A 51,465-nucleotide genomic window follows, 5' to 3' on the forward strand; every position below is an offset into this window, starting at 1 on the left:
CCGTGTCGATGTACGCCTTGATGCCGATCGTCGGCTCGACGTCGTCGGTAGCGGGGTTGAGCAGGAAGTCGAGCGCGGGGGGCAGCTCGACATAATAGGCGAACGCCATGCCGATGATGAACATCACCGAAGCGCCTGCGACGAGCGGGTACAGCCAGCGCTTCTCGTGCTTCGTCATTGCCGGCGAAACGAAGGCCAACAGCTGGTACATGATCATCGGCATCGCAATGGCGAGGCCAAGCAAGAGTGAGACGCGGAAGTACGTGCTCCAGTAATCAAGCAACTGGAACTGGTGCAGCTTGAAGTCCTCGACTTCGTCCTTGCCGGGCTGCATGAGGAACTCGATCGCGTAGCCGGTCAGCGGCCAGACGGACACGCCGATGCCAAGCACGAGCGCACCCGCCGCCCACATGACGCGATTGCGCAATTCCTCCAGGTGCTCGATGACGCTGAGCACCTTCTCCGGGTTCTCGTTGCGGCCGCGGCCCTGGATCGGAGGAGCCTGGGTGGTCAAGGGCGATCCTCGGTGGCGGGCGCCGGCTCGGGAGCGGCGCGGTTCTGCGGAGCCTGCGCGCTGGCGCCGTTCGCCGACGACTCGGCGGGCTTCGGAGCGCCGGCGGCGTCAGCCTGCACGCCCTGCGCGACCTCGTCGGCGGCCCGGGTCGCATCGCCGAGGCCCTGGCCGATCTCCTTCCACTGCGTGCGCTCTGGCTCGGTGTCCTTCTCGAAGTCCTTGATCGCCTCGTTGAACTCGGCCGCAATGCCGCCTGTGTACCGGCGAATCTCCCGGATCATGCGGGCGAGGTCAGCCGCCAGCTTCGGCAGCCGCTGCGGACCGACAAAGATGAGCGCGACGACCAGGATGACGATCAGTTCCTGGGGTCCGATACCGACGAAATTCATCGCATTGAATTGTACGCGTCATGCGGAGGGGAACCCAATCGCGCCGCCGCGGGTACGAGAAAGCCGCCCTCGCAGCGAAGGCGGCCCTTGCTCTTCGAAGCGCCGGTTTACTCGTCCTCGAGCCCCAGGTCCTTCAAGTAGTCGACCGCATCCTGGACGGTGGCGATCTTCTCGGCGTCCTCGTCGGAGATTTCGAGCGTCTTGCCGTCCTTGCTGAACTCTTCCTCCATGGACATGATCAGCTCGACGAGGTCGAGGGAGTCCGCATTGAGGTCGTCCACGAAGGAGGCACTGGGCACCACTTGATCCTCATCGACGCCGAGCTGGTCGACGATGATCTTGCGCACACGTTCAAACACCGTTGCCACTGTTCATCTCCCTCTTCTCCGCAGCAGCGGGCGTGTCTTCGCGTTAGCTGGCGAGTGACAGGCTGACTGACCCCAGGACCCCGTTGACGAACTTCGCCGAGCTGTCGCTTCCGAAGCTCTTGGCAAGTTCGACGGCCTCATTGATGGCCGCCCGAATGGGCGCCCCATTATTCATGAGGATCTCTCGTATCGCAAGACGCAGGATGTTCCGGTCAACGGCACTCAACTGCTCGACGGGCCACTGCGGCGCCGCCTGCCGGATCACGTCATCGAGGCTTGCGCAGTGCTCGATCACGCCTTCGACCAACTCGCGCGCGAACGCCGCCTGCTGCTCGCTCAGGCTTTCCTCAACGGTCAGCCGTTCGAGTGTCAGAAGCGGGTCGTGGTGCGACACGTCGGATTCGTAGAGCGCCTGGAGCGCCGCGATGCGTGCCTTGCGACGAGGATTGTGCATGTCAGTACATCACCAGTCCGCCATCGACGGTCAGCACGTGGCCCGTGACGTATGCTGCTTCTTCTGAAGCGAGGAAGACTGCCGCCGGCGCGACATCGGCAGGCGTGCCGGTGCGCCCTACGGCCACCATCCGCGTGATCTCTTCGCGCTGCGCATCTGTCAGGTTCGCGGTCATCTCCGTATCGATGAATCCCGGCGCTATAACGTTCGCCGTAATGTTCCGGGAAGCGACCTCCTTGGCGATCGCTTTCGTCAGTCCAATCATACCTGCCTTGGCGGCGGAGTAGTTCGCCTGCCCAGCGTTTCCGACGATTCCCGCAACGCTGCTGATGGAGATGATGCGTCCCCACCGCTGACGCACCATGGGCCGCAACGCCGCCTTCGTGAGCGCGAAGGCACCCTTGAGATTCGTGTCGATTACGCGGTCCCACGCGTCCTCCGACATCCGGAGGATCAGGTCGTCAGCCGTCACGCCGGCGTTGTTGACCAGGATGTCGATGCGGCCGAACGCCGCGACGGTGCCTTCGATGAGCCGGGCCGCCGTCGCCGAGTCGGAGACGTCGCCGGCGAGCGTGATGGCGCGGCCCTCGCCGATCTCGCGGGCTGTCTCCTCGGCCGCCGCGGTGTTCAACGCGTAGTTGATCGCCACGTTCGCGCCGTGCGCTGCCAGCGCCAGCGAGACGGCCCGCCCGATGCCACGTGAGCCGCCCGTCACGAGCGCGGTCTTTCCGGTCAGGTCAAACAGTCTGTTCATGCGACCAGCGATGCTGCTCCGTTCACGTTGCGCGTCTCGACCCCGGGCGCGATGCGCTTGATGAGCCCCGTCAGCACGCGACCGGCTCCGATCTCGATGAATGCCGTCACGCCCTCCGCTGCCATGTACTCGACGCACTGGATCCAGCGCACCGGGTGCGTGAGCTGGAACACCAACTCATCGCCGATGGCCTCCGCGCTCGTCATGGCGTCGGCGGTCGCGTTCGCGACGAAGGGCACGCGCGCCTCGCGCAGACCGGCGCCAAGTACGGCTTGCCGCATCGGTTCGACGGCCGGTTGCATCAACGAGGTATGGAAGGCGCCGCCGACATCGAGCGGGATCGAGCGTTTGGCGCCCCGCGCGATCGCCAGGTCGCACGCCTTCGCAACGGCGTCCTTGAGCCCGCCGATGACGATCTGGCCGGGAGCGTTGATGTTGCAAAGCTCCGCGCCCGCCGTCGTGCAGACGTCGCGCGCGGCGTCTTCGTCGAGTCCGAGGATCGCCGCCATGCCGCCGGGCGTCGCATCGGCCGCGGCCTGCGTCACCTTGCCACGCGTCTCGACGAGTCGCAGTCCCGCGTCGAAGTCGAGCGCGCCCGCCGCGCAAAGCGCGCTGTACTCGCCCAGACTATGCCCCGAAACGAAGGCAGGGTCTTCGGTGAGGAGGCCCTCCGCGCGCGCGACCGCGAGGAGCGCCATGCTGGTCAGGTAGATGGCCGGCTGTGCGTTGAACGTCTTCCCCAGCTCGTCATCCGGACCTTCGAAGCAGAGCCGCGAGATCGGGCGCTCGAGGACGTCGTCGGCGTGGTCGTACAGTTGGCGCGCGACGGGAAACTGTTCGTATAGGTCGCGCCCCATACCCGCCTCCTGGGAGCCCTGGCCCGGAAAGACCCATGCCTCAGACATGGGCCGCTCGGATGACGGGCGCAGGATCGGGCGTGGTTGGCAAGCTTACTCGGATTCCTTGGCCGCGCCGATCTCGACGGCGTTCGCGCGCTTGTAAAAGCCGCACGTCGGGCAGGCGGTGTGGGGCAGCCGGGCGGACCGGCACTGGGGGCAGCGCGTGAGGCCGGCCGGCTTCAGCGCCAGGTGGCTGCGGCGCTTGCCCTGGCGGGCTTTCGGGTATTTACGCTTTGGCAGTGGTGGCAAGAGACAGTCCTCTTCCTTCGTTCGAATCAGCGCGCAGTCTAGCAGGTCTGGTCGTTAGACGGCGTCGCCATCGAAGGTGCAACGCCGGCGTCCCCCCTCAGCGCGAGCGGGGCGCCGCTCAGCCCAGCTTGAGGTCCTTCAGGGCCGCCCAACGGTCGTCGATTTGCTCGCGGGTACACCTGTGTTCGGACCCCGCGATCTCCTCGCCGCAGACCGGGCAGAGGCCGCGGCACGCATCCTCGCACAACGGCGCGATCGGCACAGACATCGCCCAGTACTGCGCGATCGGCTCGGCGAGATCGAGCATGTGGTGCGCATCGATGCGGTACGCATCCTCTACGCCCTCCGGCGCGTCGACGCGGCCGCCGCCATCGACGTCGATCGTCGGGATGTACTCCTCTTCGAATCCGATGTTGACGGGATACCGCACGTCTTTCAGACAGCGGCTGCACTGCGCTGTTTGTTCGCCGGAGATCTGCGCGCGTACGAAAATGCCATCCGGCGTGCGGTCGAAGCGCGCGCGGCCGCTGACACGGTGACGCTCGCCTTCGACCACGACGTCGTCATCGATGACGTATTCGCGCATCGCGCCGGTATGCTCTTTGAGCATGGAGGCGACATTAAATTGCATCTGCGGGCCTCCTCAGGGGGTAGCTACAGCGTACCGAGCGGCCGACAAAGGCCGCAATTCTGCGGGCTATTGCCCGCAAGGCGCGCCGGCGGGCTATAATCGCTGTCAACGTCCGCGGGATTCTGACAACAAAACTGCAACTTCCTCGACTGCCGCTGACGGCCGCGTTTCGCGCCGCTCTCACGTGTTCGGGAAGGCAAGGATGCACGCAACACTTTCGATGCCATCGTTAGCAGAACTCTGGGGCCTGCAAGAAATCGACAGCGCGCTCGATACGCGCCGCGCGTCGCTCGATGATGCACGCGCGCGTATCGGCGACACGGAAGAGATCGTTGCACTGCGAGCGCGCGTCGAAGATCTGAAGGCGGCGTCGCGCAACGCGCAGTCGGCACAGAAGGACATTGAACTGGAAGCCGACGATCTCAAGTCGAAGATCGAGCCGGCAGAACAAAAGCTGTATGGCGGCACGGTCCGCAATCCACGCGAACTGAGCGACTTGCAGGCGGACATCGCGCAGCTCAAGCAGCATCTCTCCGCCGTCGAGGACCGCGACCTGGAGGCCCTCACGGCATCGGAGAAGGCGGACAACGAGTTGCGCGAAGCCACCGCCGAACTGGAATCCCTCGAAGCCGCCTGGCGGGAGGAACAGGCGGAGCTGCGCGAGCGCATCGACCGGCTATCGGCTGAGATCGCAATCTACGAGCGGCAGCGCAAAGAGCACGCCGCGGACATCGAGCCGGACCTGGTGAAGACCTACGAGCACGTACGCAGGGCGCACCAGGGGAGGGGAGTTGCCAGACTCGACCGGAATCTGTGCCTGGGATGCCGGATCTCGCTTCCGGTGAGCACCGTCAACCGCGCCCGCGCGGGCGCTGTGGTCGTGCAATGCCCGAACTGCGAACGCATTTTGTACGCGTGACATGAAGGCGGTCGGATACTTCCGAGAGGCGCCGGAGTGCGGCCAGACGCTTGCTCAGCAGAACAAGCTCTTCCTGGAGTTCTGCGATCGCGAAGGCTACGAGGTCGCGGGCACGTTCGCCGATGGCGCTTCGTCCAACGGGCGGGCGCCGGGGTTCCGCCAACTCGTCGCGTTCCTGCGCGAGCGCGAAGGCGCCTTCCACGTCGTCGTGGTGCCGAGCATGGAGACGCTCGGCGGCGACGTGAGGGACGCGGCCGTGCGCTATTTCCAGATCGAAGGACTCGGCGCGCAACTCGCCTCGATGGACGGTACCGCCGATGCGTCGGCCGGACTGCTCTCGGCGTGGACCACGCACGACGACGGCAACAAGCTCAGCGACCGCGTGCGCGCGGCGATGCGACGCAAAGCCGTGAAGGGCGAAGTGCTCGGCCGGCCGCCGTACGGTTATAAGGTCGGCAACCGGCGGCGCCTGGAGCTGATCCCGGAAGAGGCAGTCGTCGTGCGTTACATTTACCGTCTCTACCTGCATGAGAGCATGGGCATCCGCCTGATCGCCCGGCGCCTGAACGAAGAAGGCCTGAAGACGCGGCGCGGCGGCAACTGGAGCATGGTGAGTATCCGCGACATCTTGCGGAACCGCGCCTATCTCGGCACGTACTCCCGGTTCGGCGTCCGCGTGCCCGGCAGCCATCCGTCGCTTGTCGCCAACGACGACTTCAAGCTCGTGCAGGACCGGCTCAACGCGCGTCGCACGAGTTATTCGCCGCGCGTGACGTCGCAGTTCCTGCTGTCCGGCATGGCGCACTGCGGCTACTGCGGCAACAAGCTGATCGGCGTCAGCCGCAAGCAGACCTGGAAGCGCAAGAGCGGCGAACGCGTCGAGAACTCGTACCGCTATTACCAGTGCGAGTCGCGCACGAACCAGAGCGTCTGCAGCTACCACACGCGCCGCGCCGAAGATCTCGAGGCGGAGGTACGCGCGTCGATCGAGACGTCCGTCCGCGAGGGGCACGGCCTGCCGCCGGCCGCGAACGAGGCATCGCTTGTGGCGGATAAGGAGCACGAACGTGAGCGCCTGGCCTCCCGCGTCCGCGCCGTCGACAAGCGGCTGGAAGGCTACGTGGAGGCAGCCGTCAAAGGACGTCTGACGAAGGAGAAGATGCACGAGTTGAGCGTTGCCGCCGCCTCGGACAGGCTCCGCCTCGAAGACGCGCTGGAACTCGTAGAGCGTCGCATAACCGATCGCGAGCACGCGTCCGATCGCAAGCAGACGCGCGAGCGCGATGTAGCGCGCCTCGTGCGCGAGTGGAGCGACCTGCGCTTTGCGGAGCGCCAGAACGCCCTGCGCGAAGCGGTCTCCCGCGTGACGGTTTCCGACGATCGCATCGACGTCACGCTGCGCCCCTAACGGTGGCCGCCAAGAGCATCACCGTCGCCGCAACCGCGCCCGATGTGCTCACCCGGCTCGCCGCCGCTGCCGACAGCATGGAGCAGGCGCCCCTGCAGAACGGCACACGCGTCCGGCTGTCCATGAAGGGGGCCAGCGTCGGGCTCAACGTGTACCCATCGAAGGACGGCGGCGCCAAGGTCGTCTTCGACCGCGCCGACGCGCCGGAAGCTGATGCGATCGCGGCGCTGCTCGAAGGCGCGCCGTCGGCGGCGAAGACGCGCAAGCCGGCGGGGACGACGATCGAACCCGTGCTACCCGAGGCGCGGGCATGGATCGGCAGCGACGAGAGCGGCAAGGGCGACTACTTCGGGCCGCTGGTCGTCGCGGCCGTGGCGCTGACGTTCGATAACTGGCGCGTGCTGCAGGCGCTCGGCGTGCAGGACAGTAAGAGCCTGTCCGACTCGCGGTCGGCTTCGCTCGCCGCGCAGATGCGCACGGCGTTCCCGAACAAGGTGGTCGTCGTCGGCAACCGGCGCTACAACGAGTTGTGGGAAGAGATGGGCAGCGTCAACCGCCTGCTCGCCTGGGCGCACGCGCGCGCCATCGAAGACGTCATTGAGCTTGCACCGGCGTCGACGGTGGCCGTCGCCGACCAGTTCGGCGATGAGTCGCTGATCCGCAACGCGCTGATGCGGAAGGGGCGCGAACTGCAACTCGTGCAGATGCACCGGGCCGAGCGTGATCCTGCGGTGGCGGCGGCTTCGATCCTGGCGCGGGCGGAGTTCCTGCGCCGGCTCGACGCGCTATCGCGCGAGGCAGGCGTGCGACTCGCGAAAGGCGCATCTGCCGCGGTCGAGGCTACGGCGCGGGCGTTCGTGCAGCAGCGCGGCCGCGAAGCGCTGCGCGACGTGGCGAAGGTACACTTCCGCACGACGTCAAAGCTGTGAGCGCAGGGCTTCAGGCGTGATTCGCACACGATATAATGAGGGGCCAGCGGGCCGGGTGGCCGCTCCCGCAAGGGAGAGGAAAGTCCGAACTCCAAAGGGCAGGGTGCCCGCTAACGGCGGGGCGTCGCGAGGCGACGGAAAGTGCCACAGAAACATACCGGCCGTTTCGGCGGTCAAGGGTGAAATGGTGCGGTAAGAGCGCACCGGCGTCGCGGAGACGCGGCGGCCGGGCAAACCCCACCCGGAGCAAGGCTACATAGGGGACCGTGTCCTGACCGAAGGTCAGGCCTAAGGACGGCCCGTCCGAGCGTCCCGGGTCAGCCGCTTGAGCCGCGTGGCAACGCGCGGCCCAGATAGATGGTCACCGTCCGCTTTTGGCGGACACAGAATTCGGCTTACAGGCCCGCTGGCATCTCCTCCCCCGCCCTTCGTCTGAGCCCGAACACCGTCGCACACCCGGCTTCGCTCCGTGCGCAGCAGAGAGTTATATTTCGCGGCATGTCGCTCGATGAAGCTGACGCCCCGGCACGTTCGGCACCCGATCAAGGGCACGTCGCCGCGTCCGCCGACGACGCGAGCGTCGTCGCCGCGTTGCGGGCGCGGGACGAAGCCACCTTTGCGATGCTCCTCGAACGCTACAACAATTCGCTGCTGCGTCTCGCGATGACCTATCTGCATGACCAGGCGTCGGCGGAAGAGGTCGTGCAGGATGCGTGGATCGGGCTGCTCGAGAGTCTCGATCGGTTCGAGGGGCGGTCTTCGCTGAAGACGTGGCTCTTTCGCATTCTGGTCAACTGCGCGCGTGCCCGGGCGCGCAAGGACGCCCGCACGATCCCCTTCTCCGCCGCCTTTCGTCCCGAGGAGTTGGACGCGGGAGAGCGCACAGGCCGTTTCGTTCCCGACTGGGTGCCCGTCCTGGGCGGGCACTGGGTACGGCCGGTGGCGCAATGGCAGGACGATCCGGAGCACCGGGCGCTTGCCCACGAGACGCGCGCGCACATCCAGCGCAGCATCGACGAACTGCCCCCGGTGCAGCGCGAAGTGATCATGCTGCGCGACGTGGCCGGCTTCGACGCGCACGAGGTCTGTAATGTCCTGGGACTCACGAACACTAACCAGCGGGTCATCCTGCATCGCGCCCGGACGAGCGTGAGGCGAGCGCTGGAGCGCCATTTCGCGGAGGCAAGGGCTTGAGGGATGCCGCGCCGATCAAGTGCCGCGAACTCGTCGAACTGGTCACGGACTACGTCGAGGGGGCGCTATCGCCAGGCGCGCGCGCGCACTTCGAGGCGCATCTGCGGGGCTGCCCGTGGTGCACGCGATACCTGGAGCAGATGCGCAGGACGATCGAAATGACCGGCCGCCTGCGCGAGGAGGATCTCTCGCCCGCCATGCGCACGACGCTGCTCGCCGCGTTTCGCGCCTGGGGCGCCGGCGCATTGTAAAGCGTGTTCGCGAACGCGGAAGATGATCGCCCACGACTGTAACGCGCTGGCTCCGCGCAACACTATAGAATCACGTTTCGGTGCGGAACGTCAGCGTAACGCAGGAGGTGCAGGATGACCGTACAGACCGTGGACCAGGCCAAGGCCGAACAATTCGCCGGCACCGTGGTCGGCGCGTTGAACAGCGCGTTCACCACGCTGATGATCAGCGTCGGACAGCGCACGGGGCTCTTCGACACGATGGCGACCTTGCCGCCATCCACGAGTGAAGAGATCGCGAAAGCGGCCGGCCTCGACGAACGCTACGTGCGCGAGTGGCTCGGCAGCATGACGGTCAGCCGTTTCGTGCAGCACGATCCGGCGAAGGGCACGTACTTCTTCCCGCCGGAGCACGCCGCATCGCTCACGCACGCCGCCGGCCCCGGGAACCTCGCCAGCTTCGCGGAGTTCCTCGCGCAGATGGGCAAGGTCGAAGACGAGGTCGTTGAAGCGTTTCAGAAGGGCGGCGGCGTCCCGTACTCGAAATTCGACAGGTTCCAGGAGTTGATGCGGCAGGAAAGCGCACAGGTCTTCGACGCCACGCTTCTCGATGTCACGCTGCCGCTCGTCGAGGGGCTCCCCGACAAGCTCAAGTCAGGCATCGACGTCGCCGATGTCGGCTGCGGCGCCGGCCACGCGATCAACGTCATGGCGCGGGCCTTCCCGAACAGCCGCTTCACCGGCTACGACTTCTCGGAGGAAGGGGTCGCGTTCGGCCGCGCCGAGGCGAAGGAATGGGGCCTCGCCAACGCGAAGTTCGAAGTGAAGGACGTGGCGAACCTCGATGGATCGACGAAGTTCGATCTGATCACCGTCTTCGACGCGATCCACGATCAGGCGCAGCCTCGAAAAGTGCTCAAGGGCATCGCCGACTCGCTGAAGCCCGGCGGCACCTTCCTCTGCGCAGACATCGCGGGTGACAGCAACCATGCGGGCAACATGGAACACCCGATGGGGCCGGCGCTGTACGCCATCTCGACGTTCCACTGCATGACGGTGTCGCTGGCACTCAATGGCGAAGGACTGGGCACGATGTGGGGCCAGCAGAAGGCGCGCGAACTGTTCCGTGAAGCGGGCTTCACGTCTATCGAAGAGAAGATGGTCGAAGGCGACATCCTCAACGTCTACTACGTGTGCAGGAAATAAGCGCTCGCGGAGCGCCAGTCACTTCAATGGAGGCAACAACCATGTTTGGCAGCGTATTCAAGATGCAGGCGAAGTCGGGAAAGAAGCAGGATCTCATGAGCCTGATGATGGACGACAGCCGGACGCCACCGGGCGCTCGCGCGTTCTACCTCTATGACACCGGCGGCGACGAGGTGTGGGGCGTAGCGGTCTTTGACGACGAGAAGACGTACCGCGCCAACGCCGAATCGCCCGGCCAGGACGCCGAGTACCGGAAGATGCGTGACCTGCTCACCGCCGACCCGGAGTGGCACGACGGCACGATCCAGGCCTGGCCGGGTAACAAGTAGCTGACCGTCGCACGCCTCGGCAGCGCATGCGTTTGCGACGGCGCTCCTCCTCCCCCACAATGACGCGTTGGTTGGAGGAGGAGGGTCAGCTTTTCATGCTCAAATTCATCATCATCTCGGCCATCGTCATGGCTGCGCTCGCCCTCGGCGGTTGCGGCGACGACGACGGCAACGGCGACAACGGGAACGATCCGCAGGCCACCGGCGCCGACGCCGGAAACTCGTCCTCGCCGTCGGGGACGGGAGGCGAGAGCGTCGAAGGCATCAACGCGCACGCGCCTGCCGACGGCATACCGCCGCTCGATGACTCGCTCGAAGTGCAGACCACCGACGGCGGCCTGCGCTACATCGACGAGGTTGTGGGCGACGGTGCGGAGATCGAAGACGGACAAGTTGCCACCGTCCACTACACCGGCTGGCTCACGGACGGCACCATGTTCGACACTTCGCGGGATCCGGGAGGAGCGGCGTTCCAGTTCCCGGTCGGGGCCGGTCGGGTAATCGCCGGTTGGGACGAAGGCGTCGGATCGATGAACGTCGGCGGCAAACGGCGGCTCATCATACCCGCCGATCTCGGGTACGGAGATCGCGGTTCGACGAGCGGTTCCATTCCGCCTGGCGCCGTGCTCATCTTCGATGTCGAAGTCCTGGCGGCGCAGTAACGCGTGCCGTTCGGATTTGGGCGCAAGAAGACAAGGAGCAGCACCGGCATGGCAGATGCAGTGACGACGCCGAGCGGCCTCAAGTACGTCGACGAAGTCGTCGGTGGCGGCGATACCCCCGCGAAGGGCAAGAAGGTACGCGTGCATTACACCGGCCGCCTCACCGACGGCAAGAAGTTCGACAGTTCCGTCGACCGCGGCGAGCCCTTCGAATTCACGATCGGCGTCGGGCAGGTGATCAAGGGTTGGGATGAAGGCGTCATGAGCATGAAGGTCGGCGGCAAGCGCCAACTCATCATCCCGGCGGACCTGGGGTACGGCGCCCGTGGCGCTCCCGGCGCCATTCCGCCGGACGCCGAGCTGATCTTCGATGTCGAACTGCTGGGAGTCGCGTAGCGGCTAGAGCGTCGAATCCAGGAACGCCGATACCGCATCGTTGAAGGCTTGCGGCTGCTCGAAATATGCCGAGTGGCCGCTTTCTTCGATCACGTGATAGCGCGATCCGGCGACGGCGCGATGGCACCGCTCGATGATGTCCGGCGGTGTGATCGCGTCGTAGCGCCCGACGAGGAACAGCACCGGGAAGTCCGCATCCGCCAGCCGCTCAGCCGAGCTGCCGCGATAGCCCGCAATCGGCGCCAGGAAGTCCTTCGGGCGCGGCGGATTCAGCCGCCCGATCGAGCGGTACAGGAAGTCGAGGTGCGCCGCGCGTTCCTTGAGCTGCGGCGAGACCGCGCGCTGCATCAGCGTCAGCCGCCCGGCGTCTGACTCGCGGTGCGCGTCCTGAAGCTCGCGCACCCCGTCGTCCACGGCGCCGCCCGTCGTGCCGGCCAGGACCAGGGCCCTGCAGCGGCCCGGATTGCGCAGCGAGAAACCGACGGCCGTCCGCCCGCCCATCGACTGGGCGACGATGCGGACTTCATCGATGCCGAGCAGGTCGAGGAGTTCGCGCAGGTCTTCGTGGAACATGCGCCGTCCCAGTTTTGCCTCGCCCTCGCCGTCCCGGGAGAGGCCGAAGGCCCGATGATCGAAGGTGATGCAGCGGAAGCGCTTCGAGAACAAGGGTATCTGCTGCCACCAGCTCAGATGATTGCCGCCGGCGCCATGCGCGAAGACCAGCGCCGGTCCGGAGCCGTGCGACTCGTAATAGAAGTCGATGCCGTTGATGAGGGCAAAGGGCATGCAGGGATTCTAGGCAGGCCAGCGCGGAGGCAAAAGAAATCGCGAGCGGCGGGGCGCTCGCGATGCCTACGGTGTTGGTGGAGGGCCGAGACGCTTTGTGTGCTGAATGTCTGAGCGTCCCGGCCCCGGAAGTCCCTAACGTGCAGGAGGTAACCACACGTTTGAAGCCCTACGCCGTCATCATAGGCAGGCGGTATTAAACGGCTGTTAAAGAGGGCATAACATTACATTGCGGGTTCGTGTGATTTCTTGACAACGATCACGCCGCCGGCGCCAACTCGTTTCGCTCGATCAGCCCTGCCAGCGCCGCGACGACGTGAGCGCTGTAGCGCGTGCCGGCGCCGTCCCGCAATTCGGCCATCGCGGCTTCGAGCGACATGGCGGGCCGGTAACTCTGCGGCGTCGTCAGCGAATCGAGCACGTCGGCGACCCGGCAGATCATTGCGGCGAGCGGGATCTGGGGCTCGCGCAGGCCGCGCGGGTAGCCGCCGCCGTCCGGCTGCTCGTGGTGCGCCGCCGCGCAGTCGACGATCGGCTGCGGCAGCACCCGCTCGAGGATGGCCGCGCCCATGCCGGGATGCAGGTGGACATGCTCGGCCTCGTGCTCGTCCAGGCGCCCCGGCTTCTTGAGCACGCCCAGGTCCACGCCCATCTTGCCGATGTCGTGCAGCAGTGCCCCGATCCGCACCTGCTCCGCGGCCTCGCCTTCCATGCCGAGCGCCCGGGCGATCGCGGCTGCGTACTCCGCCGTGTTCACGCAGTGGCGGAAGCTCTCCTCGTCCCAGACGCGCATGGCGTGCGTGAGCGCCTCGACGGCATGGATCACCGGGATGCGCTGTGGCTGGTCACTCATCGGCACTCCCTGTTCTGCAGTTGGTATCGGCCGCATGCGGTGCAGGGGGCAGGCCCGGTTCGAACTTAGGGAAAACGCGTACGGCGCTTCGACCGTGCGATGAGTGCGCGGTAAGCTCTCCGCGCAGCCACGAGGGAGCAGCACGTGAAGATCACCGAAGTCAAAACGAGGCGCTTCGTCTTCAACCACGAAGACCATCCGTTCCACCCGACGTGGCGTCCCTTCGCGGAGCGTCACCAGGACGTGATGGTCGTCGAGGTCCACACCGACGAAGGCATCACGGGCATCGGCGCGGGTGGCGTGCTGACGCGGCTGAACACCGCCGCCGGCCTGTTCGTCGGTCGCGACCCGCTCGCGATCGAAGAGCACTGGCACCTGCTGCGTGGCATCGCGAACTTCATGGGCCGCCCGTGGCCGATCGAGATCGCGCTGTGGGACATCGCCGCGAAGAAGGCGGGCGTGCCGCTCTACAAGCTGCTGGGCGGCAAGAACGACAAGCTGCTGGCCTACTGCTCGACGGGCGAGATCCACGGCCTGGAGCAGCGCGTCGAGGATGTGCTGCGGATCCGCGAGATGGGCTTCAAGGCCGTGAAGCTGCGCTTCCACAACCCCGACTGGCGTATCGACCTGAAGACGCTCGACGCCGTGCGCAAGGCGGTCGGTGACAGCATGACGATCATGGTCGATGGCAATTGGGGCTGGTACCTGCCCGGCGACCGTCGCGTAGGCGCCTGGGACCGCAAGACCGCGCGCGCCGTCGTCAGGGCGCTGGAGGACTACGACGTCTTCTGGATCGAAGAGCCGTTGTACGCCTACGACTACGACGGCCTCGCCGAAGTGCGCGCGAACACGACGGTGCGCGTGGCCGGCGGCGAGTTGAACGCTGGACTGCACGAGTTCCAGGTGTACTTCGACAAGGGCTCGTTCGACGTGTACCAGCCGGACTGCACGTTCGCCGGCGGCATCACCGTAGCGAAGAAGGTCGCCGGCATGGCCGAGGCGGCGGGGCTCCTGTTCGCGCCGCACACGTGGACGAACGGCCTGGGCCTGGCGGCGAACCTGCAGGTCGCCGCGTCCGTGTCGAATTGCCCGTTCATCGAGTTTCCGTACGACCCGCCGAACTGGATACCCGAGTACCGCGACTTCATGCTCACCGAGCCGATGACCATCGATACGGACGGCTACCTGCACGTGCCGGACAAGCCGGGTCTTGGCGTCGAACTGGACGAAGAGCGGCTACGATCGATTGAGCGTGTCTAAACGCCGTTTTTCGAAACGCGTCATCTTCTTCATCGCCGGCGTTGCGGGGTTCCTGACGTTCGTGCTGTCGATCGCGGCATGGGCGGCGTTCAGCGGCGATGCCGGATCGCAGCGGGGCGTCGTGCTTCGCAACGTGACGGGCCTCACGACGGACGTCACGCTCGCTGACGGCCGGACGGCGCGCATCGAGCGCGACGATGAAGCGACGTTCGTCGTGCGGCGCGAGGAGTTTCCTTCCGTGATCCGCGTGACGTCGGCCGCGGGCGCTCCGGTGCTCGAACGCGAGATCGCGTGGGAGTTCCTCGCGGCGGCGGAGTTCCGCGTCTCGTTCGACGAGAACGGCTTCTTCCCGACCACCATCGTGCGCTCGACGCCCGTGCGCACCAGCGCGTCGCCCTGATCGGAGGCTCGTATGCCCGCCCTGCTGTTTAACGACGCGGTCCTGCTCGACGGCACCGGCGCCGAGCCGCGCGGCCGCTCCAGCGCGCTCGTCGAGGATGGACGCATCGCCCGTATCGACGCCTCGGGGGCGATCGATGCGCCTGTGGGTGCGCGAGTCATCGACTGTGGCGGCCGCACGCTCATGCCCGGACTCACCGACGCGCACGTGCATTTCGGCCTGACCGACGATGGCACGCGCACGCCGGAAAGCCACGTCTCGTACGTGTTGAAGGTGGTCGAGAACATTCGCATCGCGCTCGATGAGGGGTTCACGACCGTGCGCGACGCCGGCGGCCTCGATCCCGCATACGCGCTGGCCGTCGAACAGGGACAGATCCCGGGGCCGCGCATCCTGCCCTCAGGGTCATTCCTCTCGCAGACCGGCGGCCACGGCGACCAGCGCTTCCGCTTCGACGACGAGGCGCCGCCATCGATCCCCGGCCTGGTCGCCCATAGTGAGATCTGCGACAGCCCGGACGACGTGCGCCGCGCCGCGCGCAAGCAGATCCGCCGCGGCGCCACGCAGGTCAAGCTGATGGCGTCCGGCGGCATCATGTCGCCCAATGACCCGCTCGAAAGCCTCCAGTTCTCCGTCGAGGAGATGGCGGCGGCGGTCGCCGAGGCGCGGTCCTTCGGCACGTACGTCATGGCGCACACGCACACGTCCGGCGCGATGAATCGCGCGCTCGATGCCGGCGTGCGGTCATTGGAGCACGCAAGCATGCTCGATCAAGCGACGGCTCGGCGCATCGCGGAGCAGGACGCGTACATCGTCCCGACGCTGGTCATCTTCGAGATCCTTTCGCGGTCGGACCGGATCCCCGAGTTCAGCCGCAGCAAGCTCGAACTGGTGCGGCGCGAGGCGGCCGCGAGCGTACGCGTCGCGCTCGATGCGGGCGTGCGCATCGCGTCCGGGTCGGACCTGCTCGGGCCATCGCAGCGCCGGCGTGGGAACGAGATCGTCGAGAAGGCGAAGCACATGGGCGCCATGGCGGCGATCGTCAGCGCGACGAAGACGAACGCGGAACTCTTCCGCATGGCGGACCGCATCGGTACGGTCGAAGCAGGCAGGGAAGCGGACCTGATCGTCGTAGACGGCGACGTCGGCGGAGACGTTGGCGCGCTGGTCGATGCGCGGAATGTCGTGCTGGTCGTGAAGTCGGGCGAGATCGTGAAGGACGCGCTCTAGAGGGCAGCCCCGCCTGTTCGAGCCGCTGGCGCATCTTCTCTTCACTCATGAAGCCGTAGTGCAGCGCCGCAAGATTGCCCTCGCGGTCGATGAAGAAGCTGTCGGGCAACCCCTGCAGCAGGTACTGGTTGTACACCGAGCCGCTGCGGTCGAGCAGCATGGGCACCGAGATGCCCAGGTCGTCGAAGAACGCCCGCGCGTCCTCCTGGTTGTCCTGGTAGTTGACGGCGAGCACCTCGAGGCCTTCGTCGCGCTTTTCATCGTAGAGTTTCTGGATGTCCGGCAGTTCGTCGCGGCACGGGCGGCACCACGTTGCCCAGAAATTCACGAAGACGACCTTGCCCCGCAGATCGCTGAGCTTGACGATCTCGCCGTCTGCGTCACGCAGGGCGAAGTCGGGCGCCGGCGCGCCCAAGGTGGGGCTGCGGCCGTCGAGCGCGCCCAGCCCGGGGTCATCCGGCTCGCCCGTCGCCTCGCCGGTCGGCGGCGCGATGATTTCGGGGCTGTCGCCGTCATCGGCGCGGCCGGCGCGCACGGCCAGAAAGACGCCGCCCAGCACCGCCAGCAGCACGATGGCCAACGCGGCGCGCGCGACGGGACGCTCGGTGATCGGCGGCGATTCACGTCCGGATTGCATACCTAACTCTAACGCTCGGCGTGTCGTGCGAGCAGAGCCCATCGACGTGATGCCCAGGCGCCCGGACAACGGGGCGTCGATCGAGCGCACCCGCGATCCGCGCCTTGACTTCGATCCGGCGGCGATTCAGGCTTCAGTGCGCATGAGCCACCGCGCTGGATGGGCCGCACTATGACCGACCGTCGCCTGGAGCCGACCTGCAGGGAATGCGGCCGCCCGCTGTCGTTCCACGCCGGCGAGACGCGCCCCGCGCGCTGCGAGCAGTGCTTCGACGACTTCCTGCGCGCCCGCGACGTCGAATTCCTGTCGAGCTATGCCGAGCTGGGGGTGACGAGCCGCCGCACGATCGCCGAGACGTGCTTCCGGGCGCTGGCGATGGACAATCCGCAGCACCGCAAAGTGCTGGCGATGAACATCATGGAGCAGTACGTCCACACGGCCGGCGACCTCATCGGGCTGTATGCCGCGCTCAAGCAACGCGGCCGCGAGCCGATCATGCGCGCGTTCCTCGACTTCAAGCTCGACCACGCAACGGCGATCGCGTTCTTCCGCGAGATCGCGAGCACGCCGGCGCCGGAGCTGCTCGCGTCGCTTGGCTTACCGATGCCGGAAGGCGTGGCCGCGCGCTGCCCTTCGCTGTCGAAGAGCGACGTGAAGGACCTGAAGCGGGCGATGGATCAGATGCTCTACGACCTCGCCTACACCGTGAATCCCGGCGAGAGCGCCGCGCTCGCGCTGGCGCAGATGGCCGGCGAGAGCCGCATCGGTCCGGCGCTCGCCAACCAGTCGATGTGGCTCGACAACGTCGGATTGCGCAAGGACCAGGTCGCTTCGTTCTCGCTCGACGAGAGGCGTCGGACGATCAACATCACGGCGATCACGGTCGACGAGAAGAAACTCGAGAACGTGATCAGCACGATCAACGCGATGACGCGCGCGGCGCAGAATCTCATCTACGCAGTCCTCACCATGTACCAGGAGGACGACCGCGTGAAGGAGAAGCCGCGCGCCGCCAAACCGCCCGTCAAGCGCTGACATTCGCCCGCGCGCGGCGCCCCAAGTACACTCGCTGCCATGGACGAAGGCTCGATTACCGACGTTCCCGGCATCCGCGTCGGGCACTGGACTGATCTCGACGCGATCACGGGATGCACCGTCGTGCTGCCGGACGCGCCCGCGATCGCTGGCGTCGATGTGCGCGGCGCCGCGCCCGGTACGCGTGAGACGGACGTGCTGCGTTCGGGCAACCTCGTGCAGCACGTGCACGGCATCGTGCTGGCGGGCGGCAGCGCCTTCGGCCTCGATGCCGCGACGGGCGTCGTGCGCTACCTCGTCGAGCGCGGCGTCGGCTTCGCATTCGGCGAGAGCGTGATCCCAATCGTGCCCGCGGCGATCCTCTTCGACCTGAGCATCGGACGCGCGGACCGGCGTGCCGACGCCGATGCCGGCTATGCTGCCGCCGAGAACGCCGGATATCAGTGCGATGAAGGCAGCGTGGGCGCCGGCACCGGCGCGACCGTCGGCAAGGCACACGGCCCTGCGCGCGCGATGAAGGGCGGCATCGGCACGGCGAGCGAGCAGAGCGCCTCCGGGCTCATCTGCGGCGCGCTGGCGGCGGTCAACGCGTCTGGCGAGGTCATCGAGCCGCGTGACGGTCGCGTGCTGGCCGGCGCACGTGGCGACGACGGTGCGATCGACGAGACGACGGAAGCGCTGCGGGAGGGCCGGTTCTGGCGGCCCGAGATGCCCGACGGCAACACGGTGCTCGTCGTGGTCGCCACGAACGCCGCGCTCACGAAGGAGCACGCGAACCGGCTCGCCACGGTCTGCCACGACGGCATCGCGCGCGCCGTGCGTCCCGCGCACACGCCCGGCGATGGTGACGTCGTGTTCACGCTCGCGACGGGCGAGCACGCGCTCGCGGACTACGACTACCGCGTCGTCGAAGCGCTTTCTACGCGCGCCGTCGAACGGGCGATTGTGCGCGGCGTCATGCAGGCCGCGACGCTTGGCGGCATCCCTTCGGCGCGCGATCTCGTCACCGAATAGCGCACACACTGCGCGCATCCCTCGGCCCGCCGATGCGTGCTTGCCTGGCGTTTCGCTACGCCGCTCGGCAGGCTCATTGGTTTGCGCACCGACGGCGCCAGACGTGCGCTGTTCCCGTTGCGATATCGCCGACATTCGCACGATCGCGGATGTAACGGTGATCGCCGATCGCGGCCCGCACGCTGGGCGCGACGAATTGTTGGGAAGTCAGCCTGGAGGGAACATGGCACATTCACATGACTCACACGCTCATCGTGATGTTGAGGTCGTCGAAGGATCGGGTTTTGGCGCCGGCATGATGATCGGCGCCGCGACGATCCTCGTCGTCGCAGTGCTTGCGATCGTCCTGCTCGTCGCACAGCCGTGGGACGACGACGCGAACGTGACGCCGAACGTCCCGGACGTGACCGACGACAGCGGCGGCGGTGGGGGTGGTACGGACGGCGGCACGAGCGACGGCGGCGGCACCGGCGGTAGCGACGCCGGCGGAGGCACGGACGGCGGTGTCGAACCGCCCGCGCCGTAGAGCACCGAGATGGCCGCGCTGCTGATCCTCTTGCTGCTGGTCTTGCTCTTCGGCGGGCTCGGGGTGTTCGTCGCGAAGGCGTTCTTCATCGCGCTTGCGGTGGTGCTGATCGCCGGCATGCTGGCAGGAGGCACGCTCGCGCGGCGCGTATAACAAGCCGGGTGGACGGCAGACCGGAAGGAAGAGGCTCGCGAAATGCGGGCCTCTTCGGCGTCTAGGGACAGGACGACGGCTGTTCGAACGCCCAATCGAAGAGGCGCTCCGCATCCGTATAGCGGTCGTCGCTGCTCATCAACGAAGCGATAATGCGCCGCCCGTCGCGTGTGGCCGAAGCGACGATCGTCTGCTTCGATTCCTCGGTGAAGCCGATCTTCACCCCGTCGGCGCCATCGTACTCCGTGAGGAAGGCGTTTCCGTTCCAGACTTCGGGCCCGTCCCAGCGCGGTTGCCACGATATCGTCGAGACGATGCGCCGCAGGTCGGCGTTCTGCATCACGTAGCGCGCCAGGATCGCCATGTCATAGGCGCTCGAGTGCAGTCCCTCTTCGTACAGCCCGTGCGCGTTCGTGAAGTTCGTGTCGTCGAGCGCGAGCGACTTCGCCTTTTCGTTCATCAGTTCGACGAACGCTTCTTCGCTGCCGCTGATCCCCTTCGCGATCGCCATCGCCGCGTCGTTGCCGGACGGCAGCAAGAGTCCGTACAGCAGGTCGAGCAGCGAGAGTTGCATGCCCGGCTCAAGCCCCATGATCGTCGATCCGGTCGCCTCGTGCAGCGCCAGCCCGTCGATGTCCGACGTGATCATCATGTCGACGCCGGCCTGGTCGGTCGCGACGGCGGCGGTCATGAGCTTGGTCAGGCTTGCCGGCGGAAAGCGGCCGTGGGCATCGCGCCCGAAGATCACGGCGCCGCACGCGCCTTCGATCGCGGCGATGTACCGCGCGCTGATGAACGGGAAGCCGTCGGGTTCCCGCGCCGACGCGGCCGGTCGCGGGTTCGGCGCCGCGCGGGCGATGCTCGGAGCGACGGATGCGCCGAGGGTGGACGAAGCACAATCCACGACGCAGGCCTCGGTCGCGAGGCGATCGGCGTAGATCGAACCGGAGACCCAGCCGGCCGACAGCGCGAACACTGCAAGCACGACCCCGATCACCGCACCCACCCCGCCACGGGTTGCGCGGCTGAGTACACCCATATTTCCGCCGAGTATAGCCGCGCCGGACGCCGCTGGCTACCCATCCCGATCATTTCGTTGATCAGATCTTTCAATCTTCGTCGCGCCTCGTGATCGAAGCGGTCGATCGTTTGACGAACGGATTGACAACGCCAATTCGCCCCCGATACGCTGAATCGCGCAATCGATCCCGAATGGGACGGTGAGCGTGAAGCGGGAGAATCGACAACCAGGCTGCCTGGATCACATCCGACCGGGACGGCACATACGGCGAGATCATCGCGCTGATGCGTGCCTGTCCCGGAATACCCGGCACAGGCATTTTCGTTGTCGCTGCATCACGAGGAGATTCGGGTGCGGACGGTACTGAAGAGCAAGATCCATCGCGCGACCGTCACACAGGCGGACCTGCATTACGAGGGTAGCATCACTCTCGATGTCGCGCTCATGGAAGCCGCCGACATCCTCCCGTTCGAGCAGGTCCACGTGCTCGATGTGAACAACGGCCATCGTCTGACGACCTACGCCATCGAAGGTGAGCGCGATTGCGGCCAGGTCTGCATCAACGGCGCCGCGGCGCACCTCGTCGACCCCGGCGACGTCGTCATCATCCTCACGTACAAGGGCGCGACCGATGCTGAAGCTCGCTCGCTGGAGCCCACCCTCGTCTACGTCGACGAACGGAATCGCATCGCACGCATCGGCCACGCGATAGCGGCGGCGTCCGTCGCTTAGTCTCCCGGAGGCACGCATATGGCGCGCATCACCATCAACGACATCCGCGACATGAAGCAGCACGGCGAGAAGGTCGCGATGATGACGGCCTACGACTATCCGTCGGCGCGACTGGTGGAAGACGGCGGCGCCGACGTGATTCTCGTCGGTGACACCCTCGGCATGGTGGTGCTCGGCTACGACTCGACCGTGCCTGTGACCATGGACGACATGATCCACCACACGCGTGCCGTCGTGCGCGGCAGTCAGCGCGCTCTCGTCGTCGGCGACATGCCGTTCATGAGCTATCAGACAGGCTGGCAGGACGCGATGGTGAACGCGGCGCGCTTCATGAAGGATGCCGGCTGCGGCGCCGTCAAGCTGGAAGGCGGCGTGCGCTCCGCCGAGATCGTGAAGAAGCTTGTCGAAGCGGGCATTCCCGTCATGGGGCACATCGGCCTGACGCCGCAGTCGGTGAACCAGTTCGGAGGCTTCAAGGTGCAGGGCAAGACGCCTGCCGCCGCCGTGCAACTCATGCACGACGCGCAGGCGCTCGAACAGGCGGGCGCGTTCGCGATCGTCCTGGAACTCGTGCCGGCGCAACTGGCGGAACTGCTCACCGAACGCCTCAGCGTCCCCACGATCGGCATCGGCGCCGGCGTGCACTGCGACGGGCAGGTGCAGGTGTTCCACGACCTGCTCGGTCTGTACGACGCGTTCATACCGAAGCACGCGAAGCGCTACGCAGACGTCGGCACGGCGATCCGCGATGCCATCACGCAGTACGCCGCCGAGGTCAAGTCCGGCGCGTTCCCGACGCCGAAGCAAAGCTTCAACATGGATCCTGCCGCGCTCGCCGAACTGCGACCAAACAGCAGCGACGCGCTGCGCCGCCGGCACGCGGCCGGCCTCGACGCCTGACCCGTCGCGTTGCACGTCTTCCGCACGATCGACGACCTGCAAGCGTGGCGCCGTCGCCTCGAAGGCGACGTCGGACTCGTGCCGACGATGGGCTACCTGCACGAAGGGCATCTTTCGCTCGTCCGTGAAGCGCGTCGGCAGAGCGCGCATGCCGTGGCTACGATCTTCGTCAATCCGGCGCAGTTTGCCCCGCACGAAGACCTCGGACGCTATCCGCGCGACGAAGACCGCGATCTCTCACTCCTGGAAGCGGAGCGCACTGATGCGGTATTTGTCCCGACCGTCGACGAGATGTACCCGGAGGGCTACGCCACGTACGTCGGCGTCGATGCGCTCACGCAGCGCCTCGAAGGTGCCAGCCGCCCGACGCACTTCCGCGGTGTCACGACCGTCGTGCTCAAGCTCTTTAACATCGTGCGGCCGGATCGCGCCTATTTCGGTCAGAAGGATGCGCAGCAACTCGCCGTCATCCGCCGCATGGTGCGCGACCTCGACGTTCCCGTGCACGTCGTCGGCCTGCCGATCGTGCGCGAACCGGACGGCCTGGCGATGAGCAGCCGCAACGCCTACCTCACGCCCGAACAGCGCGCGCAGGCGCCCGTGCTCGACCGCGCGCTCGCCCTCGCGGAGCGCCTGTTCGATGATGGCGTGCGCGATGCGTCGCAGATCCGCCGGCACGTCGAGGAGACGATACGCGCGCAGCCGCTCGCGGAGATCGACTACGTCAGCGTCGCAGATGCGGAGACGCTGGACGAACTCGAGATCGTCGATGGCGCAGCGCTCGTATCGCTCGCTGTGCGCTTCGGCGCGACGCGTCTGATCGATAACACGGTGTTGCAGCCGTAGACGGGCGGCGACCGTCGGAGTACCAGGCTTCCCGCCCGACTTCCGGAGTCTGACCTTCGGCCCACTCCTGTTTGCTAGAATGCGTTCGGCGGTCCACGTCCGTCCGATTCAGCGGGAGTCGCATTCAACAATGTCCGGTCACTCAAAATGGTCCTCGATCAAGCGCGCCAAGGGCGTCGCCGATGCGCAGCGCGGCCAGCTCTTCACCAAGCTCTCCAAGGAGATCATCATTTCCGCGAAGCAGGGCGGCGGCGATCCGGCAGCGAACTTCCGGCTCCGCCTCGCCGTGCAGAAGGCCAAAGAAGCAAACATGCCGAACGAAAACATCGACCGCGCGATCAAGCGCGGCGCCGGCGGCGGTGATGGCGCCGACAACATCGATGAGATCGTGTACGAAGGCTACGGGCCGCACGGCACAGCCGTCATCGTCGAAGCGGCGACCGACAACCGTAATCGCACCGTCGCGGAAGTGCGCAACGTCTTCACACGCGCCGGCGGCAGCCTCGGCGAGACGGGCTCGGTCGGCTGGAACTTCGAGATGCGCGGCGTCGTCAGCGTGTCGCCGAACGGCAAAGACGCCGACGACCTCGCACTGCTCGCGATCGACGCCGGCGCCGATGACGTGCAGGTCGCCGGCGACAGCATCGATGTCTACACGCAACCGGGCGACCTCGAGAGCGTACGAAGGGCACTCGAGGACAACGGCCTCGACGTGGCGTCCGCCGAGACGCAGCGGGTGCCGAAGACCACCGTCCAGCTCGATGAGTCAGCCGCCATCCAGACGATGCGCTTCATCGAACGGCTCGAATCGCTCGATGATGTGCAGAAGGTCTACTTCAACGCCGAGTTCAGCGACGCGGTCTTCGCCGCGCTCGCGAGCTGACGGCGGTGGCTGCCGCCGGCGTCCCGCAGGTCATCCTTGGCATCGATCCCGGCACGCGCGTCACGGGCTGGGGCGTCATCACGCTTGAAGGCGATGAGCCGCGCAGCGCCGAGTGCGGCGTCATCACCCCGAAGCAACGGCTGCCCATCGAGCAGCGCCTGCATCACATCTTCTCCGAACTCGGCGATGTCATCGCGCGCTTCCAGCCGCATGTCATGGCCGTCGAAGAGCCGTTCGTGGGTACGAACGTCCGCTCCGCGATGGCGATCGGCGAGGCGCGTACCGTCGCCATGCTCGCGGCGACGCTGGCCGGGCTGCAGTTGCGCCATTACGCGCCGGCCCGCATCAAGCAGATGGTCGCCGGGTACGGGCAGGGCGACAAGGAGCAGGTACGCCACATGCTGCGCCTCCACCTGCGCCTCGACCATGCCCCGGATGACCTCAACGCCAGCGACGCCCTCGCCGTCGCGCTGTGCCACGCGATGTGCGCCCGTGAAGAGGCGCTGCTCGCCCGATAGCCCCTTGAAACGCCCGTTCCAGATTCGGACCTGACTTCTCGATGCCCGCTGGGTAATGCTTATCGGGGTCGGGCGTTCTATTCAGTGAACGGCCCGAAACACCCGAATCGAGGACTCACCGATGGCTCTCCTTCCCGCACTGAACGGCACCCGCGCCCTCTCGACGCTGATGATCGCGGCGTTCGCGGGCATGGCGCTGTGGATGTTCGTTCCCGCGCTCTCCAGCTCCAGCTTCGGCGGCGACGGGAGCGGCAGCGGTACGGACAACGGCGCGCTCCCGGCAGCGCTCAAAGTCGATGGTGAGGTGCAAGCGGCGAGCCACGACGACGTCGTGACGCGACTGATCGTGCCGCTGGCGGTGCGCGGAGACCAGGGCATCGACCTCGGCGCCGATTTCGATCTGCGCGCCGAGACCGTCATGGGCGTCGGCGCCTCGGCGGCCGTGCCGGCGGCCTACGCCATCGAATGGCTCGGCGGCAACGGCGACAGCATCCTTGACCCCGGCGAGAAGGCGGTCATGACTGTCGACCTGCCGGAACCGTCGAGCGTACATCCCGGCAACCCGCTGCGGCTGGTGCTGAAGCCGGCGCACGGCGTCAACCTCGTGATCGAGGACGTGTTGAACTAAGTAATCCCCCTGGCGGCACCTGGTGAAGGGGCGCGATAAGCGCCCCTTCGTGCTGCCCTGTGCGTACCTGGTATGCCACGTCAGCGAGCGCGCCCGACATGTCGCAGATACATCAGCAACCCCGCGATGCTCTTCGCGTCGCAAACATCGCCGCGGTCGATGAGGTCGAGCGCGTCAGCGAGCGGCACGCGTTCCAGGCGCAGGCCTTCGTCTTCATCGGCGTCCAGCGCGTCTTCGACGAGATCCGTCGCGGCGAAGATGTGTTGATACTCCTCCGAGTAACCCGGCGCCAAAAACATGCCGCCGATGCGCGCGAGCGTGCCACGGTGCCCCGTCTCCTCGCGCAACTCGCGCTGAGCAGCGGCCTCCGGTGCCGCGTCGTCATCGTCCATGCCGCCGGCGGGTAACTCGAGCAACCAGGCGCCGGCGGCGTGCCGGTATTGTCGCACCATCAGCAGCTTTCCGTCGGCATCGACCGGTACGAGCACGACCGCCACACCGTACTCGACGATCTCGCGGCGATGCGTCGCGCCGTCCGGCAGCTCCAGCGTATCGACGCGCAGGCCGATCATGCGCCCGTCGAAGATCTTCTCGCTGGCCACCACGCGTGGAACGGCGAGGTCCTGGTGCGGCTGGTTCACGCGTTCACCGGCCGCACCATCGCGATCTCGTTGCAGCCGGGGAACTTGGGGCAGCGGTAGCATTCGCCCCACACCTTGCGCGGCAGCGTCATCACGTCGGCCTGGCTGAAGCCGAGTTTCTCGAAGAAGCCCGGGCGGTACGTCAGCGCGAACGCCGTCGTCAGCCCGAGTTGACGCGCTTCATCGACGCACGCTTCGACGATGCGCTGCCCGAGGCCGAGCCCCTGCATGTCTTCCCGCACTGCGAGTGACTTGATCTCGCCCAGGTCCTCCCAGAGGATGTGCAGCCCGCCGCACGCCATCGTTTCGCCGGCATCGTCGCGCACGACGTAGAAGTCACGCAGGTTCTGGTAGACCTCGGCCATCGTACGGGGCAGCATCTCGCCACGCCTCGCGAATGTGTTCACCAGGTCGCAGATCGCTTTCGCATCGGCGATCGATGCGCGAACCAGTTGATGCGTGGAGGTCGCCATGGCATTGTCCCAAGATCGATGAAGCGGGCCTGCGCCCGCTCCGCCACTGTACCCGTTTTCGCGGCCGTCCGGCGAGCCGTTACTCGCTCAGCCAGTTCAATCGCCGCCCGACGCGCAGGTAGAAGTCGCCGGGCGGACCGAGCCGCAGGAATCGCGCTGCGTGCTCGCTCGTCCGTACCTTCACGACGTCGCCGCCCCCGAGATCCCAGTCGGGCTGCCCGTCGACGCTCAAGATGCCCATCTGGCCCTCCGCGATCTCGACTTCGACGAGCGACCCGCCGGGCAGGACGACGCTGTTCGCCGGCGCCAGGTGCGGCGCCACCGGCGTGATCAGCAGTTCGCGCGACTCCGGGTGCAAGATCGGCCCGCCGACACTCAGCGTGTAGGCAGTGCTGCCCGTCGCCGTAGCGATGATGATGCCGTCGGCGCGATAGTTGCCGATCGGCGTGTGGTCCGTGCGCACCGTCACCTGCACCGTGCGGCCGATCGTGCGCCGCCCGACGACGACGTCGTTGAGCGCGTGAAAGCCGCTTCGCACCTCCTCGCCGGCGCGAATCATCTCCGCCTCGAGCATCGCGCGGGTCTCGATGCGGCCGGCGCCGCCGACGATCTCCTCGAGCCGCGGCATCAACGCCTCGAACGTCATCTCCGTCAGGAAGCCGATCCGCCCCAGGTTGACGCCGAGCAGCGTCACGGGATGGGGAATGACGGCGCGCGCCGCCCGCAGGACGGTGCCGTCGCCGCCGCACGTGAGCAGCAGGCCGGTGCCGCGGACGTGCTTCTCGTGCGCTTCGTCGTCCCACGCCGAGGCCAGCCAGACTTCGCGCACCATCGGTTCGAGGCGTGCGTGAATGTCACCGGCGCAGCGCCGCGCCAGGTCCGACTTCGGGTGATACGTGACGCCGATCTTGTCCATGTCGTGCCGCTCGGCGGTCAAGCTGCCGTCTGCCAGCGTTCATGTTCCGATGCACAACGATAGCACGCGGCAGAGGGCGCACTCAGGGCTGCTTCCCTAGGCGTTCCGCGATCTCCAGGTAGTGCTCCCACGCGTGCTCGAGCATGCGGCGCACCGCCGCGCGGGCGCTCCACGGCGACTGCCCGCGCATGATCACCCCACGACGCTCGTCGGCATCCATCGACCGCAGGCGCGCTAGTTCGAGCGCATGCAGACGGTCGAGCGCGTCGAGCGGGTCGATCTTGCCTTCGTCCGCCTCACGCTGAATGCGGGATGCGCCTGTGACGCTGCGGAGGTAGCCGCCCTCGGAGCAGACATGAACGAGGATGCGGCGGATCGCGCGGCCTTTGGCGGGCGCGGCGTCGAGCTTGCGCCGGTCGACGCCGGACGTGATGCGGCGCAATTCGCCGTGCAGCGCATCCAGCCGCTGCATCAGCTTGTCGCTTTCGCGCGGCGGCAGCGGCTGCGCGTCCGTCGGCAGGAAGCGGCTGCCCAGGAAGCCGCCCTCCGTGGTGTGCTCAATGACCTTTGTGCGGATCTGGTCGCCTGGATCGACGGCCTCACCGGCTCGCGCCATGAAGCGCAGGTAGGCGCGGATGACGTCCGGCGTGGCGTCGAGCGCCGCCTCGGTCGTCGCGGCGTTCAGCATGCACCCCATGAGTTCCGGGACGTGGACGTACGTCGTCTTCATCTGCGGTCCGGACTCCAGGTAGAGTTTGTAGGTCTTCATGCAGGGGTCTCCAGGTGCAGGAAGAACTCCCGGTTGCCCGCCGGCCCGAGCAGCGGCGACGTCGTCACGCCCCGCACGCGCAGCCCGTGATTCACCGCCCACCACGCCGCGCGGCCGATCACCGTCGCGTGCGTCAGCGGATCCCGCACGACGCCGTCACGGCCGACGTCGTCCTTGCCCGCTTCGAACTGCGGCTTCACAAGCGCGACGATCGGGGCGCCGCCCGCAAGCGCGGCGATCACCGGCGGCAGCGCCCGCGTCAGCGAGATGAAAGACACGTCGATGGTTGCCAACCGCGGCTGCTCCGGCAACGCCGGCAGGTCGCGCACGTGCGTGCGCTCCATCACGACGACGCGAGCGTCGTCGCGCAGCCGCTGGTCGAGTTGCCCGTAGCCGACGTCGACGGCAAACACGCGCGATGCGCCGCGTTGGAGCAGCACATGGGTGAAGCCGCCGGTCGATGCGCCGACATCAAGCGCACAGACGCCATCGACGGCGATGCCGAACACGTCGAGGGCGTGGTCGAGCTTCTCACCGCCGCGGCTGACAAATCGCGGCGGCTGCGCCACTTCGATCGTCGCGTCCGCCGCCACCGCCACCGACGCCCGCTTCTCCGCCTGGCCGGCGACCCGCACGTCGCCGGCGAGGATCATCGCCTGCGCCTTCTCACGCGACACGGCCAGCCCCCGTTCGACGAGGGCCACGTCGAGCCGCTGCTTCCTGGGATTTGTCGCCATACTGCGCATTGTCCGCGAAATTCGCACCCTGCCGCGAACGCGCTCTGCCGTTCGCGAAACCTCGCTCGTTAACCTTTCTCCGCGCCGCGGCGTTCTTTACGTGGAGGCGCACCGCATATGTGGAGAATCGTCGTTGGTCTTGCATTCGTCATGGTGGCGCCGCTGCTCGGCGTCGCAGACACGGGTTCCGCTCACGAGTTCAACGCGCCCGAGGTGAGCGTACAGATCTCGGACCGTACGCCGGGCGGGCACCCCGATCTTCAGACGACTATCCGGCTCGATGAGGGCGCGACCTTCGACGAGGTGCGCGTCGTCGGGCCGCCCGGCGGGTCGATCGCCGCCGACCTCGACATCCCGGACGGCGCCATCGTCGGCCGGCTCGACGGCGTCGCGACGACGAACGCGATCACGCTGCCCGACTGCGGCGTCACGTCGCCGTTCGCCGTGACGATCCGAGAGGCGACGACGGAGAGCAATTCACCGGACTACCCTCCGTACCTGAACGAACTGGCGCCGGGCAAGCATCGCCTGCGACTCGTCGCCGATGTCTCGCCGTCGCCGGACGTGCCTGTCCTCATCAACTACCTCTTCGAGATCGACGAGGTCTCCGGCTCCGTCATCAGCCACACGATCGTCGGCAACCCGCTCGCGCCGCCGCCGCAGTTTCGCACGTGCACACCGTCGACGAGCACCGTGACGCTGTTCGGCGTCAGCCCGGTCGGATACGTGCTGCTCACGAACCCCGACCCGGCGCCCCAAACACCGTTGCCGTTCACGTACACATTCACGAGCCGCCCCGATGACGACGGCCACCGCCACGAAGAGACCGTCGAAGCCACGGCGGCAGTCGGTGCGATCGACCGTGGCGAGCCGCCGCCACCGCCGCGCGATCTGCGACTCTTGCTCTTCGGTGTCACCGGCCGCCTCGAGTGGGCTCATGATGGCCCTGTCGAGTCGTTTGTGGTCGAAGTGCTCACGACGAACCTCACCGGCGAAGGTCATCAGATCCTCGAGCCGTTCAGCGTGCCCGGCAGCGAGCGTTCGTTCTTCATCGACACGCCTCAACTGCCGTCCGGTTGCGATGAGTCGGTGTTCTACCGCGTGGCGGCCGTCTACGCAGGCGGTACGGGCACGTTCACCGCGACCGAACCGATCAGCGCCTGCGTCGAAGGGCCGGAGAACCCGTCGCCGCCCGTCACGCCGCCCCTCACGCCGCCTGATGCGGGCCTTACGCCGCCCGACGCCGGCAGCGGCCCCGCCCGCGCGGACCTCACGCCGGCGATCGTCGCGGCGCTGCTCGCGCTTGTCGGCAGCGGCGCGGCGCTGGCCGGACTGACGTCGAGACGGCGCTAGCGGTACGCCGTTGGCCACGTCGATCAATCAGCGACCGTAGACGGACACGACGGTGCTGCCCATGGCGGTGTACGGGCTTCGGCTCCAGTCGTCCCAACGCTCCTTCAGGCGCAGCCCGGCGATCCGCGCCATCAGGTCAAGCTCGGCGGGCCACGCGTACCGCTGGACGACAGGGTTCAGCCGTATCCCTTCGCGCGAGAGGGTCACGTGGCTCTCGTCGAGCATCTGCGTGGCCGGCTCGTGCCGCAGCACGTCCAGGCGCACCTCGCCGACCTCGATTGCTTCTGCTTCGACGTACTGATCGTTCTGCAATCGGTAGAGCATGGCGGGCGAACCAGCCTCGATGACGAACGAGCCGTCCTCGGTGAGATGTGCGGCAACGTTCTCGAAGCAGCGCACCTCGTCGTCCTGCGTCAGCAGGTTGAACAGCGAGTTCCACACGACGTAGATCAATCGGTACGTGCCCGCGACCGGAACATCGGCGAAGTCGCCGATCGTGACGGCGATCTCGTCGCCACCGGGCTTGGCGTGTAGCTGCGCGACCATCGCCGGTGAGATGTCGACGCCGTCGACGCGGACCCCGCGAGCGGCGAGCGGCAGCGCGATCCGGCCGGCGCCGATAGCGAGTTCCAGAGCGGGGCCTTCTCCCGCCAGCTTTTCCAGGAACGCGACGGCCGCAACCTCATCGCCGCGTTGCGCGTCGCCGTACATGCCGGCGACGTCCTCGCCGAAACTCATGACCGGCTCGTAGTCCTTCATGGCATCCTCCAGTGCGTTAGACCCGCCGCAACACGTGCAGCAGGTACTCTTTGCGGTCGAGCGGACTGTGGTCCGTCCGCGGGCGCGTCGGGACCGTGCCGCTCACCGGTTCGTAGCGGTCGAAGACGCACTCCAGCGCTCCTTCGCCGCGCGTGAGTGTGCGCAGCTCTTGCTGCAACTCGTGGATGCGCGCTGCGGGAATATCGCCCTTCAGCACGTACGACGACCCTCGCTTCTCTTGTGATTGGGGGACGGCACGCAGCCGCGCCAGTACCGGCGCCGTGGCCCGAAACGTGTCCGCCGGAATCTCGAGATGGAAGCGCTGGACCGGCTCGTAGACCATGGTCCCCGCCTGTTGCAGCGCGTTGAGCAGCACCAGCGGCGTCAGTCCGCGGAAGTCAGCGCCGGTGCTCGACATGCTCTTGTTAAAGGGTTGATGGCCCAGGCTATGCCGCCCCGCGTAGCCGGAATGCGTCATGGTCACGGTGCAGTCAACGACCTGCCATCCGTAGACCCCCTGGTGCAGCGTCGCCATCACGGTGTCCTCGACCGCCTTGAAGAACGCGAGCGGCATCGTCCCCAGCACCTCGGCTGCGAGCCTGAACTCGACGCCTGCGCCGACCGGGGCCGGCTCTACGCGCAGCCCGATGGTCGCGAGAAACGGATTGTGCCGCCCGCGCATGAATTCCGCCGCCGCACCGATTCCGGTCGGCCGTTCGATGCAGATCGTCGTCGTTTCGCGGAAGTCGACGTCGATGTTGAAGTCGGCCGCCAGCGTCTCCTGGATGACCTCTTTCTGCACCTCACCGTACAGGGAGACGTACGTTTCCTGCCTGACATCGTCCTGCCGCAGGTTGATCAGCGGATCCTGCTCAGCGAGCTGTTCGAGCGCGACGCGGAGCGCGCCCTTGTCGGCGGCGCGCTGCGGGACGATCACCGTTTCCAGCGTCGGCGGCGCGAAATGATGCCGCTCGGCGTTTCGCGATATGCCGATCGCGTCGCCGATCTGGATGTCGCCGAGCCCCCAGAGCTTGCCGATTTGGCCCGCGGCGATAGACGCGCGCGTGACGGCCGAGCCGCGGTCGAACACGCTGATCGCGGTCACCTTTCGCTCGTCGTTCCCGGCGGCAGGCAGCCGATCGCGCGTCCGTACCGTTCCCGAGAACATCCGGACGTACGAGATCCGCTCGCCGGCCGGTCCGCGTTCGACCTTGAATACGGTGCCCGAGACTGGGCCATCGACATCGCACTCGGCGGCGGGCAGCAACTCCGTGATGCCGGCGATCAGCGAGTCCACGCCTGCTCCGGTGATCGCCGAGCCGAAGAACACCGGATGCGCGAGCGCCTGCCTGGTCTGCTCCGCCAGCTCGTCGCGGAGCCGGCAATACGACACTGCCGTCTCGTCGTCGACGAACGCTGCCAGGAATGCATCGTTGTGGTCGGCGAGCAGGTCAGCCAGCGTCGCGGCAAACGTAACGTCGGCTGCGCCATACGGCGTGAAGCCAGCACTGCGTGTGCCGGCGTCGCTTACCGTTCCCATGGCGATGATCGCCGGCGTCAGCTTTTCGGCGATGTCCTGCAGCACGCGTTGATCGTGTGCGCCGCCGCGGTCGATCTTGTTCACGAAGATGATGGTGGGAATGTGCAGACGTTGCAGCGTCCGCATAAGCACGCGGGTCTGCGCCTGCACGCCCTCGACGGCGGAGATCACGAGCACGGCGCCGTCGAGCACGCCCAACACGCGTTCCACCTCGGCGATGAAGTCCGGGTGGCCGGGTGTGTCGATCAGGTTGACGGTGACGTCATTGATGACGAACGACACGACGGCGGACTTGATCGTGATGCCGCGTTGCCGTTCGAGCGCCAGGGAATCGGTCTGCGTACTTCCGTCATCGACGCTGCCGATCTCGTCGATGACGCCGGCTGCGTAGAGCAGCCGCTCGGTGAGGGTTGTCTTACCGGCGTCTACATGCGCCAAAATCCCAAGGTTCAACGTTCGCATTGAGCGTCATGTCCTCTGCTATTCCCCTCCGGATGGACATGTACGTTTGCCGCATTTCGCTTCTCCTTGGTCGAAGTTGGCCGTTGCCGGGAGTGTAGCAAAATGGCCGCCCTCGCAAGGCGGCCATGTTGGACCGACGGGCAGGCCGGGATTAGACGCTCGCGAGCTCCGGCAGCTTCTCGATCAGTCTCTTCGTCGACACGACGTGGTGGTTGAGGCGCAAGTCCTTCGGGTCGATGCCCATCGCCAGCCCCATCATCTGCGGCAGGTGCATGATCGGCAGGTCAATGTCGAACTTGGTCACGGCCTTAGCTGCAGGCTGCTGCGCGTCGAGGTTCAGGTGGCAGAGCGGACACGGCGACACGAGCGCATCGGCGCCTTCGTCCTGCGCTTCGTGGATGTGATTGCCGGCCTGCTTCAGCGAGTTCTCGCGGTTGATCGTCAGCAGCGGGAAGCCGCAGCACTTCTTCTTGCCCTCGTAGTCGACGACTTCCGCGCCGACCGCCTCGATCACCATCTCCAGGTACTTGTCGCGGTCCGGGTGCTCGTCGAAGCCCAGGATCTCGCTCGGGCGCAGGATGTAGCAGCCGTAGAACGGCCCGATCTTCAGCCCGCTGAGCGGCCGTTTCACCATCGACCTGATCTTGTCGAGCCCAATGTCCTCGACGAGGATCCACAGGAAGTTCTTGATCTCCAGCCCCGGCGTGTACTCCAGGCCTTCGTCGGCCAGCACGGTATTGACCTTCGCCAGGTACTCGGGGTTCTTCGCCAGCTTGTCCTGCACCATGCTCTCGATGCCCTGGCACGTCGAGCAAATGTTCATCAGCGGCAGCCCCAGGCGCTGCGCCATCGCAAACGTGCGTGCGTTGAGCGCGTCGGCCATCTCGGGATTCTGCTCCTGGATGACGCCGGCGCCCGTGCACGTCGCCTGGTCCAGTTCGACCAACTCGATGCCCAGTTCCTGCGCCACCCGGATCGTCGAGACGTACAGCTCGGGCGCCGCCCCCTTCGAAACGCAGCCCGGCCAGAATGCATACTTCATCGCGCTCATGATTCGACGACCTCCGGCTTCCGGGGCTTCAACGAAGCCGACTTGCGGATCAGGTTGCGCACCCGCTCCATCCCACTGATCTTGTGCGAACCCGGCAGCCCCGGCGGGATCGCCTGGCCGAGCGGCAGCTTGCCGACGCGCATCATCCGAAGCGCGCCCGGCATCTCCTTCGTCATGCGCGGGATGTTGAACATGCCGACAGAGCCCGGCACCATCCACACTTCGTTGAGGCGCCCGCCATCCGTGATCGACTTGGTGAAGATCGCCGTGTGACGCGAGCCCGCGTTGTTCGTGATCCCCGCCTCGATCGCCATCTCGCGCAACTGCATGATGCGATTCATCGGCGCGACGCCCTTCGGGCACACCTCGACGCACATGTTGCAGCGCGTGCAGTCCCAGATACCGCCGTACTCGCTCAGTTTCTCCAACCGTTCATGCGCCTTGCCGTCGCGCGGGTCGGCTGTCACGCGATATGCCTTCGCGAGCGCTGCCGGCGCGATGAAGTTCTTATCCACTTCGAGCACCGTGCAGTCGCTGACGCAGGCGCCGCACATGATGCAGTTCATCGTGTGCGTCAGGTCGAGCATCGACTCGTTCGGCACGCGATATTCCTCGTCGGGCGGCGGCTCGACGTTCGGCTGAATGTACGGATCGACCTGTCGCACCTTCGCCCAGAAGGACTCCATGTCGACGACGAGATCCTTGATCACGGGCATGTTGCCCATCGGCTCGACGGTCAGTTCCTGCTCTTCGTTGCCCCGCGTCAGCGCGATGATCTTCGCGCGGCAGGCGAGCCGCGCCTGGCCATCGACGCGCATCGAGCAGGAGCCGCAGATCGCGCTCCGGCAGGAGCAGCGCAGCGCCAGCGTGCCGTCTTCGTATTCCCGGATCTGGATTAGCGCGTCGAGCACGGTCGTATTTTCGGGCGCTTCGATTTCGTATTTGCTGTAGCCGGTCTTGCCGGACTCGGGGTCGGTGCGCTGTACGCTGAGTTTGACCTTCATCTAGTACTTCCTTTCCTGTGGCTCCCACTTCGTGATCGTCACAGGGATGTAGGACATCTTCTCTGAACCGTCGGGTTGACGCGTCAGCGCGATGTGTTTCAGCCAGTTCTCGTCGTCGCGGTTCGGGAAGTCCAGTCGCGTATGCGCGCCGCGGCTCTCCTTCCGCTCGATCGCGCTCTTCGTGATCATCTCCGCGCAGTCCAGCATGTAGCCGAGTTCGATATGGAACAACAGGTCGGTATTGAACACCTTGCCCTTGTCCTCGACGCCGACCTTGTCGTAACGCGCGCGCAGGTCCTTCAGCACGCCGAGTTGCTCGTTGAGCTTGTCCGGGCTCCGGAACATGCCGACGTTCACGCTCATCGTCTCGCCCATGTCGCGCCTGATCTTCGCGATGCGGTCGCCGTTCGTCGGCCGGTCGATGACTGAGCGAATCATCTTGCGGTCTTCTTCGACGACGCTCTCCGGGATCGGCCGGAAGGTCTTGGTGCAGACCGTCTCGACGGCGTGCTCGGCGGCGCGACGACCGAAGACGATCGTGTCGAGCAGCGAATTCGCGCCGACGCGGTTGGCGCCGTGCACGCTCACGCACGCTGCTTCCCCCGCGGAATAGAGCCCCGGCAGCGAACAGAGGCCGTTGAAGTCCGTCTTGACGCCGCCCATGATGTAATGGACGCCCGGGCGAATCGGCAGCAGTTCGTTGACGATGTCGATGTTCACCAGGTCGCGTGCGATCTCGTAGATCTCCTCGAGGCGCTCTTTGATGAGTTTCTCGCCGAGATGGCGCATGTCCAGGTACACGGAGCCGTCGACGCCGCGGCCCTCGTCGATCTCCGTCTGCTCCGCGCGCGATACGACGTCCCGCGATGCCAGTTCCATCATGTTCGGCGCGTACTTCTCCATGAAGCGCTCGCCGTCCTTGTTCAGCAGGTACGCGCCTTCCCCACGCGCTCCCTCGGTGATCAGGACGCCCGAGCCCTGGAGCGTCGTCGGGTGGATCTGCACCATCTCCATGTCCATGATCGCGGCGCCCGCGCGGTAACCCAGCGAGATGCCGTCGCCGGTGCAGATCAGCGCGTTCGTCGAAGGCTCGTACACCCTCCCCAGCCCGCCCGTCGCGATGATCGTCGCCTTCGCCGTGATCGCGTGCAGTTCACCGGTGCGGATGTTCATCGCCACGCAGCCGCGACAGTAGCCGTCGTCGACGATCAGGCTGGTGACGAACCACTCCTCGTAGTTGCGCATCGCGTTGAAGATGCCGGGCTTCATGAGTTGTTCGTAGAGCACGTGCAGCATCGCCTGGCCGGTGATCGCCCCGACGAAAAACGTGCGCGCCTTGCCCATGCCGCCGAACCGCCGCGTCGCCATGCGGCCGTCCGCGCGGCGGCTGAAGACGACGCCCCAGTGCTCCATCTGGAGCACCTCGCCGCCGCCCTCCTGCGCCAGGATCTCGATCGCGTCCTGGTCGCCGAGGTAGTCCGACGCCTTGATGGTCTCGTAGGCGTGCTCCTCCCACGGCCCGCCGTCCTCGCCGATGCCGGGGCCGTTGACGCCCCCTTGCGCGGCGTTCGAGTGCGACCGCACCGGGTGCACCTTCGAGATCATCGCGACGTTGGCGCCTGCCTGCTGCGCCGCGATCGCCGCGCGCATGCCGGCGAGCCCGGCGCCGATGACGAGAATGTCGTGATCGTAGACAGCCATGGGGCGCCTACCCCTCCCCTGGTGGATCCGCCCGTGCGGGCCGCTTCCGTTCGTTCGCGGTAAAGAGATCGATCGCCGCGCCGGCGCCGGTTGTCAGTGCGATCGTTGGCGGCCGGCCGGGGTGCGCATCCGGAGCGCGCAGGAGGCGGGAGTCAGGATGCGAAATCGTTCAATCCCCCTCTCGTACGGGCATGTGAAGCCTATCACCAGCTTCAGATAGGGACAAGAATCGCACGGCCGCGCACTTTCGCGGCCCGCGATAGCGCGCGTTACGATGCCGCCGAAAGCGAGGACACATGCGCATCGGCCTGCAAGTACCGTACTTCACGTGGCTCAACGGGCCTCCGGTCGGGGAGGCGTTCGGCGGTGTCGCCCAGCGCGCCGAGGCCGCCGGCTTCGATTCGCTCTGGGTCATGGACCACTTCTTCCAGATCCCCGGCGTCGGGCCGCCTGAGTTCGACATGCTCGAGAGTTACACGACGCTCGGGTTCGCCGCCGCGAAGACTTCGCGCATTAAGCTCGGCACCATGGTGACCGGCGTCACCTATCGGCATCCCGGCATCCTCGTGAAGACCGCGACGACCCTCGACGTGCTATCGGGCGGCCGTGCGTACTTCGGCATCGGCGCCGCATGGTTCGACCGCGAGCACGCGGGACTCGGCGTGCCGTTTCCGCCGCTCAAGCAACGCTTCGAGATGCTCGAAGAGACGCTGCAGATCGCCGGCCGGATGTGGAGCGATAACAACGGCCCCTACGAGGGCGCCCACTACCAACTCGCGGAAACGCTCTCCGTGCCGCAGCCGGTATCGAAGCCGCACCCGCCGATCCTGATCGGTGGCCGCGGCGAGAAGAAGACGCTCCGTCTCGTCGCCAGGTACGCCGACGCCTGGAACATGGGCACGTCATTCAACGACGACGGCGTCGCCGAGTTCAAACGCCTTTCCGGCGTCCTGCGCGCGCACTGCGAGCGCGAGGGCCGCGCCTACGGCGACATCGAGAAGACGGTGCTCACGACGCTGATGGTGCGCCTCGATGGCGGCGGCCGCTGGCTGTCGCCGGCACAGGCGATTGCGCAGTTTCAGGACTTCGCCGAAGCAGGCGTCGACCAGGTGATCGTCAACATGCCTCACGTCGAGGTGCCGGAGACGCTCGACTTTTTGGCGGCGCGGGGCGTACCGGAGGTCCACAAGCTGCAGGTCCGCGCGTAGCACGGCCGGTTGCGCGGCGCGTGGCCGCGGGACGTCGCCCGGGATGCCGCCAGCGTCACGCTGCGGACGGACGGCAAGTTGACCCGCGACGATCGGGATGCCGTCGATGAGGCGGTAGAGGCGTACGGCAGGTTCCTCGGCCTGTCGGTGGAAGTCTCGCTCGCGCATTAGATGGCGCCTGGCAGCGATGCGCGTTCACGAGCGATGATTTTGCGCGCATTTTGCACATCGGCCATCGCCGCCGGACGGCGACGCACGTAGACTGAACCTCGTTCAGCGAGGTGATCGATGCGTGCGAAGAAGACCGACCGAGAGTTGCCCATCCTGCTGCCGTTCGTCCCCGGCCAGGCGAGCAACGGCGAATTCGTGCCGAAAGAGCGCACGCCGGCGCATCGCCGCGCGGAAGCGCTCGCGCACGGCATGGCCGAAGACATCGCCAAGAAGCGCGGCCTTGACCGCCGTCGCTTCCTGATGAGCGCAGGCGGCATGGCCGTCACGCTCGCCGCGATCAATCTCGCAGGCTGCGACGACGACGACACCCGCGATCTCCCCGAAGGCGTCGACTCCGGCGGCACGTTCAACACGCCCGCCGACGCCGATCCCGACGCCGTCTGCGAAGTGCTCGACGGCGACGAGTTCATCTTCGACGTGCAGACGCACCACGTCGACCCGGAAGGGCCGTGGGTGAACGAGAGCCCGGCGACGGCGGGCGCCTTCCGCCTCTTTCCCGGCGACCCTGCCTGTAACGAGACGGACCAACTCGACTGCTTGAGCCGCTACTACTACGCGCACGACATCTTCCTCGAAAGCGACACCACGATCGCCGTCCTTTCGGACACGCCCTCGGGCAACGACTCGACCGATCCCTTGAACTTCGACGAAATGAAGCGCACGCGCGACATCATGAACGAGCTGTCGCCCGCCAACACCGGCCGGCTGCGCCTGCACAGCGTCGTCGTGCCCAACGCGCCCGCCGGCCTCGATGCGGCGCTCGAACGCATGCAGGCTCGCGCCGAGACGCTCGATGTCGCGGCGTGGAAGATCTACACGCCATATGGCCCCGGCGGCCGCGGCTGGATGCTCGACGACGATATGGGCATTGCCGTCATCGAGCAGGCGCGTGCGCTGGGCGTGAAGACGATCTGCGCCCACAAGGGGCTGCCGCTCTTCGGCTTCGACCGCGCCGCCGCGTCGCCGCGCGATATCGGCGTCGTCGCGGCGGCGTATCCCGACATGAACTTCGTCGTGTATCACTCGGGCTGGTTTCCGGGGCATCGCGAAGCGGCGTACAACGCGGACCAGGCCGAAGGCGTCGACGTGCTCGTCAAGAGCCTCGTCGATAACGGCGTCCAACCGAACACGAACGTCTACGCCGAACTCGGCTCGACGTGGCGCAACATCATGAGCGACCGCACGCAGGCGGCGCATCTGCTCGGCAAGCTGATCAAGTACGTCGGCGAAGACAACGTGCTGTGGGGTACCGACTGCATCTGGACGGGATCGCCGCAACCGCAGATCGTCGCCTTTCGCGCGTTCCAGATCGAGCCGCAGTTCGCGCAGCAGTACGGCTATGGCGCGCTGACCGACGATGTGAAGCGCAAGATCTTCGGCATGAACGCCGCGCGGCTCTACGGCGTCGATCCGGAGACGCAGCGATGCAAGATCGAACGCGATCAGGTCGAAGAGCTGCGCCAGACGTACATGGAGTTGGAGCCGGACACGCACGAGGTCCGCTGGGCGCCCAAGGGCCCGACGACGCGACGCGGCATGCTCCGCTGGTTCGCGGACCACGGCGGCAAGTGGCAGTTGGGCTGAAGCCGGCGGCAGCATCCGTCCGGGCCTGAACAGCGCCTGTCTGTTGACGTAACGTACTCTATAGGTGCTGTAGTTAGGCCGTCGGCACAATTGACGCTAATTCCGGCCCTCCATTCCGCCGAAACTCTCTTCGTGAGCCCACTGCGAAGTCTTCGCGTCCGCAGGGCGGCGTTACTGTCGGCAGGCGGCCTGGCCGTCTTCCTGTCGTACGTCGCCGTCATGACGGGCACCGCGACCGACGCGACGATTGGTCCGGTCAGCATCGCAGCCGTCGCGTTTCCGGGATTGGTGACCGGCCTCGTGCTCGTCGCCTACGTTGCGTGGGAGACCCGCAATGTACAGGCCGCAAGCCACCTCGCCCAAGAGTTGAGCACGCAGCTCGTCCGCAAGGAAATCGAGATCGGCCGCATCTCCACGGTCGATGAGCTTACGCGCCTCTACGCGCGCCGCGAGTTCGAGAACAGCATGAAGGTCGAGTTCGAGCGGCGGCGCCGCTATGGCCGCGACCTCTCGCTGCTCCTGCTCGATGTGGCGTACGTGAGCGCCGCCGGCGAGGGAACGCTGCCGAAGACCTACCTGCTGTCCGAGATGGCGGCGATCTTTCGCGATGTGCTGCGCGCGAACGACATCGGCGGCCGCTACACGCCGGAGCGCCTCGGCCTGCTGCTGCCGGAGACGGACGAGATCCGCGCCCAGATCGTCGCCGACAAGATCCGCGCCGCCGTCGCGAGGCATCCGTTGTTCGGCGCGCTCCAGGACGGCAGCCCGCGCGCCACGGTTTCGATCGGCATCGTCATCGCCGACTACGCCTTCGCGACCTGCGAAGAGTTCGCCGTCGCTGCCGAAACGGCGCTCGCCGAAGCGATCGCCGCGGGCCCCAACCAGGTACGCATGTACACCCGCGCGCAGCCCGCCCACGACGAGAGCGGCCCCTTCCGCCTCGCGAGCTAACGCCGCGCTCCCAGGTTCAAGGTTCTCAGTTCAAGGTTCTGAGGTTCTGGCATCTCCGTCCCCTCGTGCGCCATACTCGCCGCAATATGAACGCACTCATTGCGACCACACCGCCGCCATGCCGCTAGCGCGCCTGCGCGGCATCGTCGAGGAGAAGGGCGCTGACTGGGTGATCGTCGGCGTCGGCGGCATCGGCCTCGTCGCGTCCGTACCGTCGACGGCCGCCGACGATCTGGCGGTCGGCCGGCAGGCTGCGCTCTTCACGTATCTTCACGTCCGCGAGGACGCGCTCACGCTGTACGGCTTCACGTCGCGCGACGAGCTACGTCTGTTCGAGCAGCTGATCGGCGTCAGCGGCGTCGGGCCGCGTGCCGCGTTAGGCCTCTTGTCCGCGCTCGATGGCCCGAGGCTCGCGACGGCGATCGCCTCCGGCCAGACCGACCTGCTGCGCAAGGTGCCCGGCGTCGGCCAGAAGACCGCCGAGCGGCTCGTGCTCGAGCTGCGCGACAAAGTCGCTGTACCCGACGACCTGCCGCCGCCATCGCTGACGAAGCAGGGCGAACGCCAGGCCGACGCCGATCTCGTCGCCGCGCTAATGGGTCTCGGCTACACGCAGATGGAAGCCCAAAACGCCGCCGAACGATTACCGGACGCCGGCGAGGCTTCGTTGGAGGAGCGCGTCAGGAGCGTCCTCCAGTCGTTGGCGCCGCGGTAAATCGCCGAAACTGTGGCGCGGGCTTTCAGCCCGCGAACCGTCGCCAAGCGTGGCCCATTACATGTACTGGCCGCCGTTGGGGTTGAACTGCTGCCCCGTGATCCAGTCGCCCTCCGTACACAGGAAGCGGACGAATGCGGCGACTTCCTCCGGCTTGCCGAAGCGGCCCAGCGGGATCTGCGACAGCAGGTTTTTCTTCACGTCGTCGCTCAGCGCGATCACCATGTCCGTCTCGACGAACCCCGGGCACATCGCATTGACCGTGATGTTATTGCGCGCGAGTTCCTTCGCCGCCGACTTCGCGAACGCGATCAGCCCCGCCTTCGCAGCCGCGTAGTTCGACTGCCCGACGTTCCCCATCTGCCCGATGATGCTCGACATGACGATGATGCGGCCGTAGTTGCGCTCCGTCATGTGCGGCACCGCCGCCGACGTACAGTAGAAGGCGCTGCTGAGGTCCGTGCTGATCACCTCGTCCCACTCGGCGACGGACAGCCGCTTCAACGTGCGGTCGCGGTTGACGCCGGCGTTGTTCACCAGGATGTCGATCTGGCCGTACGTCTCGACCGCCTTGTCGACGAGCGCCTTCGCTTCGTCCGCATTCCCGACGTGCGCCTTGAAGGTCATCGCCTTGCCGCCGGCGTCGTTGACCTGCTTCGCGAGCTGCTCGGCCGGTTCGGGGCTCTGGTTGTAATTGATGACGACCGTCGCACCCTCGCGCGCCAGTTCTTCCGCGCAGGCGCGACCGATCCCGCGCGACGCACCCGTGACGACGGCCACCTGGCCTTCGAGACGCTTCTCCGACATGAGTCCTCCGGTGAGTGATTCGGGGGTGAGTTCGCTATCGGCGGTGAATGTAACGGATGCGGGGATGGGGGGCTAGAAGATGCCCGAGGAGTAGCTGACTAAATCTCCAGCACGTTGCCGTCGATGTCCTCGATGCGCGCAAACGGTACTTCCGGCGCGTGCTCGCCGCGCTCGATCACCTTGCCGCCCGCCGCTTCGACGTCCCGGATCGCCGCATCGAGGCCGACGGCGTGGTCGACGTGCATGCCGATGTTCTGCGGCCCGGCGCCGGCGTGCTCCGGATCGAGCAGCAGCCCCATCGACGTCTCCGTGCCCGGGATACCGACGAACGCGATGCCTTCGTTGCGGAAGATCACTTCCAGGTCGAAGGCATCCTTGTAGAAGCGCGCCGCCCGGTCGAGGTCGCGCACCGGCACGATGAACAGCAGAGACGTGATTCGTGCCATGCGCCTATACCACCGTCGGCGGGCGGTAGTCGCCCCACGCCTTCTTCAACTCGCCGCAGATCTCGCCGATCGTCGCGTACGCCCGCACAGACTCGAGGATCGCCGGCATCAGGTTTGCGTCTTCACGCGCCGCGCTGTTCAGGCGCGTGAGCGATGCCGCTGCCGCCGCACCGTCGCGCTCGGCGCGGACACGCCTCAGGCGCTCGATCTGCGCCCGCGCCAGTTCCGTATTGACCTTGAAGATCGTCGGTTCCGGATCTTCGTTGGAACGGAACCGGTTGACGCCGACGACCACGCGCGCGCCGGACTCGATGTCCTGCTGCTGTTGCACCGCCGCTTCCTGGATCTCCGACTGCATGTAGCCGCTCTCGACCGCCGCCACCGACCCGCCCATATCCTCGATCCGGTCGATGTACTCCTGCGCGCGCTTCTCCATCTCGTCCGTAAGGTATTCGACGTAGTACGATCCGCCGAACGGGTCCGCCGTGTCCGTGACGCCCGACTCGTGCGCGATGATCTGCTGCGTGCGAAGCGCGATCCGCTGCGCCTCCGTCGTCGGGATGGCGAGCGCCTCGTCGTAGCACGACAGCGCCATCGACTGGACGCCCCCCAGCACCGATGCCAGGGCCTGCAGCGACGCCCGCACGATGTTGTTCTCGGGCTGCTGTGCCGTCAGCGTCGCGCCGCCGGTCTGGATGTGCGTGCGCAATTTCCACGAGTTCGGGTTCTTCGCGCCGAAGCGCTCTCGCAGCAGCTTCGCCCACATGCGCCGCAGCGCGCGGTACTTCGCCACTTCCTCGAAGAAGTTGTTGTGCGTGTTGAAGATCCACGAGATGCGCGGCGCGATGTCGTCGACGTCCACGCCCGAGCGCTGGCACGCCTCGATGTAAGCGATCGCGTTCGCGAACGCGAAGCCGATCTCCTGCGCCGCCGTCGAGCCCGCATCCCTGATGTGATAGCCGCTGACGCTGATGCTGTTGAACTTCGGCGCGTAGCGCGCGCAGTGCGTGATCAGGTCCGCGGCCAATCGCAGCGACTCCCGCGGCGGATAGATGTACGTGCCGCGCGCGACGTACTCCTTGAGCACGTCGTTCTGCGCCGTCCCCATGATGTCGCCCGCCGGCACGCCCTGCTTCTCGGCCACGACCATGTACATCGCAACCAGCACCGACGCGGGCGCGTTGATCGTCATCGACGTGCTCACTCGGTCGAGCGGGATGCCGTCGAACATCTCCTCCATGTCGGCGAGCGAATCGATCGCGACGCCGACCTGGCCGATCTCGGCTTCGGCGTTCGGGTCATCGGAGTCGAGGCCGATCTGCGTCGGCAGGTCGAACGCGACGGATAGCCCCGTCTGGCCCTGGCTGAGCAGAAACTTGAAGCGCTCGTTGCTCTCGGTCGCCGTGCCGAAGCCGGCGTACTGGCGCATCGTCCACAGGCGCCCGCGATACATCGTCGGCTGCACGCCCCGCGTGTACGGGTACTCGCCGGGCGTGCCGGCGTCACGGTCGTAGTCGAAGCCGGCGGTGTCGAGCGGCGTCGCAAGTCGCGGCGAAGGCGTGGAGGTGGTCGCAAACTCTGCCTGGCGCTCGCCGCCGCGCTCGAGCGCCTTCTTGAGCGTCGTGCTTTCCCAGCGCTCGTATTCGCTCTTCAGGCGGTCGCCGTTTGCGTGTCCGTTGCCCTCTGCCATGCCGTCACCTCGTCTCACTGTAGATGCGGTATGCGGGAATGGTAACTCAGGCGGCCGCCAAACGCGGCTGCGGGGAGGACCGAGCACGGAAATTGTTCTGGAATTTTCACCCGCCGGCGCTGATCTGAACCCTGGCGAGCGCTGTTGGTTGGCCGTTGCGGCGCGCCTGAAACGCTTCTAACTCATGCATGGCCTGGAAGAGCAGCCGGTTGAGGTGCGCGTCATACTTGGTGAGGTTGATCAGTGACTGTTCAGGCGGGAGCAGGCGCTCGCGCCGCATGCGGTCCTGCTCGTCGAGGACGAACGCGAGGTCGCGCCCGCGCTCATCGATCTGCATCGCGAGATGCGTAGCGACATCACGCAGGACGTCCTCGACCTTCGCGCCGAGCGATGAGGTGTGCGCCTGTACGACGGCCAGCATGAGGCCGGTCGTCCAGCCCGTGTCGTCGCCCCTGCATTCATCGCTTCTTCGTCAGCGCCGGCCGCCTCAAGCGCGGCGGTGAAGGCATCGCCCGCGATGGCGCTGACGGCGCGGAGAGGATCGCCGCGGACGCCCAATGCCGCGAGGGCTTCCTGGGCGCCGTCGAGCAATTCCTGAGCGTGCTCGACGGACGCGGGCCGCGACCAAGCGTAGCGCTTCTGGAAATCGAGCGACACCCGCTCGCGAGCGGCGGCGGCGAGGTCGGCCTCGTAGGGAGCGACGCGCCGCAGCCGCCAGAACAGTTCCGCGATGCGGCGGCAGAGTTCCGCTTCGACGGTGCCGACAGGCGCGTAGTCATCGATGACCCCCTGCTGGAAGGACTCCCAGCCGCCGGTATCTTCAGCAGGCAGCGGCACGACCGCCGACGCGATGCCGTGACGGACGGCGTTGAGGCGTGCCGCCGCCTTGCCTGCCTCAGTCTTTGGCCCGCAGCGGGTCTTGCCGTTCGCAGGGGTCTTCGCGCGCCGAGATTTCACAGCACTCCCTAGTCTCTGAGGAGGAACCGTCCCGCGGTCGCGCGCTGCGGAGTGCTACTGACGAGTTTCTCTCGCGCGGGCGCTCGGAGTCAAGCGCAGTTTTCCGCACAGGGACTGATCCGCGACGACGACCGTAGGCGATTCCGACGTTAGGTGGCGATAGGAACGAACATTGTGCGTTGACGCGACGAACCATTGCGGCTTATAGTCGTCGCCCTATGGTCACCTTTCTTCGCTCGTCGAGGCTTGCCATCGGCTTTCGGGTACCCGCGTGGTGGCGAACATCGGACGGGCGGGCGGACGGATTAGTTCGCCGGATGGCCGCGTGACGATCGACTTCCCGAGCGATGCCGTACTTGAAGAGGTCGATATCAGTATCACTAAGCGCAGCCCGCGCGAACTGGCGCCGCCGCCGTCTCCCGATTTCCCGTTCATTGCTGCCTGGTCGTTTGAAGCGGTGATACGATCGAGCGGCAAGGCGCGCCACACGTTCGCGAAGCCGTTGACGATCACGACACGCTTCACTAAGGGCGAGATGGTGCCGTACGATCCAAGAAACCTCGCCTTCTGGACATTCGACGAAGCCATCAACCAGTGGCAACACGTCCCGGCGCAGGTCGACTAGCGAAAACGCACCATCGTAGCGCATCCCGACCACTTCAGCGATGACGCTATTACCGCGACGAGGATCACTGACGTGGCGCCGTTGTTGGACGGGCGAAACGTCAACCTCCAGAGCGGCTCAGCAAGCTTCGGCGTCCCGATCACCGTACCAGCGGGCCAAGGCGGACTCACGCCCAATCTCACGCTCACGTACGATTCCGGCCGGCTCGGTGAAATGCGTGGGTGGGCTTCGGTCGGCAGCTGGGTTGGGATCGGATGGGATCTCGATGTCCCGCACATCAGCATCAGTCAGAACGAGGATAACCCCTCCACCGGAAACCACACTCATCGCGTATTCCTTGCGGTGGATGGGTTCGGCGGGGAAATCATGCAGGATTACCTGATGCGCCAGGACGGCGACGGATACCTCTGGCATGCGACGAACGAGCAGTACGTCAAGATCCGATCGAGCAGCCAGAGCATCAACGGGGCCGTATGGACCGTTTGGGACAAGAGCGGGACGAAGTATGTCTTTGGGGGTGGCAATCTCGACAGCCAGTACCGCCGCTACTACCGGCAAGACATATGCGACGACGTGCGTGACTATCGCGCCGATGTGAAGTTCATCGAGGACGTGCACGGAAATCGCATCGACTTTGAGTACTGGCAGCAGAAGTATAACTACTGTGGTCCGGGCTCGGAGTACGTGATGGCGGCATATCCGTGGAAGATCACGTATAACGACGGACAGGCACAACTAGAGTTCCATCGCGGAACCGACGAGTGCGTCGGCGCGCCGCTCATCTGTACGCGCTTCGACGTCCCTCGTGACGTCCACGATGGGGGCTGTCCGGAGGAGAGCGAGGACTATTTCGCACCACCGGTCATGGAAATCCGAAAGCTCAATCAGATCGAGGTGAAGGTTTCCGGCGCGCTCGTCCGACGATATGACTTCAGCTACGACACCACGCCGTTCGGGAATTGGGGCGGCTGTCCACCCGTGCCGGCGGCGGGTGAGCACAAGCTGACCCAATTGATTATCCGCGATCGTAATTTCGCGGCGTACCCATTCACGACGACCAAGTTCTTCTATGGCTCGGAACACTTCGCGTTTCACGAAGAGGGCACGCCTATTGAATCGATTTGGGACTACAACTGGAAGCACCTGCAGCGGATCGAGAATGGCATGGGCGGGGAGGTCCAGTTCGACTACGCGGAGGAGATCCAGGCGTACACGTTCCGGCATTGGTCGATCAGCACGGTGAGCGAACAGCGCACCATCTACGGCGCGGGCCAACCCGATGTCGTCCGCTCAATCGAGTACAACAACGGACCCTATCAATACAACTATCCTGATCCATACAAGAAACAGTCCGACCCCAACTACGTCGATGAGTTTCGTGCCGCCAAGCGGGGCTTCCAAGAGGTGACGGAGTTCGACCAAGGAGGGGAGCAAGGAAATTACGTCAAGCACCAGTATTTCGCCACGAGCAACAGCCCGAGCGGCTGGTCAGAGGAGGTGCTGACCGGACGAGAGCATACGACTACGTCGTTTGATGCGAATGACGGCCAATGGAAGAAGGTTGAGACCGAGTGGCTCATCCGGCAGGTGGACAATCCATTCGGTTCTATTACCCTCACGAACTTCGTGGCGCCGGAGTCCACGACCACGACGTTGCGCGATGGCACCGAACTCATCACGCAGAACGCGTACGACGCGTACGGCAACCTCTCCGAGCAACTGAGCCTCGGAGCGCCCGGCGCTGGCGACGACGCGAAAACGCTGACGCCGTTCCACCACAACACGGCGGCATGGATCTTCGCGCCGAAGTACACCGAGGTGGTCGACCCGGCGACGTCGGCGCAGCTGCGTCGCACTAACTTGTACTACGACGGCGCCAACTCCGCCGCGACGTTGCCCACCAAGGGACTGGTGACGGCGACGTCGGCAAAGGTCGACAGCAACGCGACGAGCAACACGTACGTCGTCTACGACGCCTACGGTAATCCAATACAGGCGTCCAATCCCACGGCAAGCCAGCCGGAAGGTGAGACGCCCGGCGGCAGTCTCGGCTGGATGCCGGCCGGCACGCCCTACAGCACCACAAGCTATGACGCGACCCATCATGTCTTTCCGGTGTCGCAGACAAACGCGCTCGGCCACGTCACGACGACGGACTATGACTTCGTGCTGGGGAAGCCGGTGGCCGTCCACGAACCCACCGGAAGGACCACGCAGATCCGATATGACCAGTTCGGACGCCCGTCGAAGGCGTGGGACAACTTCGATTCCGAGACCTATCCCACCGTACAGTTCACGTACACGTGGGGAACAATCCCGAACCGCACGCAGATCGACCGCCGCACCTTCTCAGGCACGAACTACACATTTCGTTCGCAGACATGCATGGACGGTTTCGGCAGGGAAGTGGAACGGGCGGCGAGTTACATCTCCGTTGATACGGCGTCAGTCCGGACCGACTACGACGCCCGCGGGCTGAAGTCTGTCGTCAGCGCTCGGACGCACATGGGGTCGGCCACCGTCAACTGTCCCACCACTCCGAGCCCGATGGTGTCGCGCGACCGCGACGCGTACACGTATGACCCGCTCGGCAACGTTGTCGTCACCAAGCATCTTGCAGCGAACCAGTCGACCGGCCCCCAGAGCACGGCGAACTACAACGGCCTTACCACGACCGTCACGGACGAGAAGGGGAACGCCACGACGCATGTGCGCGACCTCGACGACCGCCGGCTCGCGGTGTACGAGCCGGGCGGCATTTCGTCCTCGACCGTCCTGCGCCCGAACGGGCAGGGAGCCTACGCGGAGTGGGACCAGGGGTTCCCCCTCGGCGTCCCGCATTACCAAACCGTCGATGACGTCGCGCCGGACGACGACGGCAGCTACGTCGCGCGGCTGGAGTGGTACAAGAAGGACACCTTCACGTTCCCCGGTGCCAACCTGCCCACTGGAACGGTCATCGATTCCGTGAACCTGCGCTTCCGATGGAAGCACTGGGACGGCTACACACCGAACCCAGGCGCTCCGGTCATGTGGGCGCTCATGCGCCAATCGGGTGTGGACACGCAGGGCCCCACCTACCACAGCACGAACCAGGTCGACTGGCGCAACCATCACAGCTGGGAGATGACGACGAACCCCCGCACCGGGCAACCATGGACACTTGCCGAAGTCAATGCCGCGCGCGATTGCGGGTTCGAGGTCCATCCCACTGGCGGTGCCCGCCCCTATGTCACCGAGGTGTTCGTGGAGATCCGGTCGCATTCCACGGCGGCGCCCAACACGACGTATCAGCACGACCGGGTCGGCCAACTCACGGGCGTGACCGACGCTGCGGGCAACGTCACCTCGCTTACCTACGACCTCGGTGGGCGCAAGAAGGCGATGACCGACCCAGACATGGGCCCATGGACGTATAGCTATACCGTGGCGGGCGACCTCACGTCGCAGACCGACGCTCGCGGCGTGGTCACGAATTTGGGCTACGACGCCTTGAGGCGGCTCACTGCGAAGACCTACTCGAACGGAGACGCTCCGGTTGCGTTCCTGTACGACTCGTATCCAGACACCTCCCTCTGTCCGCAGGGTGTGACCGCCATCGGGAAGATGACCCGGATGCGCGACGGCGCCGGCGAAGCGTTGACCTGCTATGACGCGCGCGGCCGCAGCGTGAAGGATCGCAGGACGATTCTCGGCGCGTCCTACGAGACGTCGCGCGAGTACAACAGTCTTGACCAGCTCCTCCGGAGCATTTACCCGGACGGCGAGGACGTGCGCTATAACCGCTACCTCGACGGCGGTCAGCTGTGGCAGCTGAAGTCGGAAACGTACGGTGACGTCTTTGGCACGTCGATGCTGTACAAGCCGTTCGGCGCGATGAGCCAGCTCACGCTCGGCACCGGCCAGACCAAGACCTACACCTACGATGCACGCCAGCGCCTGACAGGTGTCCAGGCGGGCAGTGCACAGAACGTCACGTTGACGTACGACGACGCAAGCAACGTGCAGTCAATCAACGACGGCGGCGAAGTCCAGACCTTCAGCTACGACCAGCTCAACCGTCTCACCGGCATGTCGATCAACAGCGTGCCCAGCGCAACCTACGCCTACGATTCGTTGGGGAACCTGCTCACCAAGCAGGAGGGGAGCTCAAGCCTGGCATTGACCTACCCTGGCATAGGCGCACCGCGTCCGCACGCCGCAATTTGGACGTCAGGCACGCAAGGGCTCTCGCTCACCTACGACGCGAACGGCAACCTCGCAAGCCAGGGCACATCGACGTATGCGTACGACGCCGAGAACCGGCTGCGCTCGCGCGACACGACGGGTGACGGAGCGTCGCTCCATACATATGACGGAACCGGAAGTCTCCTGCGACGAACGCAGGCCGGCGCGCAACAGGCGGCGACCCTGCGGCCATCAGGACAGGGCTTCTTCGGGCAGTGGAGCGCAACACCGAACGTCGCTCATTACTTGAACATCGACGAAGTGGCGGCGGACGACGACGCGACGCAGATCTCGCGTTCCGGCGCGTACGACAGTCACACCTATCCGTCAGCTGGAGTGCCGGCGAACGCCGTCGTGGAGCAAGTCCTCCTGCGACTCCGGTGGAAGGCCGTGAACGGAACTGTCGGCGCCGTCGTGCCGTTCTTCCGGCAGAACGGGGCCAACGGCTCATCTCAATGGTTCGTGAGTCTCGATGCCAACTGGAAGGACGACGTGCTCTCGCTTCAGCACAACCCAGTAACCGGCAAGGCTTGGACGGCCGCGGACGTGAACGCGAGCATGGAGTTTGGCTTTGTCGGACAGTTCGCGGGGTACAGTCCGCGGGTGACCCAGGCGTACGTCGAGGTGAAGTATCGCGTCCCAGCATCCAGCACGGACTACGTCGGCGGCATCTACGAGAAGCAGAGCGACGGCACGGAGACGAAGTATTACGACGCAGGCGGCGCGACGGCGATGCGCGTGGAGACGACCGCTGGCGGCACGCCGGAGACCGGCGCCAACTGCCAGAACACGACCGATGATGACGGCGACACCATCGTCAACGACGGCTGTCCTGTGTATCTGCTCGCAGATCATCTGGGCGGCACGACGAAGGTGGTCAACTCATCTGGCGCAGTTGTTTCAGAACTCAAGTACTGGCCGTATGGCGCTGTCCGGGACGGCGCAATCTCTCAGACGGACAAGCTCTACACCGGCCAGCAGCAGGAGCCGGGCGACGCAGCGCTCGGGCTCTACAACTACAAAGCGCGGTTCTACAGCACGACGCTAGGGCGGTTCGTGAGCGCCGATTCATTGGTTAACAGGATTCATGATCCTCAAAGCATGAACCGTTACAGCTACGTGAGAAACCTCCCTACCTCCCTCATTGATCCGACAGGACATTGCTTTCTCTCGATCAGCGGTGACCTACTCGACTGCTCTGCTGATGCTGCCGAATCGTGGTTTGATTGCGCAATGGGCGGCTGCGGAGGGGACCCGATGCTAGAGGCCTTCGCAAAGCAAGGCATTTCCCAATGGCTCTATTGGAGCAATGTGTCTCTACTCATGGAGAGTGGAACCGTCAGTCTGCACATACTGCAATCGTTTGTGACCTATGCTGGCGTGGATCCGGATCGCTGGAATCAAATGCCCAACTTCGGGTGGCGCTACCTCGCAGTTACCGTTCATGTTCCTGAAGCCTACTTTAAAGCGTCTCTTTTTGCGCTCATGTATGGCGACACATCCCGAATAGCACAGCTCGACCTTGGCGGTATTGCAGGAGGATACGCCTGGTGGGACCGGAATGATCTTGCCTGGGGTATTAATAGTTCTGCTATCCGGGGTATGTTTACTGTGACCTGCCCCCGATCTTTGGTCCACTCATTGTGAGAGTCCGACCGGGTCCTT

55 protein-coding genes and 1 other RNA gene (1 of these 56 running past the window's edge) are annotated in these 51,465 nt (G+C 66.0%); 31 read left to right on the forward strand and 25 right to left on the reverse strand.

Features of this window, described 5'->3' with window-relative positions; translation table 11 throughout:
* The 8 genes from tatC to WEB52_12995 form a co-directional block, all read right to left on the reverse strand.
* Positions 1 to 514, reverse strand: partial view of a twin-arginine translocase subunit TatC gene (gene tatC / locus WEB52_12960; protein MEX2227349.1) — the 5' portion only. 275 nt of this gene lie to the left of the window's left edge; the window shows 514 of its 789 coding nt (coding positions 1-514); it begins with the start codon at positions 512 to 514; its stop codon lies off the left edge, out of view.
* A complete protein-coding gene (locus WEB52_12965; GenBank protein ID MEX2227350.1) occupies positions 511 to 903 on the reverse strand; it encodes a twin-arginine translocase TatA/TatE family subunit in 393 nt (130 codons plus the stop codon). Before WEB52_12965 ends, tatC begins: the two co-directional genes overlap by 4 nt.
* A gap of 107 nt (positions 904 to 1,010) precedes the next feature.
* Positions 1,011 to 1,271, reverse strand: coding sequence for an acyl carrier protein (acpP, locus tag WEB52_12970; GenBank protein MEX2227351.1), 261 nt, complete (start codon positions 1,269 to 1,271; stop codon positions 1,011 to 1,013).
* Positions 1,272 to 1,314: 43 nt separating this feature from the next.
* Positions 1,315 to 1,725: a transcription antitermination factor NusB gene (gene nusB, locus WEB52_12975; GenBank protein ID MEX2227352.1), complete on the reverse strand. Its 411-nt coding sequence runs from the start codon at positions 1,723 to 1,725 to the stop codon at positions 1,315 to 1,317.
* Position 1,726: 1 nt separating this feature from the next.
* On the reverse strand, positions 1,727 to 2,479 hold the full coding sequence (gene fabG, locus WEB52_12980; GenBank protein ID MEX2227353.1) for a 3-oxoacyl-[acyl-carrier-protein] reductase: 753 nt from the start codon (positions 2,477 to 2,479) through the stop codon (positions 1,727 to 1,729).
* Positions 2,476 to 3,384: an ACP S-malonyltransferase gene (gene fabD, locus WEB52_12985; GenBank protein MEX2227354.1), complete on the reverse strand. Its 909-nt coding sequence runs from the start codon at positions 3,382 to 3,384 to the stop codon at positions 2,476 to 2,478. Before fabD ends, fabG begins: the two co-directional genes overlap by 4 nt.
* A gap of 45 nt (positions 3,385 to 3,429) precedes the next feature.
* The gene (gene rpmF, locus WEB52_12990) at positions 3,430 to 3,627 is read right to left on the reverse strand and encodes a 50S ribosomal protein L32 (GenBank protein MEX2227355.1); all 198 of its coding nucleotides are present in this window, start codon (positions 3,625 to 3,627) and stop codon (positions 3,430 to 3,432) included.
* 118 nt (positions 3,628 to 3,745) lie between these two features.
* The gene (locus WEB52_12995) at positions 3,746 to 4,258 is read right to left on the reverse strand and encodes a DUF177 domain-containing protein (protein ID MEX2227356.1); all 513 of its coding nucleotides are present in this window, start codon (positions 4,256 to 4,258) and stop codon (positions 3,746 to 3,748) included.
* 220 nt (positions 4,259 to 4,478) lie between these two features.
* Between WEB52_12995 and WEB52_13000 the strand changes: the two genes are divergently transcribed.
* From WEB52_13000 to WEB52_13045, 10 genes are all read left to right on the forward strand, one after another.
* Entirely contained in the window at positions 4,479 to 5,177 is a 699-nt protein-coding gene (locus WEB52_13000; protein MEX2227357.1) for a C4-type zinc ribbon domain-containing protein, read from the forward strand.
* A gap of 1 nt (position 5,178) precedes the next feature.
* The gene (locus WEB52_13005) at positions 5,179 to 6,585 is read left to right on the forward strand and encodes a recombinase family protein (protein ID MEX2227358.1); all 1,407 of its coding nucleotides are present in this window, start codon (positions 5,179 to 5,181) and stop codon (positions 6,583 to 6,585) included.
* Between the two features lie 2 nt (positions 6,586 to 6,587).
* On the forward strand, positions 6,588 to 7,514 hold the full coding sequence (gene rnhC / locus WEB52_13010; GenBank protein ID MEX2227359.1) for a ribonuclease HIII: 927 nt from the start codon (positions 6,588 to 6,590) through the stop codon (positions 7,512 to 7,514).
* A 43-nt stretch (positions 7,515 to 7,557) separates the two neighbouring features.
* Positions 7,558 to 7,928, forward strand: an RNA gene (gene rnpB / locus WEB52_13015) — RNase P RNA component class A.
* Positions 7,929 to 8,012: 84 nt separating this feature from the next.
* A complete protein-coding gene (locus tag WEB52_13020) occupies positions 8,013 to 8,708 on the forward strand; it encodes a sigma-70 family RNA polymerase sigma factor (GenBank protein ID MEX2227360.1) in 696 nt (231 codons plus the stop codon).
* A complete protein-coding gene (locus WEB52_13025) occupies positions 8,705 to 8,959 on the forward strand; it encodes a zf-HC2 domain-containing protein (GenBank protein ID MEX2227361.1) in 255 nt (84 codons plus the stop codon). The genes WEB52_13020 and WEB52_13025 overlap by 4 nt, the downstream gene beginning before the upstream one ends.
* A gap of 114 nt (positions 8,960 to 9,073) precedes the next feature.
* A complete protein-coding gene (locus WEB52_13030; GenBank protein ID MEX2227362.1) occupies positions 9,074 to 10,144 on the forward strand; it encodes a class I SAM-dependent methyltransferase in 1,071 nt (356 codons plus the stop codon).
* 41 nt (positions 10,145 to 10,185) lie between these two features.
* The gene (locus WEB52_13035) at positions 10,186 to 10,473 is read left to right on the forward strand and encodes a hypothetical protein (protein MEX2227363.1); all 288 of its coding nucleotides are present in this window, start codon (positions 10,186 to 10,188) and stop codon (positions 10,471 to 10,473) included.
* 95 nt (positions 10,474 to 10,568) lie between these two features.
* On the forward strand, positions 10,569 to 11,135 hold the full coding sequence (locus tag WEB52_13040) for an FKBP-type peptidyl-prolyl cis-trans isomerase (protein ID MEX2227364.1): 567 nt from the start codon (positions 10,569 to 10,571) through the stop codon (positions 11,133 to 11,135).
* Positions 11,136 to 11,183: 48 nt separating this feature from the next.
* Positions 11,184 to 11,531 carry an FKBP-type peptidyl-prolyl cis-trans isomerase gene (locus WEB52_13045; GenBank protein MEX2227365.1) on the forward strand — a complete coding sequence of 116 codons (348 nt, stop codon included), beginning with the start codon at positions 11,184 to 11,186 and terminating at the stop codon, positions 11,529 to 11,531.
* Positions 11,532 to 11,534: 3 nt separating this feature from the next.
* Here the strand turns inward: WEB52_13045 and WEB52_13050 are convergent, their stop codons facing one another.
* Both WEB52_13050 and WEB52_13055 read right to left on the reverse strand, forming a co-directional pair.
* On the reverse strand, positions 11,535 to 12,317 hold the full coding sequence (locus WEB52_13050; protein ID MEX2227366.1) for an alpha/beta hydrolase: 783 nt from the start codon (positions 12,315 to 12,317) through the stop codon (positions 11,535 to 11,537).
* A 259-nt stretch (positions 12,318 to 12,576) separates the two neighbouring features.
* A complete protein-coding gene (locus tag WEB52_13055; GenBank protein ID MEX2227367.1) occupies positions 12,577 to 13,170 on the reverse strand; it encodes an HD domain-containing phosphohydrolase in 594 nt (197 codons plus the stop codon).
* Between the two features lie 144 nt (positions 13,171 to 13,314).
* On the opposite strand from WEB52_13055, the gene WEB52_13060 reads away from it, so the two are divergent.
* From WEB52_13060 to WEB52_13095, 8 genes are all read left to right on the forward strand, one after another.
* Positions 13,315 to 14,430, forward strand: coding sequence for a mandelate racemase/muconate lactonizing enzyme family protein (locus WEB52_13060; protein MEX2227368.1), 1,116 nt, complete (start codon positions 13,315 to 13,317; stop codon positions 14,428 to 14,430).
* Positions 14,423 to 14,830, forward strand: coding sequence for a hypothetical protein (locus tag WEB52_13065; GenBank protein ID MEX2227369.1), 408 nt, complete (start codon positions 14,423 to 14,425; stop codon positions 14,828 to 14,830). Before WEB52_13060 ends, WEB52_13065 begins: the two co-directional genes overlap by 8 nt.
* A 12-nt stretch (positions 14,831 to 14,842) precedes the next feature.
* Positions 14,843 to 16,060: an amidohydrolase family protein gene (locus tag WEB52_13070; protein ID MEX2227370.1), complete on the forward strand. Its 1,218-nt coding sequence runs from the start codon at positions 14,843 to 14,845 to the stop codon at positions 16,058 to 16,060.
* 58 nt (positions 16,061 to 16,118) lie between these two features.
* Entirely contained in the window at positions 16,119 to 16,703 is a 585-nt protein-coding gene (locus WEB52_13075; protein ID MEX2227371.1) for a hypothetical protein, read from the forward strand.
* 165 nt (positions 16,704 to 16,868) lie between these two features.
* Positions 16,869 to 17,732 carry a hypothetical protein gene (locus WEB52_13080; protein ID MEX2227372.1) on the forward strand — a complete coding sequence of 288 codons (864 nt, stop codon included), beginning with the start codon at positions 16,869 to 16,871 and terminating at the stop codon, positions 17,730 to 17,732.
* A 39-nt stretch (positions 17,733 to 17,771) separates the two neighbouring features.
* Complete coding sequence (locus tag WEB52_13085; GenBank protein ID MEX2227373.1) at positions 17,772 to 18,746, forward strand: P1 family peptidase; 975 nt, start codon at positions 17,772 to 17,774, stop codon at positions 18,744 to 18,746.
* Between the two features lie 223 nt (positions 18,747 to 18,969).
* Positions 18,970 to 19,272, forward strand: coding sequence for a hypothetical protein (locus WEB52_13090; protein ID MEX2227374.1), 303 nt, complete (start codon positions 18,970 to 18,972; stop codon positions 19,270 to 19,272).
* A 9-nt stretch (positions 19,273 to 19,281) separates the two neighbouring features.
* Positions 19,282 to 19,425 (forward strand): hypothetical protein, encoded by a 144-nt coding sequence (locus WEB52_13095; protein ID MEX2227375.1) that lies wholly within the window; start codon positions 19,282 to 19,284, stop codon positions 19,423 to 19,425.
* 61 nt (positions 19,426 to 19,486) lie between these two features.
* On the opposite strand, the gene WEB52_13100 is transcribed toward WEB52_13095, so the two are convergent.
* Positions 19,487 to 20,464, reverse strand: coding sequence for a hypothetical protein (locus WEB52_13100; protein MEX2227376.1), 978 nt, complete (start codon positions 20,462 to 20,464; stop codon positions 19,487 to 19,489).
* A gap of 333 nt (positions 20,465 to 20,797) precedes the next feature.
* Between WEB52_13100 and panD the strand changes: the two genes are divergently transcribed.
* From panD to WEB52_13130, 6 genes are all read left to right on the forward strand, one after another.
* Positions 20,798 to 21,178, forward strand: a complete 381-nt coding sequence (gene panD, locus WEB52_13105) for an aspartate 1-decarboxylase (protein MEX2227377.1) — start codon at positions 20,798 to 20,800, stop codon at positions 21,176 to 21,178.
* Between the two features lie 18 nt (positions 21,179 to 21,196).
* Complete coding sequence (gene panB / locus WEB52_13110; protein ID MEX2227378.1) at positions 21,197 to 22,078, forward strand: 3-methyl-2-oxobutanoate hydroxymethyltransferase; 882 nt, start codon at positions 21,197 to 21,199, stop codon at positions 22,076 to 22,078.
* Between the two features lie 9 nt (positions 22,079 to 22,087).
* Complete coding sequence (gene panC, locus WEB52_13115) at positions 22,088 to 22,924, forward strand: pantoate--beta-alanine ligase (GenBank protein MEX2227379.1); 837 nt, start codon at positions 22,088 to 22,090, stop codon at positions 22,922 to 22,924.
* 130 nt (positions 22,925 to 23,054) lie between these two features.
* Positions 23,055 to 23,807, forward strand: coding sequence for a YebC/PmpR family DNA-binding transcriptional regulator (locus WEB52_13120; GenBank protein ID MEX2227380.1), 753 nt, complete (start codon positions 23,055 to 23,057; stop codon positions 23,805 to 23,807).
* Positions 23,808 to 23,812: 5 nt separating this feature from the next.
* Positions 23,813 to 24,325, forward strand: coding sequence for a crossover junction endodeoxyribonuclease RuvC (ruvC, locus tag WEB52_13125; GenBank protein MEX2227381.1), 513 nt, complete (start codon positions 23,813 to 23,815; stop codon positions 24,323 to 24,325).
* A 121-nt stretch (positions 24,326 to 24,446) separates the two neighbouring features.
* A complete protein-coding gene (locus tag WEB52_13130) occupies positions 24,447 to 24,953 on the forward strand; it encodes a hypothetical protein (protein MEX2227382.1) in 507 nt (168 codons plus the stop codon).
* Between the two features lie 80 nt (positions 24,954 to 25,033).
* On the opposite strand, the gene WEB52_13135 is transcribed toward WEB52_13130, so the two are convergent.
* The 5 genes from WEB52_13135 to WEB52_13155 all read right to left on the reverse strand — a co-directional run bounded on the left by WEB52_13135 (position 25,034) and on the right by WEB52_13155 (position 28,489).
* Entirely contained in the window at positions 25,034 to 25,594 is a 561-nt protein-coding gene (locus tag WEB52_13135; GenBank protein MEX2227383.1) for an NUDIX hydrolase, read from the reverse strand.
* Complete coding sequence (locus WEB52_13140; GenBank protein ID MEX2227384.1) at positions 25,591 to 26,067, reverse strand: N-acetyltransferase; 477 nt, start codon at positions 26,065 to 26,067, stop codon at positions 25,591 to 25,593. The genes WEB52_13135 and WEB52_13140 overlap by 4 nt, the downstream gene beginning before the upstream one ends.
* Before the next feature lie 79 nt (positions 26,068 to 26,146).
* Positions 26,147 to 27,004 carry an NAD(+)/NADH kinase gene (locus tag WEB52_13145; GenBank protein MEX2227385.1) on the reverse strand — a complete coding sequence of 286 codons (858 nt, stop codon included), beginning with the start codon at positions 27,002 to 27,004 and terminating at the stop codon, positions 26,147 to 26,149.
* A 61-nt stretch (positions 27,005 to 27,065) separates the two neighbouring features.
* Positions 27,066 to 27,752: a hypothetical protein gene (locus WEB52_13150; GenBank protein ID MEX2227386.1), complete on the reverse strand. Its 687-nt coding sequence runs from the start codon at positions 27,750 to 27,752 to the stop codon at positions 27,066 to 27,068.
* Positions 27,749 to 28,489: a TlyA family RNA methyltransferase gene (locus tag WEB52_13155; protein MEX2227387.1), complete on the reverse strand. Its 741-nt coding sequence runs from the start codon at positions 28,487 to 28,489 to the stop codon at positions 27,749 to 27,751. Before WEB52_13155 ends, WEB52_13150 begins: the two co-directional genes overlap by 4 nt.
* A 117-nt stretch (positions 28,490 to 28,606) precedes the next feature.
* Here WEB52_13155 and WEB52_13160 point away from each other — a divergent pair, with 117 nt between their 5' ends.
* Positions 28,607 to 29,842: a hypothetical protein gene (locus WEB52_13160; protein ID MEX2227388.1), complete on the forward strand. Its 1,236-nt coding sequence runs from the start codon at positions 28,607 to 28,609 to the stop codon at positions 29,840 to 29,842.
* 27 nt (positions 29,843 to 29,869) lie between these two features.
* On the opposite strand, the gene WEB52_13165 is transcribed toward WEB52_13160, so the two are convergent.
* The 5 genes from WEB52_13165 to WEB52_13185 form a co-directional block, all read right to left on the reverse strand.
* Positions 29,870 to 30,601 (reverse strand): class I SAM-dependent methyltransferase, encoded by a 732-nt coding sequence (locus WEB52_13165; protein ID MEX2227389.1) that lies wholly within the window; start codon positions 30,599 to 30,601, stop codon positions 29,870 to 29,872.
* 16 nt (positions 30,602 to 30,617) lie between these two features.
* Positions 30,618 to 32,603 carry a translation factor GTPase family protein gene (locus WEB52_13170; protein MEX2227390.1) on the reverse strand — a complete coding sequence of 662 codons (1,986 nt, stop codon included), beginning with the start codon at positions 32,601 to 32,603 and terminating at the stop codon, positions 30,618 to 30,620.
* 151 nt (positions 32,604 to 32,754) lie between these two features.
* Positions 32,755 to 33,654: a CoB--CoM heterodisulfide reductase iron-sulfur subunit B family protein gene (locus WEB52_13175; protein ID MEX2227391.1), complete on the reverse strand. Its 900-nt coding sequence runs from the start codon at positions 33,652 to 33,654 to the stop codon at positions 32,755 to 32,757.
* Complete coding sequence (gene sdhB / locus WEB52_13180; protein MEX2227392.1) at positions 33,651 to 34,658, reverse strand: succinate dehydrogenase iron-sulfur subunit; 1,008 nt, start codon at positions 34,656 to 34,658, stop codon at positions 33,651 to 33,653. The genes WEB52_13175 and sdhB overlap by 4 nt, the downstream gene beginning before the upstream one ends.
* On the reverse strand, positions 34,659 to 36,359 hold the full coding sequence (locus WEB52_13185; protein ID MEX2227393.1) for an FAD-binding protein: 1,701 nt from the start codon (positions 36,357 to 36,359) through the stop codon (positions 34,659 to 34,661).
* Between the two features lie 296 nt (positions 36,360 to 36,655).
* Between WEB52_13185 and WEB52_13190 the strand changes: the two genes are divergently transcribed.
* The 4 genes from WEB52_13190 (at position 36,656) to ruvA (ending at position 41,048) form a co-directional block, all read left to right on the forward strand.
* On the forward strand, positions 36,656 to 37,567 hold the full coding sequence (locus WEB52_13190) for an LLM class F420-dependent oxidoreductase (GenBank protein MEX2227394.1): 912 nt from the start codon (positions 36,656 to 36,658) through the stop codon (positions 37,565 to 37,567).
* Positions 37,568 to 37,855: 288 nt separating this feature from the next.
* On the forward strand, positions 37,856 to 39,382 hold the full coding sequence (locus WEB52_13195) for an amidohydrolase family protein (GenBank protein MEX2227395.1): 1,527 nt from the start codon (positions 37,856 to 37,858) through the stop codon (positions 39,380 to 39,382).
* A gap of 132 nt (positions 39,383 to 39,514) precedes the next feature.
* Positions 39,515 to 40,333: a GGDEF domain-containing protein gene (locus tag WEB52_13200; protein MEX2227396.1), complete on the forward strand. Its 819-nt coding sequence runs from the start codon at positions 39,515 to 39,517 to the stop codon at positions 40,331 to 40,333.
* A gap of 118 nt (positions 40,334 to 40,451) precedes the next feature.
* Complete coding sequence (gene ruvA, locus WEB52_13205) at positions 40,452 to 41,048, forward strand: Holliday junction branch migration protein RuvA (protein MEX2227397.1); 597 nt, start codon at positions 40,452 to 40,454, stop codon at positions 41,046 to 41,048.
* Between the two features lie 57 nt (positions 41,049 to 41,105).
* Here ruvA and WEB52_13210 read toward each other — a convergent pair whose 3' ends face one another.
* From WEB52_13210 to WEB52_13225, 4 genes are all read right to left on the reverse strand, one after another.
* The gene (locus WEB52_13210; GenBank protein MEX2227398.1) at positions 41,106 to 41,855 is read right to left on the reverse strand and encodes a 3-oxoacyl-ACP reductase family protein; all 750 of its coding nucleotides are present in this window, start codon (positions 41,853 to 41,855) and stop codon (positions 41,106 to 41,108) included.
* A gap of 98 nt (positions 41,856 to 41,953) precedes the next feature.
* Complete coding sequence (locus tag WEB52_13215; protein MEX2227399.1) at positions 41,954 to 42,301, reverse strand: VOC family protein; 348 nt, start codon at positions 42,299 to 42,301, stop codon at positions 41,954 to 41,956.
* A gap of 4 nt (positions 42,302 to 42,305) precedes the next feature.
* Entirely contained in the window at positions 42,306 to 43,991 is a 1,686-nt protein-coding gene (locus WEB52_13220; GenBank protein ID MEX2227400.1) for a methylmalonyl-CoA mutase family protein, read from the reverse strand.
* A 106-nt stretch (positions 43,992 to 44,097) separates the two neighbouring features.
* Positions 44,098 to 44,412 carry a hypothetical protein gene (locus WEB52_13225; GenBank protein ID MEX2227401.1) on the reverse strand — a complete coding sequence of 105 codons (315 nt, stop codon included), beginning with the start codon at positions 44,410 to 44,412 and terminating at the stop codon, positions 44,098 to 44,100.
* A gap of 861 nt (positions 44,413 to 45,273) precedes the next feature.
* Between WEB52_13225 and WEB52_13230 the strand changes: the two genes are divergently transcribed.
* Positions 45,274 to 45,573: a hypothetical protein gene (locus tag WEB52_13230; protein ID MEX2227402.1), complete on the forward strand. Its 300-nt coding sequence runs from the start codon at positions 45,274 to 45,276 to the stop codon at positions 45,571 to 45,573.
* A 366-nt stretch (positions 45,574 to 45,939) separates the two neighbouring features.
* Complete coding sequence (locus tag WEB52_13235) at positions 45,940 to 51,447, forward strand: RHS repeat-associated core domain-containing protein (GenBank protein MEX2227403.1); 5,508 nt, start codon at positions 45,940 to 45,942, stop codon at positions 51,445 to 51,447.
* The last annotated feature ends 18 nt before the right edge of the window (positions 51,448 to 51,465 follow it).

Source organism: Dehalococcoidia bacterium (assembly GCA_040902535.1).
Lineage (GTDB): Bacteria > Chloroflexota > Dehalococcoidia > DSTF01 > JACRBR01 > JBBDXD01.

What these genes read in the sequence shown, in the direction of transcription:
- WEB52_13190 (MEX2227394.1), top strand. Translation starts at nt 36,656, where the DNA reads ATGCGCATCGGCCTGCAAGTACCGTACTTCACGTGGCTCAACGGGCCT.
- WEB52_13040 (MEX2227364.1), top strand. Translation starts at nt 10,569, where the DNA reads ATGCTCAAATTCATCATCATCTCGGCCATCGTCATGGCTGCGCTCGCC.
- WEB52_12965 (MEX2227350.1), bottom strand. Translation starts at nt 903, where the DNA reads ATGAATTTCGTCGGTATCGGACCCCAGGAACTGATCGTCATCCTGGTC.
- WEB52_13130 (MEX2227382.1), top strand. Translation starts at nt 24,447, where the DNA reads ATGGCTCTCCTTCCCGCACTGAACGGCACCCGCGCCCTCTCGACGCTG.
- WEB52_13225 (MEX2227401.1), bottom strand. Translation starts at nt 44,412, where the DNA reads ATGCTGGCCGTCGTACAGGCGCACACCTCATCGCTCGGCGCGAAGGTC.
- nusB (MEX2227352.1), bottom strand. Translation starts at nt 1,725, where the DNA reads ATGCACAATCCTCGTCGCAAGGCACGCATCGCGGCGCTCCAGGCGCTC.
- panB (MEX2227378.1), top strand. Translation starts at nt 21,197, where the DNA reads ATGGCGCGCATCACCATCAACGACATCCGCGACATGAAGCAGCACGGC.
- WEB52_13095 (MEX2227375.1), top strand. Translation starts at nt 19,282, where the DNA reads ATGGCCGCGCTGCTGATCCTCTTGCTGCTGGTCTTGCTCTTCGGCGGG.
- WEB52_13070 (MEX2227370.1), top strand. Translation starts at nt 14,843, where the DNA reads ATGCCCGCCCTGCTGTTTAACGACGCGGTCCTGCTCGACGGCACCGGC.
- WEB52_13020 (MEX2227360.1), top strand. Translation starts at nt 8,013, where the DNA reads ATGTCGCTCGATGAAGCTGACGCCCCGGCACGTTCGGCACCCGATCAA.
- WEB52_13195 (MEX2227395.1), top strand. Translation starts at nt 37,856, where the DNA reads ATGCGTGCGAAGAAGACCGACCGAGAGTTGCCCATCCTGCTGCCGTTC.
- WEB52_13235 (MEX2227403.1), top strand. Translation starts at nt 45,940, where the DNA reads ATGCAGGATTACCTGATGCGCCAGGACGGCGACGGATACCTCTGGCAT.
- WEB52_13170 (MEX2227390.1), bottom strand. Translation starts at nt 32,603, where the DNA reads ATGCGAACGTTGAACCTTGGGATTTTGGCGCATGTAGACGCCGGTAAG.
- WEB52_12995 (MEX2227356.1), bottom strand. Translation starts at nt 4,258, where the DNA reads ATGCAATTTAATGTCGCCTCCATGCTCAAAGAGCATACCGGCGCGATG.
- ruvA (MEX2227397.1), top strand. Translation starts at nt 40,452, where the DNA reads ATGCCGCTAGCGCGCCTGCGCGGCATCGTCGAGGAGAAGGGCGCTGAC.
- fabD (MEX2227354.1), bottom strand. Translation starts at nt 3,384, where the DNA reads ATGTCTGAGGCATGGGTCTTTCCGGGCCAGGGCTCCCAGGAGGCGGGT.
- WEB52_13000 (MEX2227357.1), top strand. Translation starts at nt 4,479, where the DNA reads ATGCCATCGTTAGCAGAACTCTGGGGCCTGCAAGAAATCGACAGCGCG.
- WEB52_13215 (MEX2227399.1), bottom strand. Translation starts at nt 42,301, where the DNA reads ATGGCACGAATCACGTCTCTGCTGTTCATCGTGCCGGTGCGCGACCTC.
- WEB52_13140 (MEX2227384.1), bottom strand. Translation starts at nt 26,067, where the DNA reads ATGGCGACCTCCACGCATCAACTGGTTCGCGCATCGATCGCCGATGCG.
- WEB52_13005 (MEX2227358.1), top strand. Translation starts at nt 5,179, where the DNA reads ATGAAGGCGGTCGGATACTTCCGAGAGGCGCCGGAGTGCGGCCAGACG.
- WEB52_13090 (MEX2227374.1), top strand. Translation starts at nt 18,970, where the DNA reads ATGGCACATTCACATGACTCACACGCTCATCGTGATGTTGAGGTCGTC.
- WEB52_13055 (MEX2227367.1), bottom strand. Translation starts at nt 13,170, where the DNA reads ATGAGTGACCAGCCACAGCGCATCCCGGTGATCCATGCCGTCGAGGCG.
- sdhB (MEX2227392.1), bottom strand. Translation starts at nt 34,658, where the DNA reads ATGAAGGTCAAACTCAGCGTACAGCGCACCGACCCCGAGTCCGGCAAG.
- WEB52_13035 (MEX2227363.1), top strand. Translation starts at nt 10,186, where the DNA reads ATGTTTGGCAGCGTATTCAAGATGCAGGCGAAGTCGGGAAAGAAGCAG.
- WEB52_13085 (MEX2227373.1), top strand. Translation starts at nt 17,772, where the DNA reads ATGGACGAAGGCTCGATTACCGACGTTCCCGGCATCCGCGTCGGGCAC.
- WEB52_13080 (MEX2227372.1), top strand. Translation starts at nt 16,869, where the DNA reads ATGACCGACCGTCGCCTGGAGCCGACCTGCAGGGAATGCGGCCGCCCG.
- WEB52_13185 (MEX2227393.1), bottom strand. Translation starts at nt 36,359, where the DNA reads ATGGCTGTCTACGATCACGACATTCTCGTCATCGGCGCCGGGCTCGCC.
- WEB52_13100 (MEX2227376.1), bottom strand. Translation starts at nt 20,464, where the DNA reads ATGGGTGTACTCAGCCGCGCAACCCGTGGCGGGGTGGGTGCGGTGATC.
- WEB52_13150 (MEX2227386.1), bottom strand. Translation starts at nt 27,752, where the DNA reads ATGAAGACCTACAAACTCTACCTGGAGTCCGGACCGCAGATGAAGACG.
- WEB52_13160 (MEX2227388.1), top strand. Translation starts at nt 28,607, where the DNA reads ATGTGGAGAATCGTCGTTGGTCTTGCATTCGTCATGGTGGCGCCGCTG.
- WEB52_13120 (MEX2227380.1), top strand. Translation starts at nt 23,055, where the DNA reads ATGTCCGGTCACTCAAAATGGTCCTCGATCAAGCGCGCCAAGGGCGTC.
- WEB52_13165 (MEX2227389.1), bottom strand. Translation starts at nt 30,601, where the DNA reads ATGAAGGACTACGAGCCGGTCATGAGTTTCGGCGAGGACGTCGCCGGC.
- WEB52_13155 (MEX2227387.1), bottom strand. Translation starts at nt 28,489, where the DNA reads ATGGCGACAAATCCCAGGAAGCAGCGGCTCGACGTGGCCCTCGTCGAA.
- WEB52_13030 (MEX2227362.1), top strand. Translation starts at nt 9,074, where the DNA reads ATGACCGTACAGACCGTGGACCAGGCCAAGGCCGAACAATTCGCCGGC.
- WEB52_13050 (MEX2227366.1), bottom strand. Translation starts at nt 12,317, where the DNA reads ATGCCCTTTGCCCTCATCAACGGCATCGACTTCTATTACGAGTCGCAC.
- WEB52_13175 (MEX2227391.1), bottom strand. Translation starts at nt 33,654, where the DNA reads ATGAGCGCGATGAAGTATGCATTCTGGCCGGGCTGCGTTTCGAAGGGG.
- WEB52_13210 (MEX2227398.1), bottom strand. Translation starts at nt 41,855, where the DNA reads ATGTCGGAGAAGCGTCTCGAAGGCCAGGTGGCCGTCGTCACGGGTGCG.
- WEB52_13045 (MEX2227365.1), top strand. Translation starts at nt 11,184, where the DNA reads ATGGCAGATGCAGTGACGACGCCGAGCGGCCTCAAGTACGTCGACGAA.
- fabG (MEX2227353.1), bottom strand. Translation starts at nt 2,479, where the DNA reads ATGAACAGACTGTTTGACCTGACCGGAAAGACCGCGCTCGTGACGGGC.
- WEB52_13220 (MEX2227400.1), bottom strand. Translation starts at nt 43,991, where the DNA reads ATGGCAGAGGGCAACGGACACGCAAACGGCGACCGCCTGAAGAGCGAA.